50 protein-coding genes and 1 tRNA gene (2 of these 51 running past the window's edge) are annotated in these 56106 nt (G+C 71.9%); 14 read left to right on the forward strand and 37 right to left on the reverse strand.

What is annotated here, in order from left to right:
- Positions 1-1093, reverse strand: partial view of a mycothione reductase gene (locus PLJ28_RS03810; RefSeq protein ID WP_183526627.1) — the 5' portion only. Its footprint begins 329 nt before the window's first position; 1093 of the gene's 1422 nt are visible here — the first part of the coding sequence; it begins with the start codon at positions 1091-1093; its stop codon lies off the left edge, out of view.
- A 36-nt stretch (positions 1094-1129) separates the two neighbouring features.
- Complete coding sequence (locus PLJ28_RS03815; protein ID WP_183528412.1) at positions 1130-4576, reverse strand: pyruvate carboxylase; 3447 nt, start codon at positions 4574-4576, stop codon at positions 1130-1132.
- Positions 4577-4813: 237 nt separating this feature from the next.
- Between PLJ28_RS03815 and PLJ28_RS03820 the strand changes: the two genes are divergently transcribed.
- Complete coding sequence (locus tag PLJ28_RS03820; protein ID WP_298044321.1) at positions 4814-5671, forward strand: ParA family protein; 858 nt, start codon at positions 4814-4816, stop codon at positions 5669-5671.
- 105 nt (positions 5672-5776) lie between these two features.
- Here the strand turns inward: PLJ28_RS03820 and PLJ28_RS03825 are convergent, their stop codons facing one another.
- The 6 genes from PLJ28_RS03825 to PLJ28_RS03850 form a co-directional block, all read right to left on the reverse strand.
- Entirely contained in the window at positions 5777-6376 is a 600-nt protein-coding gene (locus PLJ28_RS03825; protein WP_183526631.1) for a MerR family transcriptional regulator, read from the reverse strand.
- Between the two features lie 252 nt (positions 6377-6628).
- Entirely contained in the window at positions 6629-7186 is a 558-nt protein-coding gene (locus tag PLJ28_RS03830) for a bifunctional nuclease family protein (protein ID WP_183526633.1), read from the reverse strand.
- 7 nt (positions 7187-7193) lie between these two features.
- Positions 7194-7880, reverse strand: coding sequence for a transcriptional regulator FtsR (ftsR, locus tag PLJ28_RS03835; protein WP_298044359.1), 687 nt, complete (start codon positions 7878-7880; stop codon positions 7194-7196).
- 118 nt (positions 7881-7998) lie between these two features.
- Entirely contained in the window at positions 7999-8454 is a 456-nt protein-coding gene (locus tag PLJ28_RS03840; protein WP_010143415.1) for an FHA domain-containing protein, read from the reverse strand.
- Between the two features lie 65 nt (positions 8455-8519).
- Positions 8520-8906, reverse strand: coding sequence for a glycine cleavage system protein GcvH (gene gcvH / locus PLJ28_RS03845; protein ID WP_010143416.1), 387 nt, complete (start codon positions 8904-8906; stop codon positions 8520-8522).
- Positions 8907-8971: 65 nt separating this feature from the next.
- Positions 8972-9871 carry a MarR family winged helix-turn-helix transcriptional regulator gene (locus PLJ28_RS03850; protein ID WP_324589890.1) on the reverse strand — a complete coding sequence of 300 codons (900 nt, stop codon included), beginning with the start codon at positions 9869-9871 and terminating at the stop codon, positions 8972-8974.
- A 225-nt stretch (positions 9872-10096) separates the two neighbouring features.
- Here PLJ28_RS03850 and PLJ28_RS03855 point away from each other — a divergent pair, with 225 nt between their 5' ends.
- Positions 10097-12064 (forward strand): FAD-dependent monooxygenase, encoded by a 1968-nt coding sequence (locus PLJ28_RS03855; RefSeq protein ID WP_298044329.1) that lies wholly within the window; start codon positions 10097-10099, stop codon positions 12062-12064.
- Between the two features lie 102 nt (positions 12065-12166).
- On the opposite strand, the gene PLJ28_RS03860 is transcribed toward PLJ28_RS03855, so the two are convergent.
- Together PLJ28_RS03860 and PLJ28_RS03865 are read right to left on the reverse strand one after the other, a co-directional pair.
- A complete protein-coding gene (locus PLJ28_RS03860) occupies positions 12167-12694 on the reverse strand; it encodes a mycothiol transferase (protein WP_255459445.1) in 528 nt (175 codons plus the stop codon).
- A gap of 14 nt (positions 12695-12708) precedes the next feature.
- Positions 12709-14052, reverse strand: coding sequence for an MFS transporter (locus tag PLJ28_RS03865; protein WP_183526638.1), 1344 nt, complete (start codon positions 14050-14052; stop codon positions 12709-12711).
- 128 nt (positions 14053-14180) lie between these two features.
- On the opposite strand from PLJ28_RS03865, the gene PLJ28_RS03870 reads away from it, so the two are divergent.
- Positions 14181-15314, forward strand: a complete 1134-nt coding sequence (locus PLJ28_RS03870; protein WP_255459446.1) for a baeRF11 domain-containing protein — start codon at positions 14181-14183, stop codon at positions 15312-15314.
- A gap of 65 nt (positions 15315-15379) precedes the next feature.
- Here PLJ28_RS03870 and PLJ28_RS03875 read toward each other — a convergent pair whose 3' ends face one another.
- The gene (locus tag PLJ28_RS03875; RefSeq protein WP_183526640.1) at positions 15380-16855 is read right to left on the reverse strand and encodes a peptide MFS transporter; all 1476 of its coding nucleotides are present in this window, start codon (positions 16853-16855) and stop codon (positions 15380-15382) included.
- A gap of 88 nt (positions 16856-16943) precedes the next feature.
- Between PLJ28_RS03875 and PLJ28_RS03880 the strand changes: the two genes are divergently transcribed.
- Entirely contained in the window at positions 16944-17480 is a 537-nt protein-coding gene (locus tag PLJ28_RS03880) for a DUF488 domain-containing protein (protein ID WP_183526642.1), read from the forward strand.
- On the opposite strand, the gene PLJ28_RS03885 is transcribed toward PLJ28_RS03880, so the two are convergent.
- The 8 genes from PLJ28_RS03885 to arsB form a co-directional block, all read right to left on the reverse strand.
- On the reverse strand, positions 17465-18256 hold the full coding sequence (locus PLJ28_RS03885) for an enoyl-CoA hydratase/isomerase family protein (RefSeq protein ID WP_183526644.1): 792 nt from the start codon (positions 18254-18256) through the stop codon (positions 17465-17467). The genes PLJ28_RS03880 and PLJ28_RS03885 overlap by 16 nt on opposite strands.
- Entirely contained in the window at positions 18253-19893 is a 1641-nt protein-coding gene (locus PLJ28_RS03890) for a fatty acyl-CoA synthetase (protein ID WP_324589891.1), read from the reverse strand. The genes PLJ28_RS03885 and PLJ28_RS03890 overlap by 4 nt, the downstream gene beginning before the upstream one ends.
- A 2-nt stretch (positions 19894-19895) precedes the next feature.
- A complete protein-coding gene (locus PLJ28_RS03895) occupies positions 19896-21053 on the reverse strand; it encodes an acetyl-CoA C-acetyltransferase (RefSeq protein ID WP_183526650.1) in 1158 nt (385 codons plus the stop codon).
- A 208-nt stretch (positions 21054-21261) separates the two neighbouring features.
- Positions 21262-22731 carry an FAD-dependent oxidoreductase gene (locus PLJ28_RS03900; protein WP_298044337.1) on the reverse strand — a complete coding sequence of 490 codons (1470 nt, stop codon included), beginning with the start codon at positions 22729-22731 and terminating at the stop codon, positions 21262-21264.
- The gene (gene trxB / locus PLJ28_RS03905; protein WP_183526652.1) at positions 22724-23737 is read right to left on the reverse strand and encodes a thioredoxin-disulfide reductase; all 1014 of its coding nucleotides are present in this window, start codon (positions 23735-23737) and stop codon (positions 22724-22726) included. Before trxB ends, PLJ28_RS03900 begins: the two co-directional genes overlap by 8 nt.
- 14 nt (positions 23738-23751) lie before the next feature.
- Positions 23752-24192, reverse strand: a complete 441-nt coding sequence (locus PLJ28_RS03910) for an arsenate reductase ArsC (protein ID WP_183526655.1) — start codon at positions 24190-24192, stop codon at positions 23752-23754.
- A 52-nt stretch (positions 24193-24244) separates the two neighbouring features.
- Positions 24245-24688: an arsenate-mycothiol transferase ArsC gene (locus tag PLJ28_RS03915; RefSeq protein WP_183526657.1), complete on the reverse strand. Its 444-nt coding sequence runs from the start codon at positions 24686-24688 to the stop codon at positions 24245-24247.
- A gap of 28 nt (positions 24689-24716) precedes the next feature.
- On the reverse strand, positions 24717-25841 hold the full coding sequence (arsB, locus tag PLJ28_RS03920) for an ACR3 family arsenite efflux transporter (protein ID WP_298044340.1): 1125 nt from the start codon (positions 25839-25841) through the stop codon (positions 24717-24719).
- Between the two features lie 81 nt (positions 25842-25922).
- Here arsB and PLJ28_RS03925 point away from each other — a divergent pair, with 81 nt between their 5' ends.
- Genes PLJ28_RS03925 through PLJ28_RS03935 form a run of 3 tightly spaced genes read left to right on the forward strand, consistent with a single transcriptional unit; the run spans position 25923 to position 27948 of the window.
- Positions 25923-26309 carry an ArsR/SmtB family transcription factor gene (locus PLJ28_RS03925; protein ID WP_298044341.1) on the forward strand — a complete coding sequence of 129 codons (387 nt, stop codon included), beginning with the start codon at positions 25923-25925 and terminating at the stop codon, positions 26307-26309.
- 28 nt (positions 26310-26337) lie between these two features.
- Positions 26338-27471, forward strand: coding sequence for an ArsO family NAD(P)H-dependent flavin-containing monooxygenase (locus PLJ28_RS03930; RefSeq protein ID WP_183526661.1), 1134 nt, complete (start codon positions 26338-26340; stop codon positions 27469-27471).
- 48 nt (positions 27472-27519) lie between these two features.
- Positions 27520-27948, forward strand: a complete 429-nt coding sequence (locus tag PLJ28_RS03935) for a heavy metal-responsive transcriptional regulator (protein ID WP_255459448.1) — start codon at positions 27520-27522, stop codon at positions 27946-27948.
- 149 nt (positions 27949-28097) lie between these two features.
- Here the strand turns inward: PLJ28_RS03935 and PLJ28_RS03940 are convergent.
- The 3 genes from PLJ28_RS03940 to PLJ28_RS03950 all read right to left on the reverse strand — a co-directional run bounded on the left by PLJ28_RS03940 (position 28098) and on the right by PLJ28_RS03950 (position 29924).
- Positions 28098-28174, reverse strand: a tRNA-Pro gene (locus PLJ28_RS03940).
- Positions 28175-28294: 120 nt separating this feature from the next.
- A complete protein-coding gene (locus PLJ28_RS03945; RefSeq protein WP_183526663.1) occupies positions 28295-29323 on the reverse strand; it encodes an NADP-dependent oxidoreductase in 1029 nt (342 codons plus the stop codon).
- Positions 29324-29465: 142 nt separating this feature from the next.
- On the reverse strand, positions 29466-29924 hold the full coding sequence (locus PLJ28_RS03950; protein ID WP_183526666.1) for a DUF4825 domain-containing protein: 459 nt from the start codon (positions 29922-29924) through the stop codon (positions 29466-29468).
- A gap of 30 nt (positions 29925-29954) precedes the next feature.
- Between PLJ28_RS03950 and PLJ28_RS03955 the strand changes: the two genes are divergently transcribed.
- A complete protein-coding gene (locus PLJ28_RS03955; protein ID WP_221243364.1) occupies positions 29955-31211 on the forward strand; it encodes an FAD-dependent oxidoreductase in 1257 nt (418 codons plus the stop codon).
- Here the strand turns inward: PLJ28_RS03955 and der are convergent.
- The 8 genes from der to PLJ28_RS03995 all read right to left on the reverse strand — a co-directional run bounded on the left by der (position 31208) and on the right by PLJ28_RS03995 (position 40203).
- The gene (gene der / locus PLJ28_RS03960; protein ID WP_183526672.1) at positions 31208-32755 is read right to left on the reverse strand and encodes a ribosome biogenesis GTPase Der; all 1548 of its coding nucleotides are present in this window, start codon (positions 32753-32755) and stop codon (positions 31208-31210) included. The two genes, PLJ28_RS03955 and der, sit on opposite strands and share 4 nt — an antisense overlap.
- Positions 32752-33552 carry a (d)CMP kinase gene (gene cmk, locus PLJ28_RS03965; protein WP_183526675.1) on the reverse strand — a complete coding sequence of 267 codons (801 nt, stop codon included), beginning with the start codon at positions 33550-33552 and terminating at the stop codon, positions 32752-32754. The genes der and cmk overlap by 4 nt, the downstream gene beginning before the upstream one ends.
- The gene (locus tag PLJ28_RS03970) at positions 33553-34701 is read right to left on the reverse strand and encodes a prephenate dehydrogenase (protein WP_183526677.1); all 1149 of its coding nucleotides are present in this window, start codon (positions 34699-34701) and stop codon (positions 33553-33555) included. It lies immediately after the preceding gene.
- Positions 34701-35762, reverse strand: coding sequence for a pseudouridine synthase (locus PLJ28_RS03975; protein WP_183526679.1), 1062 nt, complete (start codon positions 35760-35762; stop codon positions 34701-34703). The genes PLJ28_RS03970 and PLJ28_RS03975 overlap by 1 nt, the downstream gene beginning before the upstream one ends.
- A 197-nt stretch (positions 35763-35959) precedes the next feature.
- The gene (gene scpB, locus PLJ28_RS03980) at positions 35960-36625 is read right to left on the reverse strand and encodes an SMC-Scp complex subunit ScpB (protein WP_183526681.1); all 666 of its coding nucleotides are present in this window, start codon (positions 36623-36625) and stop codon (positions 35960-35962) included.
- Entirely contained in the window at positions 36618-37568 is a 951-nt protein-coding gene (locus PLJ28_RS03985; protein ID WP_221243634.1) for a segregation and condensation protein A, read from the reverse strand. The genes scpB and PLJ28_RS03985 overlap by 8 nt, the downstream gene beginning before the upstream one ends.
- A 29-nt stretch (positions 37569-37597) precedes the next feature.
- A complete protein-coding gene (locus PLJ28_RS03990) occupies positions 37598-38455 on the reverse strand; it encodes a ParA family protein (protein ID WP_183528430.1) in 858 nt (285 codons plus the stop codon).
- A gap of 293 nt (positions 38456-38748) precedes the next feature.
- The gene (locus PLJ28_RS03995; protein WP_298044343.1) at positions 38749-40203 is read right to left on the reverse strand and encodes a cation:dicarboxylate symporter family transporter; all 1455 of its coding nucleotides are present in this window, start codon (positions 40201-40203) and stop codon (positions 38749-38751) included.
- 176 nt (positions 40204-40379) lie between these two features.
- Between PLJ28_RS03995 and PLJ28_RS04000 the strand changes: the two genes are divergently transcribed.
- Together PLJ28_RS04000 and PLJ28_RS04005 are read left to right on the forward strand one after the other, a co-directional pair.
- The gene (locus tag PLJ28_RS04000) at positions 40380-42101 is read left to right on the forward strand and encodes a sensor histidine kinase (RefSeq protein ID WP_298044344.1); all 1722 of its coding nucleotides are present in this window, start codon (positions 40380-40382) and stop codon (positions 42099-42101) included.
- Positions 42094-42807: a response regulator gene (locus tag PLJ28_RS04005; RefSeq protein WP_183526687.1), complete on the forward strand. Its 714-nt coding sequence runs from the start codon at positions 42094-42096 to the stop codon at positions 42805-42807. The genes PLJ28_RS04000 and PLJ28_RS04005 overlap by 8 nt, the downstream gene beginning before the upstream one ends.
- 16 nt (positions 42808-42823) lie before the next feature.
- On the opposite strand, the gene PLJ28_RS04010 is transcribed toward PLJ28_RS04005, so the two are convergent.
- Both PLJ28_RS04010 and PLJ28_RS04015 read right to left on the reverse strand, forming a co-directional pair.
- Positions 42824-43516, reverse strand: a complete 693-nt coding sequence (locus tag PLJ28_RS04010) for an alpha/beta fold hydrolase (protein WP_221243365.1) — start codon at positions 43514-43516, stop codon at positions 42824-42826.
- A gap of 71 nt (positions 43517-43587) precedes the next feature.
- On the reverse strand, positions 43588-45525 hold the full coding sequence (locus PLJ28_RS04015; protein WP_183526689.1) for an AMP-binding protein: 1938 nt from the start codon (positions 45523-45525) through the stop codon (positions 43588-43590).
- Positions 45526-45645: 120 nt separating this feature from the next.
- Between PLJ28_RS04015 and PLJ28_RS04020 the strand changes: the two genes are divergently transcribed.
- The 4 genes from PLJ28_RS04020 to PLJ28_RS04035 are packed head-to-tail and all read left to right on the forward strand — an operon-like array spanning position 45646 to position 50026.
- Complete coding sequence (locus PLJ28_RS04020) at positions 45646-46362, forward strand: GntR family transcriptional regulator (protein WP_183526691.1); 717 nt, start codon at positions 45646-45648, stop codon at positions 46360-46362.
- 12 nt (positions 46363-46374) lie between these two features.
- Positions 46375-47892 (forward strand): MmgE/PrpD family protein, encoded by a 1518-nt coding sequence (locus PLJ28_RS04025; protein ID WP_298044347.1) that lies wholly within the window; start codon positions 46375-46377, stop codon positions 47890-47892.
- Positions 47892-48839: a methylisocitrate lyase gene (prpB, locus tag PLJ28_RS04030; protein WP_183526697.1), complete on the forward strand. Its 948-nt coding sequence runs from the start codon at positions 47892-47894 to the stop codon at positions 48837-48839. Before PLJ28_RS04025 ends, prpB begins: the two co-directional genes overlap by 1 nt.
- A gap of 26 nt (positions 48840-48865) precedes the next feature.
- Entirely contained in the window at positions 48866-50026 is a 1161-nt protein-coding gene (locus PLJ28_RS04035) for a bifunctional 2-methylcitrate synthase/citrate synthase (protein WP_183528434.1), read from the forward strand.
- A 123-nt stretch (positions 50027-50149) separates the two neighbouring features.
- Here the strand turns inward: PLJ28_RS04035 and PLJ28_RS04040 are convergent, their stop codons facing one another.
- The 5 genes from PLJ28_RS04040 to recN all read right to left on the reverse strand — a co-directional run.
- Positions 50150-51097 (reverse strand): hypothetical protein, encoded by a 948-nt coding sequence (locus tag PLJ28_RS04040; RefSeq protein ID WP_298044349.1) that lies wholly within the window; start codon positions 51095-51097, stop codon positions 50150-50152.
- A gap of 158 nt (positions 51098-51255) precedes the next feature.
- Positions 51256-52278, reverse strand: a complete 1023-nt coding sequence (gene xerD / locus PLJ28_RS04045; protein ID WP_183526703.1) for a site-specific tyrosine recombinase XerD — start codon at positions 52276-52278, stop codon at positions 51256-51258.
- The gene (locus tag PLJ28_RS04050) at positions 52275-52943 is read right to left on the reverse strand and encodes an NUDIX domain-containing protein (RefSeq protein WP_183526705.1); all 669 of its coding nucleotides are present in this window, start codon (positions 52941-52943) and stop codon (positions 52275-52277) included. The genes xerD and PLJ28_RS04050 overlap by 4 nt, the downstream gene beginning before the upstream one ends.
- Positions 52944-52948: 5 nt before the next feature.
- Positions 52949-54685: a CTP synthase gene (gene pyrG, locus PLJ28_RS04055; RefSeq protein WP_183526708.1), complete on the reverse strand. Its 1737-nt coding sequence runs from the start codon at positions 54683-54685 to the stop codon at positions 52949-52951.
- Between the two features lie 58 nt (positions 54686-54743).
- Positions 54744-56106, reverse strand: the 3' portion of a protein-coding gene (recN, locus tag PLJ28_RS04060) for a DNA repair protein RecN (RefSeq protein ID WP_298044356.1). It continues 401 nt past the right edge of the window; 1363 of the gene's 1764 nt are visible here — the last part of the coding sequence; its start codon lies beyond the right edge, outside the window; it ends in the stop codon at positions 54744-54746.

Here is a 56106-nt window from a genome sequence, read left to right on the forward strand (position 1 = left end):
GACCGACCGCGGCGACCTGAGGCCGGGAGAAGACCGCCGAGGGCACCGGACCCAGCGTGTTCGGCCGCAGGTCATCCGGGTGCTCCAGGTTGTGGCTGACCACGCGCTGGTCGTGGTTCGCCACGTGCTTGAGCTGGTGGGGACTGGAGACGTCACCCAGGGCCCACAGCCCGGGCACCGGCTCACCGCCGGAGAGCAGCCGCTGGTACTCGTCGACGGCGAGCCGCCCGTCGGGATGCAGGTCCAGCCCGGCGGCGGCCGGGTCGAGCCGGTCGCTGTTGGGGACCCGGCCATAGGCGATGAGCACGGCGTCGGCGTCCACCTCCCAGGTGGTGTTGGTGGGCCCGTCGAGATGCACGGTCACCCACCCGTCCAGCCCCTCCTCGATCCGGGACAGGGTCCAGCCGGTCTCGACCCGCCACTGGGTCGAGGCCATCTCGGTGAACCGCTCGGAGATGGTCGCATCGTGATGGCGCAGCAGTCGCGGTGAGCGGTTCACCTGGACCACGGAGGACCCCAGGCCGGAGAAGATCGAGGCGAACTCGGCGGCGATGTACCCCCCGCCCAGCACCACGATCCGCTGGGGCAGCCGGGGCAGGCGCATCACGGTGTCCGAGGTGTGGACCTGGGGCAGGTCGCTGCCGGGGACGGAGGGGACGACCGCCCTCGAGCCCGCGGCGACCACGATGTCCTGGGCCTCCAGGACCCGCCCGCTGGCCGTGGTCAGCTGGCGGGTCCCGGTGAACCGCGTCTCCTCCGGGATGACCGTGGTGTTCTGCAACTCGACGTCCCGGTAGTGCAGGCCCCCGGCGGAGATGGCGTCGATGCGCGAGAAGATCCGGTCCCGGATCCCGGGCCAGTCGGTCCCGCCGATCCCCAGGTCCACGCCGAGCCGGCTGGCCTCCTCCGGCACCACGGCCAGCGACGCCGGGTAGGCGAACATCTTGGTGGGGATGCAGCCGACGTTGAGGCAGGTGCCCCCGAACGTGCCGGAGTCGATGATGGCCACGCGCTTGTCGTCCCAGTACGGGGTGACCAGCGAGTTGCCGGAGCCGGAGCCGATGATGGCGAGGTCGTAGGTTTCGGTGCCCATGGCTCTCAGCCTAAGGCTCCGCGGGCACCGCCCCGGTCACTCGCCCAGTGTCAGCAGCAGGTCACCACCCTCGACCGCCGTGGTGCCGCCCAGCACCACGCGGGTCACGGTGCCGGAGGCATGGGCCGTGATGGCGGCCTCCATCTTCATGGCCTCGATGGTGGCCACCGTGTCCCCGGCCTCCACGGTGTCACCCTCGGCCACGGTCACGGAGACGACCCCGGCGAAGGGCGCGGCCACGTGCCCCTTGTTGGCGGGGTCGGCCTTCTCGGCCGCCCGGGCGGTCGACTCGACGGAGCGGTCGCGCACGGTGATCTGCCGCGCCTGGCCGTTGAGGGTCACCATCACGGGCCGCATGCCCTTGGCATCGGGCTCGCCGATCGCCTGCAGCGTGGTCAGCAGGCGCACGCCCTTGCCCAGGGAGATGACGTGCTCACGGCCCCGCACCAGCCCGTACAGCCAGTCCCGGGTGTGCAGGACGGAGGTGTCCCCGTAGGTCGCGCAGTTGGCCTCGTACTCCTGCGTCGGCCCCGGGAACAGGAGCCGGTTCAACGTCGCCTGGCGGGTGGCACCGGGTTGCTCCAACGCCGCGCGGTCCTCCGCGGAGAGCTCGGTCTCCGCGCGGCGACGGCCTCGGTTCTGCAGGGCCCGGGTCCGGAACGGCTCGGGCCAGCCTCCGGGCGGGTCCCCCAGCTCTCCGGAGAGGAAGCCGATCACGGAGTCCGGCAGGTCGAAGTCCTGGGGACTCTCCGCGAACTGGGCCGGGTCCACGTCCATGCCGACCAGCTGCAGGGCCAGGTCCCCGACCACCTTGGAGCTCGGGGTGACCTTGACGATGTTGCCGAGCATGTCGTTGGCGGCCTCGTACATCCGCTCGATCTGCTCGAAGCGGTCGCCCAGGCCCAGGGCGATGGCCTGCTGGCGGAGGTTGGACAGCTGGCCGCCCGGGATCTCGTGCCGGTAGACGCGTCCCGTCGGTGCCGACAGCCCGGACTCGAAGGGGCGGTAGACCTCACGGATGGTCTCCCAGTACGGTTCCAGCGCGGCGGCCTGGTCCAGCCCGAGACCGGTGTCCCGCTCGGTGTGCTCCAGGGCCGCCACCAGGGCGGACATCGGCACCTGACTGGTGGTCCCGGCCATGGACGCGACGGCCGTGTCCACCGCGTCCACCCCCGCCTCGGCGGCGGCGAGCAGGGTGCCCAGCTGACCACCGGCGGTGTCGTGGGTGTGCAGGTGGACGGGCAGGTCGAACTCGGCGCGCAGGGCACCGACCAGCTCCCGGGCAGCCTGCGGCCGCAACAGTCCGGCCATGTCCTTGATGGCCAGGACGTGGGCCCCGGCGTCGACCATCTGCCGGGCCAGGCCCAGGTAGTAGTCCAGCGTGTAGAGCTCCTCCGCGGGATCCAGCAGGTTGCCGGTGTAGCACAGGGCCGCCTCGGCCACCGCCGTCCCGGTGGCCCGGACCGCGTCGATGGCGGGGGCGATCTGCCGGACGTCGTTCAGCGCATCGAAGATCCGGAAGATGTCCACACCGGTCTGGGCGGCCTCGGCCACGAAGGCATTGGTCACCTCCACGGGGTAGGGCGTGTAGCCGACCGTGTTGCGCCCGCGCAGCAGCATCTGCAGCGGGATGTTCGGCAGTTCCTGGCGCAACCGGGCGAGCCGGTCCCAGGGGTCCTCACCGAGGAAGCGCAGGGCGACGTCGTAGGTGGCCCCACCCCAGGCCTCCACCGAGAACAGCCCGGGCAGGGTGTGCGCGACGGCCGGAGCGGCCGCCAGCAGATCACGTGTGCGCACCCGGGTGGCCAGCAGGGACTGGTGGGCATCACGGAAGGTCGTGTCCGTGACGGCCAGTTCCGTCCGGCCGCGCAATTCGGCCGCGAACCCCTCAGGGCCCTTCTCCAGCAGCACCTGGCGCCAGCCGGCGGGCGGCTGGTGCGGCGAGGGGCCGTCGAACGGGCTGCGATCCGGCTCCTGGGACTTGTCGCCCGGGAAGGCCGGCAGCTTGTCCCTGGGGTCGATCCCGTCCACCCGGGGCCCGTGGGGCTGGTTCACCGTGACGTCGGCGAGGTACTGCAGGGCCTTCGAACCACGGTCCTGGCTGCGGTTGACCTGGGCCAGCTCGGGGTGGGCGTCGATGAAGTCCGTGGCGACGTCGCCCGCCACGAACGTGGGGTCGTCCAGCACGTTCATCAGGAACGGGATGTTGGTGGCCACCCCGCGGACGCGGAACTCGGCCAGGGCGCGCCGTGCGCGCCGCACCGCCGTCGGGTAGTCCCGTCCACGGCAGGTCAGCTTCACCAGCATGGAGTCGAAGTGCGGACTGATCTCGGCACCGGTGTAGATGGTGCCACCGTCCAGGCGCACGCCGGAGCCGCCGGCGGACCGGTAGGCGGTGATGGCGCCGGTGTCCGGCCGGAAGCCGTTGGCAGGGTCCTCCGTGGTGATCCGGCACTGCAGGGCGGCGCCACGGATCCGCAGCTCGTCCTGGCGGATCCCGAGCTGCTCGAGCGTCTGGCCGGCGGCGATGCGCAGCTGGGAGGCGACCAGGTCGACGTCGGTGATCTCCTCGGTGACGGTGTGCTCGACCTGGATCCGGGGGTTCATCTCGATGAACACGTGCTGACCGGTACGGTCCCCCGCGGTGTCGACGAGGAACTCGACGGTGCCGGCGTTGACGTACCCCATGGCCTTGGCGAACTTGACGGCATCGGCGTAGAGCGCCTGGCGGATGGACTCGTCCAGCTGCGGGGCCGGGGCGATCTCGATGACCTTCTGGTGGCGGCGCTGCATGGAGCAGTCGCGCTCGAACAGGTGCACGGTCTCCCCCGTGCCGTCCGCCAGGACCTGGACCTCAATGTGCCGGGGCCGCAGCACGGCCTGCTCCAGGAACACCGTGGCGTCGCCGAAGGCGGTCTCGGCCTCGCGCATGGCCGCGTTCAGTGCGTCCGGCAGCTGGGCGGCGGTCTCGACCCGGCGCATGCCGCGGCCGCCGCCGCCGGCCACGGCCTTGACGAAGATGGGGAAGCCGATGTCCTCGGCCTGTGCGACGAGCCACTCGGCGTCGGAGCTGGGCTCGGAGGACTTCAGGGTGGGGATGCCCGCCGCCTTGGCGGCCCGCAGGGCCTCCACCTTGTTACCGGTCAGCTCCAACACGTCCGCGGGAGGACCGACGAACGCGATCCCGGCCTCCGCCGCGGCCCGGGCCAGCCCGGCGTTCTCCGACAGGAAGCCGTACCCCGGGTAGATGGCGTCACATCCTGACTCCTTGGCCACCCGGATGATCTCGTCCACGTCCAGGTAGGCGCGGATCGGGTGCCCCTCCTCCCCGATCCGGTAGGCCTCGTCCGCCTTCTGCCGGTGGATGGAGTTGCGGTCCTCATACGGGAAGACCGCCACGGTCCGGGCACCCAGCTCGTAGCAGGCACGGAAGGCGCGGACCGCGATCTCCCCTCGGTTGGCGACCAGCACCTTGGAGAACATTCCGTCGGTGGCGTTGGATGACATGGAGCCTCCTGGGCTGCCCGGCGGGTCTGCCGGGACACGATCAGGCGCGGTCAGCGCACGGTGGAGCCACTTCCTTGTGGCTTGCATCACCCGTCAGTGTCGCATACGACCCCGGCACCCACTACGTGAGACCCGTCACAGTGTCGTCAGCACTAGGATGGACCACGGTCCCGGGCCACCCACCCTCTGGTCGACAGTCAGGATTCCACCGCCGTGCAGATCATCTCCATCTCCAGCCTCAAGGGCGGGGTCGGCAAGACCTCGGTCACCCTCGGACTGGCCTCGGCGGCGCAGGCGCAGGGCATCCCCACCCTCGTGGTGGACATGGACCCCCATGCCGATGCCACGACCGGACTCGGGGTCCGGCAGGACGCCGGCACCGAGGACGTGGGCACCCTGCTCTCCCACCCCCGGCGGGTGTCCCTGACCGATCACGTGGTCGCCTCGGGCTGGACCGGGTCCACCGCGGCCCCGGCGGCCGACGGCGACGGCGCGGGCGGTCCCGACGGCGGCGCGCCCCGGATCCTCGACGTCGCGCGCGGCTCCTCGCGGACCTCGCTGTACGAGCGCCCGACGACCCGTCAGCGCGAGCTGCGCCGGCTCACCCAGCTGGTCGAGCCCGTGACGCGCTACGCACTGGTCCTCATCGACTGCCCCCCGGCCCTCAACGGCGTCACGCGGATGGCCTGGGCCGCCTCGACGGACGTGCTGCTGGTGGCCGAGCCGAGCCTGTTCTCCGTGGCCGGCACCGAACGCACCCTGCGGGCCCTGGACCTGTTCCGCAAGGAGTACGCCCAGGGCGTGACCTCCACCGGAGTGGTGGCCAACCGCGTCCGGCCGGCCAGCGTGGAGCACCAGTTCCGCCTGGGCGAGATGGAGCGGATGTACGGCGACCGGTTGCTGCCCGTGGCCATCCCGGAACAGGGTAACTGGCAGCAGATCCAGGGCGCAGCCTGGCCCGTCCACGCCTGGCCCGGCGAGATGGCCGCCCAGTCCGCGGCACTGTTCGATGAGCTGCTCTACGCCGTGCAGCGTCCATTGAAGGACCGCCGCAGCCAGCGCCGGCACTGAGGCGCGCCCCCCTGCCGGAGCACGATCGCCGTCAGACCGCGACGACCCCGTGCCTGCCGGCGGCAGGGACGGGGCCGTCGTCGGGAAGAGGCGGTGGGACGCCCCTCAGGAGGCGGACTTGCGCTGGGCGCGACGCTGGGAGAGTTCGTCCCCGGGGAAGTCGCCGGGGGTGTCATGCAGGCGCTCGGAGGGCAGCTGGGCGAGGGAGCCCTCGACCTCACGCCAGACCCGGCCGACGGCGATGCCGAAGACACCCTGCCCGCCCTGCACCAGGTCGATGACCTCGTCGGCCGACATGCACTCGTAGACCGAGGCACCGTCGCTCATCAGCGTGATCTGTGCCAGGTCGTCCACGCCGCGCTCGCGCAGGTGTTCCACGGCCGAACGGATCTGCTGCAGCGAGACCCCGGTGTCCAGCAGCCGCTTGACCACCTTGAGCACGAGGATGTCCCGGAAGGAGTACAACCGCTGTGTCCCCGAGCCGCTGGCTCCCCGGACGGTGGGCACCACGAGGCCCGTCCGGGCCCAGTAGTCCAACTGGCGGTAGGTGATCCCGGCCGCCTTGCACGCGGTGGGGCCGCGGTATCCGACGCCCTCGTCGAGCACCGGCAGGTCTTCGGTGAACAGCATGCCCTGCGCCGGGGTGCGCGCAGCGGCGGGATGCGTCACGTCCGGGGACTGCCCGGCCTCGCCCTTGGGACTCACTGGAACCCTCCTGGTCTCAGGTCCACACTGGGGAAGGAAGGAGCCGCCGGTCCGGACCAGCGGAGCGCGACGGGCATCGACCCGGCCCGGCACCGCTGACCGATGCGAATGGACCGGCAGGCAATGTGGAACCTCTGCTGACGACGGTAGGCCCGTGGAGGGCCACGGTCAAAGACCCAGTCGCTTTCGCCGCGAACGTGTCGTCTCCCGCGGAGGGCCGGGGCAGCCGGCCCGGTGACGTCCGGGGCGCTGTCAGGACTGTCCCGGACCGCCGTCGGCGAAGTCCTCGGGGTCCACGGAGTCGAGGAACTCGCGGAACTTACTCAGCTCGGCATCGCGGTCCGCGGACCGGGACACACCGGTGGCGGACTCGTCCGTTGTCTCCTCGTCCTCGTCCTCCAGCGCCTGCTCGGGGTCCACCCCGGCATCCTGGAGGACCTCCGCCGCGCACAGCACGGGCACCCCGGCACGCAGGGCGCAGGCGATGGCATCGGAGGCCCTGGCATCCACCCGGGCGCCGTTGTCCAGCACGAGCTCGGCGTGGAAGACGGCGTCCCGCACCGAGCTGATCCGGACGGACTCCAGGGCGGTGCCCGCCGCGGCGATGACGTCGACGAGCAGGTCGTGGGTCATGGGGCGCGGCGGGGTGATCCCCTGTTGCCACAGGGCGATGGCGCTGGCCTCCGGAGCCCCCACCCAGATCGGCACCAGGGTCCCGGTGCCGGGGTCCTGGAGGAGCACGAGCGGCTGGTTGCCGGGCAGCTCCACCCGGACTCCCAGCACCGTCATCTCCACGTCGGGCAGGGCCATGTCCGCCTCACGAATCCAGTTCGGCGACCGCGGCGCCCACCAGGGCGCTGTGCAGTCCCAGGCAGGCCTCGCTGATCTCCCGGGCGGTCTCGGCCACCCGGGCCCCGGCCGCGGAGTCGCGGCGGCTGGCCAGGGGGGCCGTCACCCGTTCGATGAGACCGAGCTCTCGGTCCGCTGCCGCCCGGAACGGACGCAGGTGCCGGGGCTCCAGTCCGTGGGCGGCCAGCACGACGGCGGACCGGGTGGCCTTGAGGCAGTGCTCGCTGTACCGCCCGTCCTCGTCGGCGGCGATCATGCCGTACTGCTCGAGCGAGTCCAGCAGGTCGGCGCTGGCACCGGAGATCCCCTGCAGTTCGGCCCGGGTCAGCGGCCGGGTGTGCCCCGCCAGTTCCTGGGCGAGCTGGTCCGAGACCGAGCGCGGGGTCAGCGTGAGGCCGCCCGGCAGCGACTCCGGATGGTCACCGCGGTCCACCGCGTCGAGGTAGTCCTTGATGACCTTCAGCGGCAGGTACTGGTCGCGCTGGAGTGCCAGGATGAAGCGCAGGCGGTCGACGTCCGCGTCCGTGTACTTCCGGTAGCCCGCGGCGGTCCGCCGGGGGGTGATCAGGCCCTTCTCCTCCAGGAAGCGGATCTTGGAGGCGCTGGCCTGGGGGAAGTCCTCCTTGAGCTCGCCGAGGACCTCACCGATGTTCATCACGGCGCGGCTCGCACCGGTCCTGGCGGTCGAGACGGTGCGGCGGGAGGCTGCTGCGGTCACGGAGGGTTCCTCGGGTCTTCTTTCGGTGGCGTTCGTCGGTCTGATCCGGCCCGGGTCAGGCGCTGAGCCGCTGGGTGCCGGCGTAGAACGTCAGCCTGAACTTGCCGATCTGCACTTCCATCCCCGAGCGCAGGGCCACCGAGTCCACCCGGTCGTGGTTGACGTAGGTGCCGTTGAGCGAACCGGAGTCGACGACGACGAAGCCCTCTCCCTGACGGCGGAACTCGGCGTGCTTGCGGGAGACGGTGACGTCATCGAGGAAGATGTCCGCGTTCGGGTGACGTCCCGTGGTGGTCACGTCCTGGTCCAGCAGGAACCGTGCCCCCTGGTTCGGGCCGGCGTGGGCCACCAGCAGGGCCGATCCGATGGGCAGGGCGTTGATCGCAGCGCGGTCCTCCGCGTCGAGCGCGCGATCGACCGGACCGCCGAGGTCAGGCAGTCCGATGCTGGTGGTCTGCGCCTCTGGCTCGGTACCCGGTTCCCTGCCGCCCGGGTGCTGGGTGCCTGACATTGCTCCTCCGAGGTGGTGTCCGACCCGCTCTGCGGCGGGCCGGACGTAGTGCTTCCGTGACCTGACTAGCCTACCTGCTGACGGTAGCCCTCTGCATCGAGCAGGGCCTCGACCTGCGCCGGGTCCTTCACCGAGACCTCCATGAGCCAGCCCTCGCCGTAGGGGTCGGCGTTGAGCTTGGCGGGATCGGCGTCGAGCTCCTCATTACGGGCCGTGACGGTCCCCGTGACGGGCGCGAACAGGTCGCTGACGGACTTGGTGGACTCCACCTCGCCCACGGTCGACTCCGCCTCGATCTCCGTGCCGACCTCCGGCAGGTCCACGTAGACCACGTCGCCGAGGGCGTCCTGGGCGAAGTCGGTGATGCCGATGCGGACCACGCCGTCCGCGTCGGGACCGGAGACCCACTCGTGCTCGGCACTGTAACGAAGCCCGTCGGGGATGTTGCTCATGATTCCTCCAGGTGATCGGGGACGCTGGACCGTCCTGAGCGGGTCCACGCGGTACAGCACTGAGACTACTGGGGTCCCGTGCCGGGCGCCAATGGCGTCCGGCCACCCTCGGCGACGCGCCCCAACAGGGTCACCAGGCGCTCCCGCTCCCCTTCCGGCACCGGCGCCAGGATGCGCTCCTGGACGCGCAGGACCAAGGGGTCGACTCCCTCCAGGAGTGCTCGGCCGGCCGGGGTCAGCGCCACCTGGCGGGTCCGCCGGTCGAACGGATCGGCCGTCCGCTCCGTCCAGCCTCGCGCCTCCAGCCGGCCCAGCACGTCCGAGGCGCTGGAACGGTCGACCGCCGAGGCCTCGGCCAGCGCGCCCTGCCCCATCCCCCCGGCCCGCCGGAGCTCGTCCAGCACCGCGAACTGGGGACCGGTGAGCTGCCCGCCCACCTCCTCGGACCACAGCACCGAGTGCCGCTGCTGGGCCAGCCGGATCAGGTGACCGGGCCGGCGGTCCCGGCCCGACGGACCGACGTCGGCCACCAGCGCCAGTCGTGCCGTGAACCAGTCCCGGGCCCCGGACGGCAGGGGCTCCAGGAAGCGCGACTGGACACGTGCCACGGGCGCGGCGAGTCCCGCCAGCGCCGCGCCGGAGGGCGCGGTCAGCGTGATGACCTGCCGGCGGCCGTCGCGGGGGTCCCGGGACTGCCGGATCCACCCCTGGTCCCGGAGCCGTCGCACGATCCCCGCCGTGGTGGACCGGTCAAGCCCGGCCCGGAGGCCGATCGTGTTCTGGTCCAGGCCGTCGTCGGCTGCCGTGAGGGTGGCCAGGAGGGAGTACTGGGAGGGGGTGAGCGTCGAGCCGACCTCCTCGGACCACAGGACGTTGTGCACCTGCTGGCACCGGCGCAACAGGTGTCCGACGAGCGCCCCCCTCCCTGGGCCCCGGTCCCGCCCGTCCCCTTCCGTCGCCACCATGCACTGCCTTTCCGAGTAGGTTCCATCTGCCGCGTCCATGCGTAGGCGGACGATGCACCGCCGGGCGCCCGGACCTCGCCGGACGACGGGTGCGGATGCGACCGCCCCAGCATACTGTGGCTCCAGTCACGCGACTGCGTTATGATCGCCACGGAATCATTCAGCACACGGACGATTGGTGGGCACCCCGCCACGCACCTGTCCCCTCCGGCGAGAAGGAGCCTCATGCAATATCACCTGAACGGCTACCGCTACGGCGATCCCACCATCCAGCCCGCGGCCACCGGTCGTGAGGGAGGACAGGGCCCCCTGCCCGAGGAGGTGGACGTCCTCGTCGTGGGAACCGGGCCCGCCGGCACCGTCCTGGCCGCCCAGCTGGCCGAGTTCCCCGAGATCACCACGCGCGTGGTGGAACGCCGTCAGGGCCCGCTGCCGGTGGGCCAGGCCGACGGCGTGTCCTGCCGGACCGTCGAGATGTTCGACGCCTTCGGGCTCGCATCCACGCTGGTGAACGAGGCCTACTGGGTCAACGAGACCACCTTCTGGTCCCCCGACTCCGCGGACCGCACGGGCATCGCCCGCACCGGCCGGGTCCAGGACGTCGCCGACGGGCTGAGCGAGTACCCCCACGTCATCGTCAACCAGGCCCGGATGCAGGAGATGCTGCTGGAGAAGGCCGCCAAGTCCCCCTCCCGGCTCGAGGTCGACTACGGCTACAAGGCCCTGGGCGTCGAGGTCCCCGAGGACCCGGAGGCACTCGTCACCGTGACCCTCGAGGAGACGGACGAGCACGGCAAGGGCACCGGCGTGACCCGCACGGTCAGGGCGCGCTACGTGGTGGGCTGCGACGGCGCCCGCTCGGCGATCCGCACCTCGATCGGCCGCGCCCTGCACGGGGACGCCCAGAACCACGCCTGGGGCGTCATGGACATCCTGCCCGTGACCGACTTCCCGGACGTGCGCAAGAAGGCGGTCATGCAGTCCTCGAGCGGCGCGCTCCTCCAGATCCCCCGCGAGGGTGGGCACCTGGTGCGCTACTACGTGGACCTCGGCGACATCCCCGAGGGTGACCGCAGCATCCGGGACCGCACCACCTACGAGGACATCCTCTCGGCGGCGCAGAAGGCCATCCGTCCGTACACCCTGGACGCCCGCGACGTGGCGTGGTGGAGCGTCTACGAGGTGGGCCAGCGCGTCACGGACGGCTTCGACGACGTCACCGAGCCCGGCAGCCGCGACCCCCGCGTGTTCATCGCCGGCGACGCCTGCCACACCCACTCGGCCAAGGCCGGCCAGGGCATGAACGTCTCCATGCAGGACACCTACAACCTGGGCTGGAAGCTCGCCGCGGTCCTGCAGGGCCGGTCCCCGAGGTCGCTGCTCACCACCTACTCCGAGGAGCGCCAGACGATCGCCCAGGACCTCATCGACTTCGACAAGCGCTGGTCGAGGATGATGGGCTCCAAGGTCGCGGACCCCGACCACCCCGAGGCCGGCGGGGTGGCCGCCACGGACGTCGAGGCCCACTTCGTGGCCGGAGGCGTGTTCACCGCCGGCCTGTCCACCGTGTACCGCCAGTCCCTGCTGACCGGCGGGACGGCACACCAGGACCTCGCCACCGGGTTCGAGGTCGGGACCCGCTTCCACTCGGCCCCGGTCATCCGGGTAGCCGATGCCAAGCCCGAACAGCTGGGCCACGTGCACGAGGCCGACGGCCGGTGGCGCCTGTACGCCTTCGCCGACGCCGCCGACGCCGCGGACGCCGGGTCCGAGGGCTCGGCGCTGCGCGGGCTCATCACCTTCCTGGACGAGTCGGCCTCCTCCCCCGTCCGCCGCTTCACCCCGGCCGGCTGGGCCGACGACGCCGTGTTCGACGTCCGCGCGATCCTGCAGCAGGAGCACCTGGACGTCGACCTGAACGCCCTCCCGCAGTTCCTGCTCCCCGCGAAGGGGAGGTTCGGCCTGCGCGACTACGAGAAGGTGTTCTCGGCGGAGCGGACCAACGGCCGCCTGCTCGGTGACGTGCCCGGGCTGACGGCCACGCAGGACATCTACGACCTGCGCGGCATCGACCGCGAGCGCGGTGCCCTCGTGGTCGTCCGACCGGACCAGTACATCGCGCAGGTGATGCCGCTGGAGGCCCACGAGGAACTCGCCGGGTTCTTCGCGGCCTTCATGGTCGAGCAGTCCTGACCCCTTTCCGGCGTCACCCGTGAGGGCCGGCCCGCCCCGTGGCGGGCCGGCCCTCGGCGCACCCGCCCGGTGTCCACCGGCACGGGAGACGGCGCCGCGGGCTCAGTCGCCGTCCGGCATTCCCGCCACGTAGGCTGCCTGGCCCACGTGTTGGAGCGCATCGGCGAAGATGCTGACCAGGCGCGCCCCCCGCGTGACCGGCGGGTGCCAGCCCTCGTCGACGACCACGCCGAGGTCGTCGGACCGCAGCCGGCCCAGGTAACCCGTCGCGGCCCCCGTGACCGCGGCGAGGTAGTCCCGGAGCAGGCCCTTGTCCGTCACGACGACGGCGCGGGCCTCGGCCGACGAGTGACCGAAGCCGTGGCCCTCGGCCGGCACCGTCGGCCCGAAGCGGCCGGGCCAGTCCCCTGCGGTCCACGTCTCCTCGACGCCGGCGAGCGCGGCGACCTGGGCGTCGGTCTCGCGGCCGGCATGCCAGACGAGCCAGGCGATCGAGTTCGGGTGCCCACCGGGATGCGCATTGAGCCGGGTGGGGTGCACCTCACCCCAGAACAGGTCGAGCTGGTCGAGGGGCCTGCGGGCCAGGTCGGTGAGGATGTCGGTGGCGTCCATGGCGCCAGTCTGGTCCATGGGCGGGCTCCCCGTCAGGACCGGGCCGGCACGGGTCCGGCGTAGGCGGCCGAGATCCGGTGATAGGCCGGCGACCGCCACGCCACCACCGCCGCGAGGACCATGACCAGTCCCGCGACGAGGAAGACGAGCGCGATCCCCCGGGCCGTCCCCGTGCCCAGCAGTGGTTCCAGGGCCGCGCCGCCCTCGGCACCCCGGGCGAAGGGGATGATCCAGACCTCCGCGATCGGGGCCACCACGAAGGCCGTCACGGGTGCCGCCGCCGACTCGACGGCCGCGGCGAACCCGAAGACCCGTCCCTGGCGGTGCAGCGGCACGACCTTCTGGATGACGGTCTGCTCCGCGGCCTCCACGGCCGGGATGCCGAGCATGTACAGCCAGATGCCCAGGACGTACAGCCACCCCCACTCCCGGATGGTGAACAGCGAACCGATCACCCCCATGATCGCGACGATGCCCAACAGGGTGCGGATGGGGTTGGGCCCCAGCCCGAGGCGTCCGACGAGGACCCCGCCGAGGATGAAGCCCGTGGCTCCGAGGGCGAACCAGGCGCCCCAGAGCTCGACCGTGAACAGTTCCAGGCCGTAGGGGTCCATCAGGGCCAGGTACACGCCGCCGATGAAGTTGTTGAACGTCGTGAACAGGATCAGCGCGACCATGCCCGGAATGTCCCGGATCGCGGACCAGGCGCCCGCGAGGTCGAACCCCCCGTGGGCGTCGGAGGGAGCCGGTGCGGCCTCCTCGGGCAGGCGCAGGATCGCCAGGTGGGCCAGGGCCAGGGCCGAGAGGACGACGGCGACCAGCACGGTCGGGCCCATCCCCAGCAACCCGATCGAGAGCCCGGACAGGACGGAGGTGGCGATGAAGGCCAGCCCCTGCACCATGCCCACGTAGCCGTTGGCGTTGGCCCGCCGGTCCTGGTCGATGAGCAGGGTGACGGTGGTCGACAGCGCGATGTTCCGCAGGTTCTCGACGACGGCCCCCGCCAGGACGGACAGGGCGAACGCCCAGAACCACGGGCGGTCCAGGGCGCTGCGCTCCTCGGCCGGTGCCACCAGGAACAACAGTCCGGCCACGGCGAACATCGCCAGCGTGACGGCTCCCGCGAACCGCATCACCGGAAGCTTGCGGAACCGGTCCACGTAGGTGCCGAAGCTGATCCCGGTGGCGGCCAGCAGCAGCATGTAGGCGCCGCCGATCACCCCCGTGGCGATCACGTTCCGCGTCTCGAGGTAGATCCAGAAGGTGATGGCGAACCACAGGTAGCTGGTGGTGAGGTTGGCCAGGGCAGTGTTGGCCAGGATGCCGGCGAAGGTGCGGTTGCGCTCCCCCGCCGTACGCACCGGGCGCGTCTGCATGCGCACAGCGTACGCCCACCGGTGGGCCGGGGGCGACGGGCCGACGTCGTGGTGCCGAGTCGGCAGAACCGGGCACGGAATCTCCGGAATCAGGTGTGCTTTCGGTCACACGTGGGTACCGTGTCCCCATGAGCATCGACATTCCCTCAGCAGAAGACTTCGCCGAGCTCACGCAGCACCGGCACGCCGCGAGCGTGTCGTTGTATGTTGCGTCGTCCGGGGCCGACGACGCCCGGGCGCCGATCGGCCGGAACCCCGAGGCGGCCCAGGTGGCCCTGCGCACGATGGCCACGGAGGCTCTGGCCACGCTGCCCGGGTCCGTGCCCGCCGAGGACCGGGAGCGCGTCAGCGCCGAGGTGGCCGCACTGGAGGAGGACCGGGACTTCTGGTCCACCCAGGCGCGCTCCATCGCGGTGTTCGTCTCGCCGTCGGGGTTGCGCGCCTTCCGGCTCATGAACAACCTGAACAGTCACTGCAGCGTCGGCGACCGGTTCGACGTCGGCCCCCTCATCCGGGCCACGACCTTCGCCCACAGCGGGTACGTGCTGGCACTGACGAAGGGATCGGTGCGGCTGCTGGCCCTGGAGGCCGACGCCTCCTGCCATGAGGTGCCGCTGACCGGGCTGCCCGACGACCTCGGCCTCGAACTGCAGACCGCCGACAACGAGGGCCGCATGGACCGCCAGCGCGCGGACGGGAACCAGCGGCCCAAGGTCCAGCGCCGTGACTACTGCTCGACCGTCCAGGAGGCGGTCCTGCGCCAGATCAACGGGTCCGCCCACCCGCTGGTGCTGGCGGCCAGCCCCGACCTGGAACCGGCCTACCGGGAGGTCAACACCTACCAGCGGCTCGTGGAGGAGGGCATCGGCGTCAACCCGGCCTCGCTGTCCCTGGAGGACCTGGGGAAGCGCGGCCGTGAGGTGCTGGACCGCAACTACGCCACCCAGCTGGCCGCCTGGCGCGAGCGCTTCGGCACGCAGCGCGCCCATGGCCGGGCCAGTGCCAAGCTGCGGGAGATCGCCAGGGCGGCGACCGCGGGCCGGGTGGACGTGCTGCTGTTCGATCTCGCGGCCGAACGCGAGGGCACCATCGACGAGTACGGCGAGGTGACTGTCGCGGAGGAGCCCAGCGCCCACACCTACGGCCTGGCGGACGAGGTCGCGGCCCGGGTACTGCGTACCGGCGGAACCGTCAAGGCCGTCCGCTCGGCAGACCTTCCCGACGGCGCCCTGATCGCGGCGACGTTCCGTTCACCGGCCTGAGCCGCGCCGAGGGCGGGTGCTGACCGGATCGTCCCGGTCGGCACCCGCCCTCCCCGCTCGGCAGGTCAGTGGACTCCGCGCATGGCCCGGTGCACCGGGCGGGAGATGACCAGCATGACCACGCCGATCGCGATGGTCACGGCACCGAGGATCCCGAAGTAGGTGCCCTCCGTCTCAGCGGTGTAGTAGCCGGCGAGCGCGCCGGACAGCGCGGTGCCCAGGGCCACCGAGAGGTTGTACAGGGCCACCATCATCACCGGGAACGCCGCGGGCGCGAGCTTGGTGGACAGGGACAGCCCCACCGGGGAGACCATGAGCTCACCCATGGTGGCCACCAGCATGATGAACCCGATCCACAGCACCGGTACCGCTCCCGTGCCGACCATCGGCAGGAACAGCAGGAAGGCGGCGCCCATCAGGGCGATGCCCACCCCGAACTTGACCGGGGTGTTGGGCTGGCGGCGGCCCAGCTTCGTCCACAGTGCGGCGAAGACGGGGGCCAGCAGGATGATGAAGAACGGGTTGAAGGACTGCACCCACGGGATCGGCATCTCCCAGTCGCCCAGCATGCGGTCGAGCCGCGTGTCCGAGTAGAGGGTGATGACGGTGAACTGCTGCTGGAACAGGGCGAAGAAGGCGGCCGAGCCGATGAACAGCGGAATGAAGGCCAGCACGCGACTGCGCTCCTCGCCGGTGGTCTTGGCCGACGTGAGGATGACCGCGAAGATCGCGATCGCGGCCACCACGGAGAGGACGACGACGACGTCGGCCAGGTTCGCGGCGTTGACGAGCCCGGTGGCCACGGCCACCGCGATCACCGCCAGGGCCACGACGGTGATGCCGATCCACCGGCCGTACTGGCTGCGCGGCAGCGGGCTGGGCACGTGGTGGACGTGCTCCGGCAGGCTCTTGCGGGTCAGCGCGTACTGGGTCAGGCCGATGGCCATGCCCACGGCCGCCAGTCCGAAGCCGACGTGGAAACCCCAGGTCTGGGCGGTCCAGCCGGTCAGCAGGGGCCCGACCAGGCCACCGATGTTGATGCCCATGTAGAAGATGGAGAACCCTGCGTCGCGCCGCGGATCGGCCCGCGTGTAGAGGTTGCCGACCAGGTTGGCGACGTTCGCCTTCAGCCCGCCCGAACCGAGCCCCACCAGGACCAGGCCCAGCGCGAGCCCGGGGACGCCCGGGACCAGGGCCAGCGCGATGTGCCCGCACATGATGAGCACCCCGCTGATGAACATCGTCCGTTCCGAGCCCAGCAGCCGGTCGGCCACCCAGCCGCCGATGATGCAGAACACGTAGACCATGCCGCCGTAGGCACCGACGATGCCGGTGGCCACCGCCTCGTCGATCCCCAGGCCGCCCTCGGCGACCGTGAAGTACATGTAGATGAGCAGGATGCCCTGCATCCCGTAGAACGAGAAGCGCTCCCACAACTCGACGCTGAACAGGTTGGCGAGCGGGCCCGGCTGGCCGAAGAACGTCCTGCCCGAGGGGTTCCGCTCAGCGGCGGTGGGTTCGATGGTTTCTGGAGAATGCACCCATACACTTTCCTCCTCTCCTCTGGCAAGTGCAAGTTCACCTGATGGACCCGCTGGACCTGACGGCCGGGGACGTTAGATTCGGGGCATGGACTTTCCGTTCTACACCGTCGGTCACTCGACCCGGACGCTGGAGGAGTTCCTGGACCTGCTGCGCTCGGTGGACGTCCGGTTGCTCGTGGACGTGCGGCGACTGCCCGGTTCGCGCCGCTACCCGCACTTCGACCAGGAGGTCCTCGCGGCATCCCTGTCCGGGACGGGCATCGAGTACCGGCGCCTGGCCTCCCTCGGCGGCCGGCGGTCACGCGACCGGTCCGTCCCGGAGGAGGTCAACGGCTTCTGGGAGAACCGCAGCTTCCACAACTATGCGGACCACGCCCTGTCGGAGGAGTTCAGGACGGGACTGGCCGAGCTGCGGGCGTGGGGTGCCGAGCGGACGGCGGCGGTGATGTGCTCGGAGGCGGTGTGGTGGCGGTGTCATCGCCGGATCATCGCCGACCACCTGCTCGCGGCGGGCGAGGCCGTGCACCACCTCATGGAACCGGGCAAGGCTCCCCCGGCCCAGCTCACCGCCGGTGCCGTGGTGGATCCCGACGGCGGCCGGGTCACCTACCCCGCGCGGTGAGCCGCCGGCGCCGGCGCGGCGAACCGGTCCACGAGGCGGACGCTCTCCGGGTGCGTGCTCGACCGCGCCACGCTCCGCGCCTCCGCGCGCAGGTGCTCCTCCCAGTCCGCCCCGTAGCGACCGGCGCGGAGCAGTGCCTTGGTGGGGCCGACCACGTGGTCCGCGTTGGCCGCGAACGCGTCCTCGGCCTCCGTCAGCCGGCGGGCGAAGCCGGCGGCCGGGACGGACTGGCTGGCCAGCCCCCACTCCACGGCCTCCGCCCCGCCCAGCCGGCGTCCACCCAGGGTCAGCTCAACCGCCCGGTGATATCCGACGGTACGCGGCAGCAGGTAGGACACCCCGGTGTCCGGGGTGAGCCCGACGCCGGCGAAGGCCCCGACGATCTTCGCCTCGTCGCTGGTCAGTACCCAGTCCGCGGCGAGCAGCAGGCCCAGGCCGGCCCCGGCCGTGGCGCCGTTGACCCCGGCGACCACCAGCAACCGCGTGCGGGACAGGGCGGTCATCAGGGTGCTCGTCGCCGTCGCCAGGGACAGCAGGAGCTCGTGCCGCTCCCCGGCCGGCACCGAGGCCATGGATCGGACGTCACCGCCAGCGCAGAAGAAGCGGTCGCGGCCCGTCACGGTCAGCACCTGGACCCGGGGATCTGCCTCGGCGCGTTCGAGTTCCGTGACCAGGGCCTCCGCGAGGGGCTCGTCGAGGGCGTTGCCGGCGGCGACGCGGTCCAGGACGAGCCGGACCACCCCCGAGCGGCGTTCGACCCGCAGCGGCGACGTCACGACTGCACCCTCGGCACCGGGGTCTCGGTGCGCTCGGCACGCAGTTCGCGCTTGAGGAGCTTGCCGGACTGGTTGCGGGGCAGTTCGGCGACGAAGTCCACGCGCTTGGGCACCTTGTAGTCGGCGATCCGGTCCCTGACGTGCGCTCGCACGGCCTCGGCGGTCAGGGCGGCACCGTCCTTGAGGACCACGACCGCGGTGATGGCCTCGATCCAGCGCTCGTCGGGCAGGCCGATGACGGCCACCTCGGCCACCTCGTCGAGCTCGTAGATGCAGTCCTCGACCTCCCGTGGAGCCACCATGACCCCGCCGGTGTTGATCACGTCCTTGATGCGGTCCACCACCTGGATGTACCCCTGGGCGTCCCGGGTGACCTGGTCCCCGGAGCGGAACCAGCCCTCGGAGAAGGCCTCGGCGGTGGCCTCGGGCTTGTTCCAGTACCCGTCCATCAGCTGGGGGGAGCGGTACTGGATCTCCCCGGGCTCGCCGGGTTCGGCCACGCGCCCCTCGGCGGTGACCACCCGGGCCTCGACGAGGTAGACCGGCCGCCCGCAGGAGGCCGGTCGGGCGTGGTGCTCCTCCGGGCGCAGCACGGTGCACAACGGGCCCAGCTCGGACTGGCCGAAACAGTTGTAGAACCCCAGTCCCGGGAACCGGGACCGCAGCCGGCCCAGCACGGTCACGGGCATGATCGAGGCCCCGTACTGGGCCTTCGTCAGGGAGGACAGGTCACGGGTGTCCAGCTCGGGATGGTTGGACAGCGGTACCCACACCGTGGGGGCCAGGAACAGGGAGCCGATGTGCTCCTCCTCCACGTAGCGCAGGATCTCCGGCACGTCCGGCTTGGCCAGCAGGCGCACCGTGGCCCCCAGGGAGAGATACGGCAACAGGAACACGTGCATGGCCGCCGAGTGGTACAACGGCATCGCCACCAGCGGCCGGTCCTCGGCCGTGAAGTCCAGGGCGATGACCGAGGAGACGTACTCGGCCATCAGCGCCCGGTGGGTCATCATCGCCCCCTTCGGGGCCGACGTCGTCCCCGAGGTGTACAGCAGCTGGAGCAGGTCCGTCTCGACCGGGCCCGTGCCGGGCTCCGCCCCCGCACCCGGGCCGGAGCCGGGTCCCTCGCCCTCAGCGGTCTCCAGGAGGGACTGCTGCCCCGTGCCGGAACCGGGGAACATCGGCAGGACGGTCTCGACGCCGGCCGCACGGCCCCCGTCCAGGACCTCGCGGACCAGCGGGGCCAGGGCGTTGTCCGCCACGATCAACCGCGCCCCGGAGTCCTCCAGGATGTAGGCGAGCTCACCGCCCTTGAGGGCGAAGTTCACCGGGACGTGGACCACGCCCGCCTGGGCGCAGGCCAGGAACAGCACGAGGTACGCGTCCGAGTTCACCCCGTAGGCCGCCACCCGGTCCCCCGGTGCGAGCCCGAGGTCCCTCAACCGGTGGCCCACGCGGTCCACGGCCGCCCCCAGGTCGCGGTAGCTCCAGTGACGGTCCTGGAACCGCAGCGCGACGGTGTCGCCGAAGGTGGACACGGCGCGGCGCACCAGGGCACCCACCGTGTTCTGCTGGGCCTGCTGGACGGCCGCCCCCACGCCCCTGCCGGTCTCGGTGTCGGTGTCGGTCGATGTCATGGTCAGAGCCTCTCGATGATGGTGACGTTGGCCTGGCCGCCGCCCTCGCACATGGTCTGCAGCCCGTAGCGGCCGCCGGTGCGTTCTAGTTCGTGCAGCATCGAGGTCATCAGCCGGGCCCCGGTGGCCCCGATCGGGTGGCCCAGGGCCATCGCCCCGCCGTTGACGTTCACCCGGGTCATGTCGGCCCCCGTCTCGTGGGCCCATGCCAGCACCACGGCGGCGAACGCCTCGTTGATCTCGATCACGTCCAGGTCATCGAGGCTCATCCCGGTCCGTTCCAGGGCGTGCCGGGTGGCACGGATCGGGGCCGAGAGCATCATCACCGGGTCATCGCCCCGGGCCGAGACGTGGTGGATCCTGGCCCGCGGGCTCAGACCGTACCGCTCCACGGCGGCCTCGGAGGCGATGAGCAGGGCCGCGGCCCCGTCGGACATCTGCGAGGCGGACGCGGCGGTGTGCAGCCCGCCGGGCACGATCGGCTCCAGCGAGGCCATCTTCGCCACGTCCGGGACCCGGGGACCCTCGTCCGCGGTGACCCCCGGCGCCTGGGGCACCGGGATGATCTCCCGCTCGAAGCGCCCCGCCGCCTGGGCGGCCAGGGCCCGCTCGTGCGAACTCACCGCCAGCCCCTCCAGCGCCTCACGGCTGAACCCCCACTGGGCGGCCATCATCTCCGCGCCCCGGAACTGGGAGATCTCCTGGCCCCCGTACCGGTCCGCCCAGCCCACGGACCCGGTGAACGGGTCCGGGAACCCCAACTCCGCGGCCGCCTGGTTGGCGTGGGACAGCGGGATCGTAGACATCGACTGCACCCCGCCGGCCACCACCAGGTCACTGGTGCCGGACATCACCGCCTGGGCGGCATAGTGCACCGCCTGCTGGCCGGAACCGCACTGGCGCTCCACCGTGGTCCCGGGCACCGCTTCGGAGCCCCCGGCCGCCAGCCAGGCGTTGCGGGCGATGTCCATCGCCTGCGGACCCAGCTGGTCGATACACCCCAGGATCACCTCGTCATACTCGGCCGAGTCGATCCCGGCCCGTCGGACGATCTCCGCGATCGGCGCGGCGGCCAGGTCCAGGGGGTGGACTTGCGCCAGGCCCTTCCCGCGCCGGCCCACCGGGGTCCGCACGGCATCGATGATGTAGGCCTCGGCCACGATTGCTCCTCCAGGTCAGGATGGTCGGCACGCAGTGGCGACGGGACTCACGACGTGTGATCCGACCCACGTGTATGAGGATGTCCAACCACTGGAGATCTGTCCAGAGCGAGGGAAGGAAAAGTTACCGGCCGGTTCGTGGGTGCGTCCCCGTCCGGTCGGCGGTGGCCCCCGACGTGGAGTTCGGGACGCTGAGGGTGAGCGCGGGTCAGCAGCAGGCGCTGGCCCGGACGGGCAGCAGCACCGGGACGGTCGCGGGTGTGGGCGGGATGTCGATGGATGCGGTCGTGGGGGCCGGAGTGCAACAGCCCTGATCGGCAGTGCCGGCGACGGGGGTCGGGACGTCACAGGACCCGCCCAGGTCGGTGGAGCACACCCCGGTCTCGGGCAGCTCCAGCTCCACGTGGTTGGCGGCGGCCTGGTCCCCGGCCAGGGAGGCGGCGATGGAGCGGACCTGTTCGTAGCCGGTGGCCATCAGGAAGGTCGGCGCCCGCCCATAGCTCTTCATGCCCACGATGTAGAACCCCGGCTCGGGATGGGCGAGCATCTTCTCCCCATGCGGCGCGACCGAACCGCAGGAGTGGAACTCCGGATCGATCAGCGGGCCCAGTCGCCTCGGGGCCTCCACGGCCGGGTCCAGGTCCAGGCGCAGCTCGGAGAGCATGCCCAGTGCGGGACGGAATCCGGTGGCCGGCACCACCACGTCCACCACCAGCCGTTCGTCTCCGGCCGGGGTGGAGGCCTGCACCATCATCCCCAGGCCGGTGGTGGTGAAGGCGGTGATGGTGAAGGACGGGTGCACCCGGATGGTCCCGGTCTCCACCAGGTGGCGCAGCCGGGTGCCCAGGGCCCCGCGGGCCGCCAGTTCGTCGCGGTCCTCGCCGCCATAGACCCGGGTGACGTCGGCCGAGCGGACCGCCCAGGAGATCCGGGTGCCCGGGGCGTCCTGGGCCAGGGCGCCGAGCTCGAGCAGGGTGTTGGCCGCCGAGTGCCCGGCCCCGACCACCAGCACGTGCTGACCGGCGAACCGGGCCCGGTCCCGGCCGGTGACGTCCGGCAGCGCGGTGGTGATCCGCCCTGCCGCGCGGGCAGCGGTCTCCCCGGGTGCCTCCAGTCCGGCCTGGCCCAAGGGGTTGGGCTGGCCCCAGGTGCCGGTGGCGTCGATCACCGCGGACGCGAACACGTCTTCCACGGTGCCGTCCGCGTGCTGGATGCGGACCAGGAAGGGTGTGTCCAGGCGGCCGGCGGTGCGGGTCTTGTCCATCCCGGCCCGGGACACCGCGATCACGCGGGCACCGGTGCGGATCCGGGGTGCCAGGGCCTCGGTGGCGGCCAACGGCTGAAGGTACTGCTCGACCAGTTCGGTCCCGGTGGGCAGGGCCTCCGGGTCCGGGGTGACCCATCCGGTGGGCTCGAGCAGGCGGGCCGCGGCGGCGTCGACGTTGTACCGCCACGGGGAGAACAGTCGGGTGTGGCCCCAGGCCCGGATGGCCGCCCCGACGTCTGGGCCAGCTTCCAGGACCAGTGGGTCCAGGCCGCGCTCGACCAGGTGGGCGGCGGCGGCCAGGCCCACCGGTCCGGCGCCGATGACCACGACCGGAAGCCCGGTGGGGTCCGCGCTGATGTCGGTCGTGCTGGAGCTGCTGGCTGTGGTGGTGGGGATGGTGGTGTCAGCCATGAGTGGGCTCCTCGACGAGTGCGGTGGCGATGGACTCGGCATCATTCAGGGCGGCCAGGTAGCGCTCGGCGTCCAGGGCCGCGGCGCAGCCGGTGCCGGCCGCGGTGATGGCCTGGCGGTAGCGGTGGTCCACCGCGTCCCCGCAGGCGAAGACCCCGGTCAGGTTGGTGTGGGTGGTGCGGGCGTCCACGACGATGTACCCCTCGGCGTCCAGCTCCAGCTGGTCGGCGACCAGTTCGGTGCGGGGCAGGTGGCCGATGGCCACGAACACCCCGGTCGCGGCGAGATCGCGGGTGTCCCCGGTGATGGTGTCGGTCAGGGTGACCCCGGTGACCTTGTCGGCGCCGTGGATCGCGGCGACACGGCTATTCCAGGCGAAGTGGATCTTGGGATTGTCCTTGGCGCGGGCGGCCATGATCTTCGAGGCCCGCAGGGCGTCCCGGCGGACCACGACGGTGACGGAGCGGGCGAAGCGGGTGAGGAACAGGGCCTCCTCCATGGCCGAGTCCCCGCCGCCGACGACGACGATGTCCTGGTCGCGGAAGAAGAACCCGTCACAGGTGGCGCACCAGGACACCCCGTGCCCGCTGAGGCTCTTCTCCTCGGGCAGGCCGAGCTCCTTGTAGGCCGAACCGGTGGCCACGATCACCGCCGGGGCCCGGTAGGTCATCCCGGTCAGGGTGGTGACCTCCTTCAGGTGCCGGGACAGGGACACGGACGCGGCGTCGTCGTACTCGATGATGGCCCCGAACCGGATGGCCTGCTCCGCCAGTCCGGCCATCAGCTCCGGGCCCTGGATCCCGCCGGGGAACCCGGGGAAATTCTCCACCTCGGTGGTGTTCATCAGCGCCCCGCCGTGGGTGACGGATCCGGCGATCACCCGCGGGGCCAACCCGGCCCTCGCGGCGTAGATCGCGGCGGTGTACCCGGCCGGACCCGAGCCGATGATGATCAGCTGGTCCGTGGCCTGCTCAGTGCTCGTGGTGTCCGTGGTCGTGGTGCTCATGGGATGGTTCGCCTTCAGTTCGCGGTGGACTCGGCCGGGAGCAACTCGGCGATGAGCTGCTCGATGCGGGTCTTGATCTCGTCGCGGATGGGGCGCACGCCCTCGACGCCCCGACCGGCCGGGTCGTCCAGCTTCCAGTCCTCATAGCGCTTGCCCGGGTAGAACGGGCAGGCGTCGCCGCAGCCCATGGTGATCACCACGTCGGAGTCCTGCACCGCCTCATAGGTGAGGACCTTGGGCTGGTTCGCGCTGATGTCGATGCCCTCCTCGGCCATGGCCTCCACGGCGGCCGGGTTGACCGACTCGGCGGGCGCGGAGCCGGCGGAGCGGACCTCGATCCGGCCCTCGGCCAGATGCTGCAGGTAGGCGGCGGCCATCTGGGACCGCCCGGCGTTGTGCACGCACACGAACAGCACCGACGGCTTCTGGGCGGTCGGGGTGGTCTCTGCAGTCATCGGGTCATCTCTTCTCGGTCGGTGGGTCACGGAGCAGTCGGTCATGAGGAGGTCAGGGGCCGGGGGTACCGGTGAGGTCGGTGAGCAGGGTGCGCACGCGGGCGTCGATATCGTCGCGGACCAGGCGCATCCGCTCGGCCCCTTCGATGCCGCGGGTGGAGGGCTCGTCGGTATGCCAGGTCTCGATGGTCCCTGCCATACCCTCCACCGGGTCGACCTTCGCCTCGTCCCCCAGGACGATGACCCGGTCCACGCGGGCCAGCAGGTCTACGTCGATGGGCTTGGGCTGGCCGCCGGACATGTCCGCCCCGACCTCGGCGACGACCTCGGCCGAGAGGACGTTGATCGCCTCGCCCGGTTTAGTTCCGGCGGAGTGGACTTCCACGCTGCCGGCGGCGTGGTGGTCCATCAGGGCCGCGGCCATCTGGGACTTGCCACCGTTCTTGGCACACACGAACAACACGGCCGGCCGGGACGCGGACTCTGAGGTGGTCATCTCTGGCTCTCCTGTCGGGGATGAGGGTTCAGGCGCGGGTCGCGGCGACGGTCTCGGCGCGGACCGGGACGGTGGGGTCCCCGGGGAACAGCCTGCGCCCGGCCCACAGGGACACGTAGACCAGCCCCACCAGCACGGGAACCTCGATCAGCGGGCCGACGACACCGGCCAGGGCCTGGCCGGAGGTCACCCCGAAGGTGCCGATGGCCACGGCGATGGCCAGCTCGAAGTTGTTGCCCGCGGCGGTGAAGGCCACCGTGGTGGACTTCGCGTAATTCAGCCCCACCGCCTTGGAGGCGATCAGGGCGATGCCGAACATCAGCACGAAATAGGCCAGCAGCGGCAGCGCGATCCGGGCCACGTCCCAGGGGTTGGAAGTGATCGCCTCGCCCTGCAGGGCGAACAGCAGCACGATGGTGAACAGCAGCCCGTACAGCGCCCAGGGCCCGATCTTGGGCAGGAACTCCTCCTCGTACCAGGTGCGCCCCTTGGCCCGCTCCCCCAGCACCCGGGTGAGGAAACCGGCCAGTAGCGGGATGCCCAGGAAGACCAGGACGCTGAGCACGATCGCCCAGACGGAGAAGTCGGCAGACGTGGTGGGCAGGCCCAGCCAGGAGGGCAGCACCTGGAGGTAGAACCACCCCAGAGCACCGAAGGCGATGACCTGGAAGACGGAATTGATGGCCACCAGCACGGCTGCGGCCTCCCGGTCCCCGCAGGCCAGGTCGTTCCAGATGAACACCATCGCGATGCACCGGGCCAGCCCGACGATGATCAGTCCGGTGCGGTACTCGGGCAGGTCCGGCAGCAGCAGCCAGGCCAGGGTGAACATCAGCGCCGGGCCCACGAGCCAGTTCAGCACCAGGGAGGTGACCATCAGCCGCTTGTCCCCGGCCACGCGGTGGGTCTCGTCGTAGCGGACCTTGGCCAGCACCGGGTACATCATCACCAGCAGCCCGATCGCGATCGGCAGGGAGACCTCCCCGATCTTCACCGCCTCCAGGGCGGTGTTGAGCCTGGGCACGAAGCGGCCCAGGGCCAGGCCGACGACCATGGCCAGCCCGATCCAGGCCGGCAGCCAGCGGTCCAGGAAGGACATCTCCTTCATCACGCCGTGCTGGGCGGCCGGCGGTGCGGTGGTGGGGACGCTCATGAAAGCCCATCTCTCGTATCGACCAATATCGATGCGAACCCTACCGGGACATATTGGCGTTCGTCAATGTAAGATGGGGTGATGGTCGCGACCACTACTCTTCCCGCCCTAGAGACCACCGGCCGCCGCGCCGAGGCCGCCGGCACGCCGGGGTCGGTGGCGTGTTGTTCCCTGTCCGATGGGCCGATCAGCGCCGAGCAGGCCCAGCGGGCCGCCGGGATGCTCAAGGCCCTGGCCGACCCGATGCGGTTGCGCCTGCTCTCCCACGTCGCCGCCCAGGGCTGCGAGGCCGTGTGCTCCTGCGACCTCACCGAGGAACTCGGCATCAGCCAGCCCACCGTGAGTCACCACATGAAGAAGCTCGTCGACGCGGGACTCCTCATCCGGGAACAGCGCGGGCGGTGGGCGCACTACACCGTGGTCCCAGCCGCCTTCGCCGAGCTGCGTCGGATGCTGGAGATGGGCTGACCCGCCCGCCCCGCCAGCCATGGGAACCATGAAGTCCGGCGAGGTCGACGTCCTGGTGGTCGGCGGGGGTCAGGCCGGACTGGCCGCCGGGTTCTACCTGCACCGTCTGGCCCGCGACGCCGCCCGGGGACGCGTCGGCCCCGCTCCCAGCTTCGCGATCCTGGATGCCAACGACCGCCCCGGTGGGGCATGGCAGTACTACTGGGACTCCCTGGAGCTGTTCTCCCCGGCTGCCTATAGCTCGCTGCCCGGTTACCAGATGCCACCCTGGGCCGGGGTGGGCAACCCCTCGGCCGCCCACGTGGTGTCCTACCTGCGCGCCTACGAGCAACGGTACGAGCTGCCGGTGCACCGGCCCGTCACCGTCCAGGCCGTCGAAGACGGCCCCGACGGGAATTACCTCACCCGCACCGACCGGGGCACCTGGACCAGCCGGGTGGTCATCAATGCCACGGGCTCCTGGCGCCGGCCCTTCATCCCCCGCGTCCCCGGGGCAGAGCAGTTCACCGGGAGCCAGTTGCACACCACCGGTTATCGCGGGCGGGAGCCCTTCGCCGGTCAGCGGGTGATGGTGGTCGGCGGGGGCAACTCCGGGGCGCAGATCGCCACCGACCTGCTGGACGCCGCCCAATCGGTGACCTGGGCGACCCGCCGGCCACCCCGGTACCTGCCCGACGACGTCGACGGCCGGGCCCTGTTCGCCGTGGCCACCGCCCACGTCCAGGCCGCCCGCCGGGGTGAACCCAGCCCCGGCGGGGTCGGATCCCTCGGAGACATCGTCGCCGTGCCCCCCGTCCGGGCAGCCCGGGACGCAGGGCGGCTGGAGGCCGCCTCGATGTTCTCGGCCTTCACCCCCACCGGCATACGGTGGGACAACGGCCGCCGGGCAGAGGTCGACGCGGTCATCTGGTGCACCGGCTTCCGCCCTGACCTGGGCCACCTGCGCCCTTTGGGCCTGAGCACGGAGTGCACCGTCCCGGCCACCACGGGCACCCCGCCCACGCGCTCCCGCGATCGGCCCGGGCTGTTCTTCCTCGGCTCCGGGGACTGGTGCGGCCCGGCCTCGGCCACCCTGATCGGTGTGGGAGCCCCCGCCCGTGCCACCGTCACTGTCGCGACCGACCACCTCACCGGCCCCCTGGAAGACAACCGGAAAGATTAGTCCCACGGTCTTGACCTTGGAGTGGACTCCAAGGTTTATCGTTGTCGCATGACGACCCAGACAGTGGTTCAACGCGGCATGCGGATCGGTGAACTCGCCGCAGCGACCAGCCTGAGCCCGGACACGATCCGGTACTACGAGAAGGCCGGCCTGCTACCCGACCCGGCCCGTACCCCGGCCGGGTACCGCGCCTACGGCCCCGAGGCCGTCGATCGGCTGCACTTCATCCAGGGCGCCCAGCGGCTCGGCCTGCGGCTCGAGGACATCCGCAACCTCCTGGCCATCCGGGACACCGGGAGCTGTCCGTGCGAACCGGCCGGCGACCTGCTGACCCGACGCCTGGCCGAACTGGACGAGAAGATCAGGCACCTCGAGGCCCTGCGCACCGAGATGGCCGCCATGCTCGATGCCCTGCCCACCGAGGACTGTCCCCAGCCCACCCCCGGCACGTGGCTGACACCGGAGAGGAGGTGCTGAGAGATGAACGACTGCTGTGACGACCCGACCTGCCCGCCAGAGTCCTGCGGCTGCGGCTGCTAGGCCACCGGCCCGGACCATCCCGGGAACGCCGACAGCCCGGACCCAATATTGGGTCCGGGCTGTCGGCGATCTCTTGAGAGATCACATGGTCGGGCTAGCGGGATTCGAACCCACGACCTCCTGACCCCCAGTCAGGCGCGCTACCAAGCTGCGCCATAGCCCGTGAGGAGAACGCCCACGGCGTTTTCCACCGGACCCACTCTACCCCATCGCGAGCGGTGCCGTGGACACGCCACGATTGCGTGAGCCGCGGCCGTGGGACCGGCCTCCGTCCGCCCCCGGATCAGGTGAGCCGGACGATCATCTTGCCCCGGTTCTCACCGCGCATCATGGCCAGGAACGCCTCGACGGTGCGGTCGAGACCGTCCATCACCGTCTCCTCGAAGACGACCTCCCCGGAGGACAACCACCCGGTCATCCGCTCCCGGAACTCCTCCACCGCCCCGGGGTGGGCGGCGGCCACCTCCGTGACGATGAAGCCCTGCATGCGCAGCCGACGGGTGAGGACGTGGCCGAGGTTGTCCGGCCCGGCCGGGCGCTGCGTGGCGTTGTACCCGGAGATCTGCCCGCACAGGGCGATCCTGCCGAAGTCGGCCATGACGTCCAGGGCCGCCTCGAGGTGGTCCCCGCCCACGTTGTCGAAGAACACGTCCACCCGGTCCTGGCCGACGGCCCCCGCCAGCTGCTCCCGGATCGGTGCGTCCTTGTAGTTGAGCGCCACGTCATAGCCGTACTGCTGGGTGAGGGCGGTCGTCTTCTCCGTCGTGCCGGCCGAGCCGACCACCCTGGCCGCCCCGAGCAACCGGGCGATCTGCCCCACGGCGGTGCCCACGGCACCGGCGGCGCCCGAGACCAGGACGGTGTCCCCTTCCCGAAGCCCGGCGATCCTGGTCAGGCCCAGGTACGCGGTCATGCCCGGCATGCCGAGGATGCCCAGATGGGCCGAGTGCGGCAGGCCCTCGAGCTCGGGGACGGGCCGGAAGTCCTCCGCCCCGGCCTGGACCCGGTCCGTCCAGCCGTGCTGGTGCAGCACCAGGGTGCCCGGGGGCAGGTGATCGGCCGCCGACTCCACCACGCGGCCCACCGCGCCCCCGGTGATGGTCTCCCCCACCTGGTACGGCGTGACATAGCTGCGTGCCGCGCTCATCCGGCCGCGCATGTACGGGTCCACGGAGAGGAACTCGTTGACCACGCGCACCTGCCCGGGCCGCAGGTCTGCGTACTCCACCGACTCCGTGGCGAAGTCCTCGGGCGTGGGCCATCCCTGCGGGCGGGCGGCCAGGCGGATCTGGGTACTGGTGAACGTGCTCATGGACTCACTCCTGGTGGCGTGTCGGTCGCTTCCGGCACCGACCCTACGCCCGGACCGGCACGCACCCCCGACGTGTCCGCGGCGCGCGGACACCTCGGTTCCCGCGGACGCCGAACAGGGTCCCCGAGGCGGGGCCCCGCGGTCAGAACGTGTACGTGCGCTCGCCCACCCGGAACTCGACGGTGTCCAGGTTCTGCACGCGTTCCTTGGCCTCGGCCGCGACCTGCTCCATGGTCTCCTGCAGCACGGCGGGATCGACCTCCGCGACCTGCTCCCCGTAGTGGACGACCAGCGTGCCCTCGTCCCCCTTGATCTCGAAGGACTCCATGTCCGGACCGGAGGGCATGGACCGGAAGAACTCGGTCACCCTGGAGTTGTCCCCCAGGAGGATGCCGTCGAACCCGGACAGGGAGGACCAGTCGAAGTCCCGGACCTGCTCCACCGTGAGGTCGCCCATCTGCCGCGCCTCGGTCCACAGCCGCTCGGCCTGGGCGGTGACCTCGCCGGCCTGGTTCGTGATCTCCTCGACCTGGGCACAGCCGGCCAGTGACATCATCAGCAGGACAGCCGCACCGGCGGCCCGACGTCTCGAGGTCTTCATCCCGGTATCTTCTCACGGCAGGATGTGACCATGAGCGGCACCTGTGTGGTCGTGGGCGGCGGGCCCGCGGGAATGGTCCTGGGCCTCCTGCTGGCCCGGGCCGGCATCGGGGTGACCGTGCTGGAGAAGCACGGCGACTTCCTCCGGGACTTCCGCGGCGACACCGTGCATCCCAGCACCCTGACCCTGCTCGAGGACCTGGGGCTGTTCGAGGCGTTCGACGCCCTGCCGCAGACCCGGCTGGATGGCGTCGGCTTCCCGGCCCCCGACGGCGGCTCGGTACGTCTGGTGACCCTCGGACGATTGCGGGTGCCCCATCCCTACATCGCGATGGTCCCGCAGTGGGACCTGCTGGACCTGTTGGCCCGGGCGGCCGGCGAGGAACCCACCTTCGCCCTGCGGATGAACACCGAGGCCGTGGACGTGCTGCGCGAGGGCGGTCGCGTCACCGGGGTCCGGTACCGGTCCTCGCAGGGGGCCGGGGAGCTGCGCGCCGACCTCGTCGTCGCCTGCGACGGCCGGGGGTCGGTCCTGCGGCGTGCGGCCGGGCTCCCCGTGCGGGAGTACCCGGTTCCCTTCGACGTGTGGTGGTTCCGGCTGCCCGCCCTCGGGGACCCGAGGACCTCCCTGCTCCCCCGGTTCCGCGCCGGCGCCGCCGTCGTCGCCATCCCGAGGCGGGGGTACTTCCAGGTCGCGTACCTGGGCCGGAAGGGCGGCGACGCCGGGCTGCGCCGCCGGGGCGTCGAGGCACTCCGCCGGGAACTGCACGGCCTGTTGCCCCCGGAGGCCGATGTCCGCGCCCTGACCTCGATGGACCAGGTCAAGCACCTGGACGTGCGGGTGGACCGGCTCCGGCGGTGGCACACCGCCGGCCTGCTGTGCATCGGGGACGCGGCGCACGCGATGTCCCCCGTCGGCGGGGTCGGGATCAACCTGGCCGTGCAGGACGCCGTCGCGACCGCCCGTCTGCTGGCCCCCGCGATCCGGACGGGCCGCGTGGGCCCCCGCGTGCTCGCCCGGGTGCGGCGTCGTCGACTGATGCCGACCGCCCTCATCCAGGCGGTGCAGCGGGTCGCGCACGCCCGGTTCGTCGAACCCGTCCTGGACGGCACGTGGACCGCTCCGTCACCACGGTTCGTCTCCCTGGTCCGCCGGTTCCCCGCGCTGACACTCCTGCCGGCCTACCTGATCGGCGTCGGCCCGTTGCCGGAGCGGGCCCCGGACTGGGCCCGCCGCCCGTCGCGGCCGCGGCCGGTGTCCCCGGCCCGCCGGGTGGCCGCGGACTAGTGCTTGCGGCCGCGCTTCTCGCGGACCCGCATCCCGAGTTCGATCGGGGTCCCCTCGAAGCCGAAGGTCTCCCGCAGCCGGCGGATGATGAACCGCCGGTAGCCCGGGTCCAGGAACCCGGTCGTGAACAGCACGATGCGCGGGGGCCGGGTGGAGGGCTGCGTGGCGAACAGGATCCGGGGCTGCTTGCCGCCGCGCACCGGGTGCGGGTGGGCTGCCACGAGCTCGCCCAGGAAGGCGTTCAGCTTGCCGGTGGGGATGCGCCGGTCCCAGGACTCCAGCGCGGTGTCCAGGGCGGGCACCAACCGGTCCTTGTGCCACCCGGTCTTGGCCGAGAGGTTCACTCGAGGGGCCCAGGCCACGTGGGCCAGGTCCTGCTCGATCTCCCGGTCCAGGTAGAAGCGGCGGTCCTCGTCCATGAGGTCCCACTTGTTGAAGGCCAGCACCAGTGCCCGGCCGGAGTCCACGACGGTCTGCAGGATGCGCACGTCCTGCTCGGACAGCACCTCGGAGGCCTCCAGCAGGACCACGGCCACCTCGGCCTTGTCCAGGGCGGACTGGGTCCGCAGGGAGGCGTAGTAGTCCGCACCGTGGGCCATGTGCTGGCGGCGGCGGATGCCGGCGGTGTCCACGAACCGCCAGAGCCGGCCACCGAGCTCGATCAGCTCGTCCACGGGATCACGGGTGGTGCCGGCGGTGTCGTCCACCACCACGCGGTCGGATCCGGCCAGCTTGTTCAGCAGCGAGGACTTGCCCACGTTGGGCCGTCCCAGCAGGGCCACGCGGCGCGGGCCACCGCGCGGGACGAGCCCGCCGTGGGCGGACTCCTCCGGCAGGACCGCCAGGGCCGCATCCAGCAGGTCACCGGTCCCCCGGCCGTGCACCGCGGAGACGGGGTGGGGCTCGCCGAGGCCGAGGCCCCACAGGGTGGCGGCGTCCGCCTCCTGGGTGATGTCGTCGACCTTGTTGGCCACGAGGATCACCGGCTTCTTCTTGCGCCGCAGCAGCCGGACGACGGCCTCGTCGGTCGAGGTCGCGCCGACGGTCGCGTCCACGACGAACAGCACGGCGTCGGCCACGTCCACGGCCAGCTCGGCCTGCTCGGCCACGCGCTGGTGGATGCCCTTGGCATCGTGCTCCCACCCGCCGGTGTCCACCACGGTGAACACCCGCCCGTTCCACTCGGCCTCGTAGCTGACGCGGTCCCGGGTCACCCCGGGCACGTCCTCCACCACTGCCTCGCGGCGGCCGATGATCCGGTTGACCAGGGTCGACTTGCCCACGTTGGGCCGGCCGACGATGGCCAGCACCGGGGGCACGGGCTCGTCCTCGGGTTCGGCGTCGCCCTCCTCCCAGCCCTGGAGCAGGGCGGCGTCCTCGTCGTCGAGCTCGTAGTCCTGCAGGCCGGCGCGCAGGGCCTCGGCCCGCTGGCGCGCGTCCTCGTCCGAGAGGGCGGCCAGCCGCTCGGCGACGTTGTCCTCGCCGGCGGGCACGTACTCGGCCCCGTCCTGCGGCCCGGTGCCGGTGGTGTTCTCGGTGCTCATGCGCGGTTCCCCTTCGGGGTCGTCGGTGCTGCGGTGTCTGGTGTGGTCACCGGTGCGGCGGTTCCGGCCGCCTCGGTGCCGGGGGCGTGGTGGGCGTCGCCGAAGACGCCCTGGCCGGACTGGCCGGCGATCTCGGCCAGGACGGCCTGCACGGTGGACTCGAGGTCGAGCTCGGAGGAGTCGACGAGACCCACCCCCGCGGCGGGGGTCATGAAGTCCACCACGGTGGAGTCCTTCGCGTCCCGGTCCACCACCTGGGCGGTCAGGTCCTGCCGGCCGACGGTGCCGCCGAGCTGCTCGCCGCGCCGGGCGAGACGGACCTCCGCGGAGGCGGTCAGCAGGATGCGGGCATCGGCGTCCGGGGCCACCACGGTGGTGATGTCCCGTCCCTCGGCCACGATCCGGCGGTGGGAGTCGATCAGCTCGCGCTGACGGGCCACGAGCAGCTCGCGGACGGCCCGGTTGGTGGCCACCACCGAGACGACGGCGGAGATGCCCGGTGCGCGGATGGCCTCGGTGATGTCATGGGTGCCCACCACCACGCGGTCGACGTCAGGGTCCACGGACAGCCCCAGGTCGATGTCCTGGACGGCACTGACGACGGCGTCGTCGTCCTCGAGCACCCCGGCCTCCCGGCAGTGCCAGGCCACGGCGCGGTACATCGCCCCGGTGTCGAGGTAGGCCGCGCCCAGCCGACGTGCGACCTCGCGGGACACGGAGGACTTCCCCGACCCCGAGGGACCGTCCACGGCCACCACGAGGCGACGCGATGCCGCCCCCGTCGTCTCGTCCACCATTCAGACCACCTTCCATCCCCGCGCGGTCAGCGCGTCCGTCAGTTCCTGCCGGCGTCCGGGCAGTACGGAGATCTCCAGCATGCCCACCTGGTACCCGGCCGAGTGGTCCATGCGCAGGTCCTCCACGTTGACGCCGGCGGCGCCGACGTCCTGCAGGACCGCCGAGATCTGGCCCGGGGTGTCGTCCACGATCACGGTGACCACGGCGAAGGCCTGCGGCGGACCGCCGTGCTTGCCCGGGATCCGGGCGTGCCCGGCGTTGCCCTCGGCGATCAGCTGCGCGATGTCCAGTCGTGCACCGGGCGCCGACGGGTCCTCCATCGTGCCGATCAGCCGGTCCAGGTCCTCGCGCACCCCGTAGAGGATCCGCAGGATCTCCGGCGCGTTCGCGGCGAGGATCTGCACCCACAGCTGGGGGTCGGAGGCGGCGATGCGCGTGGTGTCCCGCAGTCCGTTGCCGGCCAGGGCGAGCGAGGCCGCCGGGGTCTCCTGGAGCCGGGAGGACACCAGGGAGGCGGCGATCTGCGGCAGGTGCGAGATCAGCGCCACCGAGGCGTCGTGGTCCTCGGCGCTCATCCGGTGCACGGTGGCGCCCAGGCTGCGGGCGATCTCCTCGGCCGCCGCGACGGCGGACGGGTCGGTCGCCTCGGTCGCGCAGACCACCCAGGGGGCCGCGGTGAACAGCTGGCCGCGGGCCGCCACCGGGCCGGAACGCTCGGAACCGGCCATTGGGTGGGTGCCCACGTAGCGGGCCGCCTGGGCGGGGGCCAGGGTCCCGTCGGCGACGGCGGCCTGCACCTCCGCGGCGATCGCCCCCTTGACCGAGGCGATGTCCAGCACGACGGCCTCCGGGAACCGGCGCAGCGAATCGATCACGACCTGCCCGGTCACGTCCGGGGGCGAGGCCACCACGACGGTGCCCGGCTGCCGGACGTCCGGCGCGTCCGTGGCGCCGTCGGGCCCGGCCGGGAAGGGGTCGCCGGCGCCGATGTCCACGGCCACGGCCTGCGCGGAGGGCGACGGGTCGGCGAGCCAGACCTCGGCGCCCGCGGCACGCAGGCCCAGACCGATCGAGGCGCCCAGCAGTCCGGTGCCCCTGATGAGGACCGGTTCCGTCAGGACCCGGGATGTCAGCAGGGCCCGGGCCATCACAGTCCGACCGAGGCCATCAGGTGGCCCATCTCCTGCCGGCCCATCTGCCGGACCGTGCCCTGTTTCTGGTCGCCGAGGGCGATCGGCCCGAACTTCACGCGCACGAGCCGTTCGACCGGGTAGCCGACCTCCTTGAACATCCGGCGCACGATCCGGTTCTTCCCGGAGTGCAGCACGACCTCCACGAGCACGTGCCCCGGGGTGGAGTCCACCAGCTTGAAGGAGTCCACCTGCGCGAAGCCGTCCTCGAGGTGGATGCCCTCCTTGAGCTGGGCCCCGACGCCCTTGGCCATCGGCCCGGGCACCTGGACGAGATAGGTCTTCGGGACCTCGTAGCGGGGGTGGGTCAGCCGGTTGGCCAGCTCGCCGTCATTGGTCAGCAGCAGCAGCCCCTCGGTCTCGGTGTCGAGCCGGCCGACGTGGAACAGGCGCTCCTGGCCCTTCTTGAGGTAGTCGGAGATGCACGGGCGCCCCTCGGGGTCGTCCATGGTGGAGACCACGCCGCGGGGCTTGTTGAAGGCGAAGTAGCGCAGGGTGGTGTCCAGCTGCAGGCGGATGCCGTCCACGTGGATGACCGAGGTCTCGGGATCCACGCGGACACCGGTCTCGGTCACGACCTTGCCGTCCACCTCGACCCGTCCCTCGGCGATCAGGTCCTCGCAGACGCGCCGGGAGGCCACGCCGGCGGAGGCCATCAGCTTCTGGAGGCGCACCCCGGACGGGTCGTGGACCTCGGAGAAATTCTGCTCGCGCCGAGCGCGGTTCGGACGCTGCGGCTTGCGCGCGGCGCCCAGGTTGCGGTCGTATCCATCCCGCGAGTCGTCGCGGAACGGCCCGCCCTTCTGGCCCGGTTGCGGGGTGCGGCCACCGCCGCCGGCAGGGCCGCCGCGGGCAGCCCCCTTGCCGGAGTGCCCCTTGCCGGCCGATGCGCCGTAGCCTTTGCCGGGCTTACCGGTCTTGCCGGGCCTTCCGGGACGCGATGCGCCCTGGCCGCGGCGGCCGCCGGAGCCCTGGGGTCCGCCGGAGGAGTTCTGGTGTCCGGGGGTACGTGGAGTCATGATGTCCTTTCAGTGCCTCACGGCATGTGCAGGGGTCGGAGTGGGTGGGGATCACGGGACCTCGGGTCACCGGTCACGGCACCACGACCGTGCCCCACCGAACACTCCATCATAGTCCAGCCCTTCCCGCGCAAGGTCACGCGGGCGCGGTGATCTTGCGCACTGCCGAGGGCCCACCGGGTGGACGCGGCCGTGCTTCAGCCGCGGAAGCCCTCGTCCTGCTCGGCGAGGGCCGCGAGGTCGTCCAGGCCGGGCAGGTGCTCGGAGAGCCTGGGCAGCTCGTCGAGGCTTCCCACCCCGAGGGTCTCCAGCAGGTATCCGGTGGTCCGGTACAGCACCGCTCCGGTGTGGGGATCCGTTCCCGCCTCGGCCACCAGTCCCCGGCTGACCAGGGTGCGCATCACGGAGTCCGAGTTCACGCCGCGGATGCCGGCCACGCGGGACCGCGTCACCGGCTGGAGGTAGGCCACCACGGCCAGGGTCTCCAGGGCCGCCTGCGTGAGCCGGGCGGTCTGGCCCTCGACGACGAACCGCTCGACGACGTCGGCGAGGGCGGGCCGGGAGTAGATGCGCCAACCGCCGGCCAGCTCGCGCAATTCGAAACCGCGCCGGGGCCCGCCGGAGCGTCCGTCGTAGTCGTCCGCCAGGGCCGACAGGGTCGCGGCGACCCTCGCGGGCTCCGCGTCGGTCGCCTGGACCAGCTGTGCCACGGTCACCGGCTCGTCCACCACCATCAGCACGGCCTCGAGCTGCTCGCGCAGGTCCGCCGGGTCGTCACCGGCCGGGTGGGTGGGCAGGTGCGGCCCGGGCCCCTCCCGCTCGGCCGGGGGCGCCGGCGCGGGCCGTGGTCCCGGTTCACTCATGCGTCGTCTCCTCGTCCAGGTTCTCGTCGTGCTCCTCGTCCCACCCGGCGCCGGGATCCGCCAGCACGTCCGGGGCATCCGGGTCCCACACCACCACCAGCTCCCCCAGCGGCGTGTCCTGGTGGAACGTCACGGCCCGGTCCCGGTACATCTCCAACAGGGCCAGGAAGCGGGCCACCACCACCAGGGTGGTGCCGGCGTCGTGGACGATTTCACGGAAGGTGAGCCGGCCGGACGCCCGCAACCGGGCCGCCAGGATGCCGCTCTGCTCGCGCACCGAGACGGGCGGGGCGTGCAGGTGGCCGAGCCCGACGGCGTCGGGTTCGGCCGGGGTGCGGGAGAGGACCTGCTCTGCCAGCGCACCGAACTGCTCCGGGCTCACCGTCCACACCAGCGGGGGCAGGACGGAGGCGAACCGCGGGTCCAGCGTCGTCTGGCGTGGGAAGCGCCGGGACTCGGACTCCATGCGGCTGCGCATCAGGGCGGAGACGTCCCGGAACGCCTTGTACTGCAGTAGCCGGGCGAACAGCAGGTCGCGCGCCTCCAGCAGGGCCACGTCCTCCTCGGCGTCCGTGGTGCCGGCCGGCAGCAACCGGGCCGTCTTCAGGTCCAGCAACGTGGACGCCACCACGAGGAAGGCGCTGGACTCGTCCAGCGCCGCCAGGTCCGGGCGGCCGCGCTCGTCCTCGTCCCGTCCCCCGGGCTGCTGCCGCAGGGTGCCGATGTAGGCGATGAACTCGTCCGTGACCTCAGCCAGGGCGACCTCGGTGATGTCCATCCGGCGCCGGGCGATCAGGGAGAGCAGGAGGTCGAACGGGCCGGAGAAGTTCCGCAGGGTGACCGAGAAGCCGGACGGCGTCCCGTCCAGGCCGGCCTCGTCCAGGGCCGCCCGGGACGGGTCGGCCACGCCGGGGCCACCGTCGTCCGCGGCGAGACCGGCCATTCCGCCGGTCACCGCCGCGGACACTGGGCTCACGGCGCTCCGCCGCGCCAGATCAGCTCGCGGGCCAGTGTGCGGTAGGCCTTGGCACCCTCGTGCTTCTGGGCGAAGGCGGTGATCGGCTCGGCGGCGACGGTGGCGTCGGCGAACTTGATGGAGCGCTTGATCACGGTCTCGAAGACCCGGTCCCCGAAGGCCTCGACCAACCGGCCCACGACCTCCTTGGAGTGCAGGGTACGGGCGTCGAACATCGTGGCCAGCACGCCGTCGACCTGCAGGTCCGGGTTGATCCGGTCCTGGATCTTCTCGATGGTCTCCACCAGCAGGGCCACCGCGCGCAGGGCGAAGAACTCGGCCGTCAGCGGGATGATCACCCCGTGCGAGGCGGTCAGCGCGTTCACGGTGAGCAGCCCCAGGGACGGCTGGCAGTCGATGAGGATGACGTCGTAGTCGTCACGGACCTGGCGCAGGGACCGCTCGAGCACCTGCTCGCGGGCCACCTCGTTGACGAGCTGGACCTCCGCGGCGGAGAGGTCGATGTTGGCGGGCAAGAGGTCGATGTTCTCGAACTCGGTCTCCACGAGCGCGTCCCGCGCGGTGACGCTGCGCTCCATCATGACGTTGTAGATGGTCGTGTCCAGCTCGTGCGGGCTGACCCCGAGACCGGCGGACAGGGCGCCCTGGGGATCGAAGTCGACCATGAGGACCTTGCGGCCGTACCCGGCGAGCGCGGCGCCGAGGTTGATGGTGGAGGTGGTCTTGCCCACCCCGCCCTTCTGGTTGACCATCGAGATGATCCGGGCGGGGCCGTGCGAGGTCAGGGGGGCGGGCTCCGGGAACTCGTGCTTGGGCCGTCCCGTGGGCCCGATCACCGGATCCCCGGTGACCATGAGCACTGGCGTGGGCTCTTGCTGGTTCACGATGCTGCCGACTCCTGCCATCTGTCCGTCTGTCCGCCGTTCTGTGAGGTGCCTTCGCTGGATAACGCCGGCTGCTGCGGCATGGGTACACCCTAGTCCGGATCTCGGCCGGCCCGGAGAATTCACGCGGACCCGCGGCGAGCCTTGACGTTCAACCGCAGGGTGAAGGTGTATACGCCGGTCGGTTCCCGCCCACGTCGGCGGCCGGGCCCCGTGCAGGGGCCCGGCCGCGGTCGTGGGGTCCGTGGGACCCGGTCGGCGGACTACCGGCGGCTGCCGGCGGTGTCCAGGTCGCGGGTGACGTTCAGGCTGGACTCCGGGTGCCCCTCCACCGCCTGCTCGGCGATGGTCGGCGACTCGTACGGGTCGAAGCCGCGCCCCCGGGACTCCGCGTCGGCCTCCGTGGCCGGTGCGGCCTCGGCCGCGCCGTGTCCGGCCACCAGGGCCTCGTCGAACGCCAGCCGGCCGGAGAGCACCTGCCGTGCGCGGTCGGCGTCGAACTCACCGACCCACTTGCCGATCAGCATCGTCGCCACGGCGTTGCCGGTGAAGTTGGTCAGGGCCCGGGCCTCGGACATGAACTTGTCGATGCCCACGATCACGCCCATCCCGCCCAGCAGCGCCGGGCTGTGGGACTGCAGGCCGGCGGCCAGGGTGGCCAGGCCGGCGCCGGTCACGCCGGCGGCACCCTTGGAGGCGATGATCATGAAGACCAGCAGGCCGATCTGCTCGCCCAGGTTCATCTCCAGGCCCATGGCGTTGGAGACGAACAGGGCGGCCATGGTCAGGTAGATGGCGGTGCCGTCGAGGTTGAACGAGTACCCGGTCGGGACGGTCACCCCGACCACGGGCTTGGACACCCCGGCGTACTCCATCTTGGCGATCAGCCGCGGCAGGGCCGACTCGGAGGAGGAGGTGGCGAAGATCAGCAGGTACTCCCGTCCCAGGTACTTCATCAGGGAGAAGATGCTCATCCCGGTGACGATCTTCAGCAGGGTGCCGAGCACCAGGACGATGAACAGGATGCAGGTGGCGTAGAACGCACCCATCAGAAGCGCCATGGCCCCGATGGCGGACCAGCCGGTGGAGCCGACGACGGCGGCGATGGCACCGAAGGCGCCGATGGGGGCGACCCACATGATCATCATCAGGATCCGGAACACCACGCCCTGGACGAGGGAGAGGATGTTCAGCAGCGGCTTGCCTGCCTCGCCCATCTTCTGCAGGGCGAACCCGACGAGCAGGGCCACGAACAGGACCGGCAGCACCGGGACGGAGTCCGGGATGATCTCCAGCACGAACGCGACGGTCGGGTCGAGTTCGGCCTTGGCGGCCGGGTCGTAGGGGGTCAGCGCGAGACCCTCACCCGGGTGGATGAGGTTGCCCACGACCAGGCCGAGGCCCAGGGCGAAGGTGGACATGATGACGAAGTACAGCAGGGCCATGCCACCGACCTTGCCGACGGTGGCGGCCTTGGCGATGGAGCCGATGCCCAGCACGATGGTGCAGAAGATGACCGGGCCGATCATCATCTTGATCAGGGAGACGAAGCCGTCGCCGAGGGGCTTGAGGGACTTGCCGAACTCCGGGAACAGCAGGCCCACGGCGGCTCCCAGGACCACCGAGGCGATCACGGAGATGTAGAGCCAGTGGGTCCGGTCCTTGGTCTTCTTCGCCACGGAGCGCTCTGCGCGCGGGGCGGTGGTGGTCTCTGCCATGGTGGTCCTTGCTGCGATGGTGGATCGGGGTGTGATGATGGGGGCGGACGCCGGCGATGCCGGGGTGTGGCGCCACCGGGACTGCGGTCAGTGATGATCCTCGCCCCGTACTGTGGGGATCGTCACGGTTGCGGTCATAAAGTTCATGACGCCGCTCACAGATCCGGGAGGTGATCATGCGCCGGTGGAGCATCGCCCGGCGGCTCGCCGTGGCCCAGCTGGCGGGGCTGGTCGTCATCGCGGTCCTCGCGATCGGTGTGAGCTACCTGCAGACCCGGCAGACCTTCTACGCCCTGGAGCGTGAGCACGTGGTGGCCACCGCACAGCTGATCGCGGACGAGGGCACGGTCCGTGAGGGCTTCGCCGCGGCGGACCCCTCGGCGGCCCTGCAGCCCCTGACCCTGGAGCTGCCCGGCCCGGCCGACGTGGACTGGGTGACGTTCTTCGGCACGGACGCCACGCGCGTGGCCCACCGGAATCCGGCTCTGCAGGGCACGCACTTCCCCGGGGACCTCTCGCAGGTCCGGGCTGGAAGGGTCAGCGTGGACACCGTCGCGACGGGCCCGGCCGGCCTGTCGTTGCGTGCCCTGGCCCCGGTCCTGTCCGCGGACGACGAGACGGTCATCGGGGTCGTCGGCGTCGGCCAGCGTGTTCCGGAGCTGGACATCGCCGTGTCCGCCCAGATTCCCCGGATCCTGGTGATCACCGGGGTGCTGGCCGCGCTGGCGCTGTCCGGATCGGCGATCCTGGGCCGCTACATCTCCCGGACCACCCACGGGCTGGGTCCCGAGGAGCTGGCCGCACGCTTCGCGGTGCTGGACACGGCACTGCACAACGTCTCGGAGGGCATGGTCCTGATCTCGCCGACGAGGCACCTGACGCTGTACAACGACCGCGCCGCCGAGCTGCTGGACCTGCCCCCGTCCCGGGAGGCCGGGGTGATCGGCGATCGACCGCTGCACGTGAGGGAGCTCGGCCTGCCTGCGCCGCTCGCCGACCTGCTGGGCGCGGGACGGCAGGCCCGGGACGAGCTCTATGCGGTGGGCGAGCGGATCCTCGTGGTGAACCAGCGGCCCGCCCGCCCGGGGACCACGCCGACGGCACGGCCCTGGACCCGGTCGCGGCGGCGGTCGTCCGAGATCCCGGCGCCGGGCCCGGGAACGGTGGTCACGCTGTACGACCGCACCGAGGTCCAGGAGATGAACCGGGAGCTGGAGACCACCCGGTCCCTCACCGACGCCCTGCGCTCGCAGACCCACGAGCACGCCAACCGGCTGCACACCCTCTACTCCCTGCTCGAGCTGGGCCGCCCCGAGCAGGCCCGCGAGCTGATCGAGCAGTCCCTGGACGCCCGGGGCACCGGCGCGGACCTCGCCACGACCGCGGAGGCCGAGCCCGCGCTGGACGCGCTGTTGATCGCCAAGGCCTCCCAGGCCCGCGAGCGCGGGGTCACGATGGACCACCGCAACGAGGTCGACTCCCCCACCGGCGTCCCGGCCCAGGACCTGGTCACCCTCATGGGCAACCTGCTGGACAACGCGATCGACGCGGCCGCCGACCCGGCCCGGGACCCGGAGGATCGCTGGGTGGACGCCGAGGCGCGCCTCGAGGGGCGCTGGCTGGTCCTCCAGGTGGCCGACGGTGGGCCGGGACCCTCTGCGGAGGACCGTGAGCGGATCTTCGAGCTGGGCTGGTCCACGAAACCGGCCGGGCCCGCCGGCCGTGGGGTGGGACTGGCCCTGGTCCGCCAGACGGCCCGACGGCTGGGCGGGACCGTGGACCTGGCCCAGGACTCCGGGACCGTGTTCACCGTCGAGCTGCCCCTGGGTGCCGCGGACCGGGGCCTGCCGGACCCGGTGGACGCAGGGCACCCGGAGAGGATCGACGGGCATGCGTGACTACCGGGTGCTGATCCTCGAGGACGAGCAGGTCACGGCCGAGACCTACGTGGAGTACCTGGCCCGCACCGGCGGCTTCGAGGTGGTCCATGTCTCGCCCACCGCCCGGGACGCGCTGGGCTTCCTGGCCGAGCAGATGCGCCGGGGCGGTTCCTTCGGCGTCGACGTGGTCCTGCTGGACATGAACCTGCCGGACGGCCACGGGCTCGACGTGCTGCGGCAGATGCGCTCGGCCGGCTTCACCGGCGGGGTGCTGGCGCTGACCGCCTCGACGGAACTGCACACCATCCGCCGGGCGGTGGCCCTGGGCGTGGTGCAGTACCTGGTCAAGCCGTTCGGCTACCAGCAGTTCGCGGAGCGGATGCGCGCGTTCCGCGAGCTGGCGGCCGAGTTCGCCGGCACCGGCACCGCACCGGGCCAGGACGCGGTGGACCGGGCCTTCCCGCGCTCCCGGCCCGCCGGTCCCCCGGAACTGCCCAAGGGGCTGACGGAGCGGACCCTGGACACCGTCGTCGCGCTGCTGCGGGGCGCCGCCGCGGACGCGCTGAGCGCGGGCGAGGTGGGCCACGCCGTCGGGACGTCCCGGGTCACCGCGCGACGGTACCTGGAGCACCTCTACCGGGTGGGCATGGTGGAGCGGTCCCCGCGATACGGCACGCCGGGCCGGCCGGAGAACGAGTACCGCTGGACGGGGCCGGCGGGCTGAGCCTGCCCCGGTCCGCTCACCCGGCGGCGTCCGCGATCAGACCGGCCAGTTCCCGGGGTCGGGACCACATCGGCCAGTGCCCGGTCGGCAGGTCCACGTAGCGCAGGTTGCGGTAGTACGGCAGGGCGGCCAGGAAGGGGACGCCCTGTCCGGCGTAGGAGCGGTACTCCTCGCCGCTGTACTCCGTGCAGACCACGGTGGAGGCCACGTCGTGGCGCCGGTCGTCCGAGAGCCGGACGGCAGTGGTCAGCACGGTCGCCGCCTCCGGGACGGCGCGCTCGCGGAAGGTCTGCAGTTGCCGGTCCGTCAGGTCGCGCAGCGCGCCACCCTCCAGTTCCCTCGCCCACGCGTCCTCCAACCGGTACCACTCGGCCGTGAGACCGGGGTCCATGGCGTACCCGTCGGGCACCGGGGCGGTGTCGACCCACACGGCGTGGTCCACCAGTCCGGGGTGCTGGTCGATCACCAGGGTCCCGGCGATGGCCGCCCCGCTGTGCACCACGAGCACGCGGCGTCCGGTCGTGCGGTCCAGGGCCGCCAGGATCGCGTCGGCCTGGTCCTGCGGCCCGTCGGCCCTGGTCCCGCGCCCGGGCAGGGTCGGGGTCGCCACCGCGAGGCCCCGTCCGTCCAGGTCCGCCCGGACCTCGTCCCACGCCCAGCCGCCCAGCCAGAACCCCGGCACCAGCACGATCTGCGGCGGACTCGTCATGGGCGCAGTCTGGCACGGCCCCGGCCCCGGCGCCACGGTGGGGGCACGCGCGCGGACTCCGGACGTCCCGGTCAGGCGCGCAGCTGGTCCGCGATCCGGTCCAGCACGGAACGGTCCTCGATCGTGGAGGGCACCACGTAGTCCTCCCCGTCCGCGATCTGGCGCATCGTCTTGCGCAGGATCTTGCCGGAACGGGTCTTCGGCAGGGCCTCCACGACGGTGACCTGGCGGAAGTCGGCGACCGCGCCGATGGTCCCCCGCACCGTGGACCGCAGCTCCGCCAGCAATTCCTCGGGGTCCTCGGGCACCTCGACCCCGGACTTCAGCACCACGTATCCCGCGGCCCGCTGGCCCTTGAGCGGGTCGGCCAGGCCGATCACCGCGCATTCGGCCACCGCCGGATGGGCGGCGAGCGCCTGCTCCAGCGCCCCCGTGGACAACCGGTGACCGGCCACGTTGATGACGTCGTCGGTGCGGCCCATCACGAACAGGTAGCCGTCCTCGTCGATGAGGCCGGAGTCCCCCGTCGCGTAGTACCCGGGGAAGGCGCTGAGATAGGAGTCTATGAAGCGCTGGTCGTTGCCCCACAGGGTGGCCAGCGTGCCCGGGGGCAGCGGCAGGCGCAGGCAGATGTTGCCCTCGGTCCCGGCCGGCACCGGTTCGCCCGCACCGTCCAGGACCTCCACGGCGTATCCCGGCGAGGGCCGGGTGCAGGAACCGATCTTCACGGGCAGTTCCTGCAGTCCGACCGGGTTCGCCCCGATCGGCCACCCGGTCTCGGTCTGCCACCAGTTGTCGATGACGGGGACCCCCAGCAGGTCCCCGATCCAGCGCTGGGTCTCCGGGTCCAGCCGCTCCCCGGCGGCGAACAGGACCTTCAGCCCGGACAGGTCGTGGTCGGCGGCCAGGGCTCCCTCCGGGTCCACCTTGCGGATGGCGCGCAGCGCGGTGGGGGCGGTGAACAGCGAGCGCACGCCGTGCTGCGCGGCCACCCGCCAGAAGGCACCCGCGTCCGGGGTGCCCACCGGCTTGCCCTCGTAGAGCACCGAGGTGGCCCCCACGAGCAGGGGGGCGTAGACGATGTAGGAGTGCCCGACGACCCAGCCGACGTCGGAGGCGGTGAACATCACCTGGCCGGGGCCGACGTCGTAGATGTTGGCCATGGTCCAGGCCAGGGCGACCGCGTGCCCGCCGTGGTCCCGCACCACGCCCTTCGGCGAACCGGTGGTGCCCGAGGTGTACAGGACGTACAGCGGATCCGTGGCGGCGACCTCCACCGGCCCGGCGGGCAGCGCGGTGGACACCGCCTCGTCCCAGTCCACCCAGCGGGTGCCCGCGGTCCCGGACGCGACGTCGGCCGGGTCCGTGGCGAATCCGTCCCGGCGCCGCGCGACGACGGCGTCCACCCGGTGGCCGGCCAGGGACAGGGCCTCGGCGACGGCCGGCAGGTACTCGACCCTGCGGCTGGGCTCGATGCCGCCGGAGGAGGTGACGATGACCTTTGGCCGGGCGTCGTCGATGCGGGTGGCCAGTTCCTTGGGCGCGAAGCCGCCGAACACCACGGAGTGCACCGCTCCGAGCCGGGCACACGCCAGCATGGCGACCGGGGCCTCGGGCGTCATCGGCAGGTAGATCACCACCCGGTCCCCCCGGCCGACGCCCAGCTGCCGCAGCACGCCGGCGAAGGTGGCCACCCGGTCGGTGAGCTCGGCGTAGCTGATGTGCTCCACGGTGCCGAGCACCGCGGAATCGTAGATGATGGCGGTCCGGTCCCCGTGGCCGGCGGCCACGTGCCGGTCCAGGCAGTTCGCCGCGGTGTTGAGGGTGCCGTCCGGGAACCATCGGTACATCGGGGCCGCGGCGCCGTCCAGCGCCCGGGTGGGGGGACGGGTCCAGTCGATGGCGCGGGCGGCCTCGAGCCAGAAGCCCTCGGGATCGTCGATGGATCGTCGGTAGACCTCGGCGTAGTCGTGGTCCGGCCCGGTGGTGGCGTGCGCTGCTGGGGTCATGGGCACAAGATATGGCCCGGGTCACGCCCCCGTCTAGGGTCTGTATACGCAAAATTCCGGATACGGGGAATTTCCGGGCGAAGATGCCCTGGATGGACTTCTTGTGTATACACTGACCCTGTGCGAGCCAGTGAACGTGCGTACCAGGCCTTGCGGCAGGACATCATCGATGGACACCTGCCGCCCGGGGCCGTGCTCGGCGAGGTCGAGCAGTCCGAACGCCTCGGGCTCTCCCGCACGCCCCTGCGCGAGGCCATCGGACGGCTGGTGGCCGAGGGACTGGCAGAGCCCTCCACCGGCCGCGGTGTCGTCGTCACGAAGGTCTCGCTCGCGGAGGCCGGCCTGCTCTTCGACCTCAGGACCGCCCTCGAGGGCCTGGCCGCCCGCCGCGCGGCGGAGCATGCCGACGCCGCGCTCTTCGTGGACCTGGCCGATCGCTTCGAGGCGGCGACGGAACCGTTGCGCGGCGGGGCCGACCCCACGGAGTACTACGCCCTCACCGAGGAACTCGACGCCGCCGTCGACGACGCCTGCGCCAACCCCTACCTGGCGCAGCACCTGCGCGGCCTGCGGGTGCACCTGACGCGCCTGCGCCGGTTCTCCCGCAAGGACCCCGCGCGGCTGGCCGCCTCCGCCACGGAGCACGCCGCGATCGCCCACGCCCTGGCCGCACGCAACCCGGAACTGGCCGCGGCCACCACCACCATGCACCTGCAGCACGCACTGGCCCACCTGCAGTCACACCAGGAGGGCGCCGGACCGGCGCGCTCGGACCCCCGGCCCGGCACCCCGCCGGGACACGAGACCCAGCACGACCATGACACCGTCACGACCTGAGGAGAGAACCCCATGATCAACCACGACGTCCGCGTCTACCGTTCCGAGGAGAACCTGGACCGCAAGGACCAGCTGGCCTGGAAGATGGCCGAGGTCGCCACCGACCCGGTCGGCATCGACCCCGAGGTCGAGGAGATGGTCATCAACCGGATCATCGACAACGCCTCCGTGGCGATCGCCTCGCTGAACCGCGGTCCGATCGTCGCGGCCCGGGCCCAGGCCCTGACCCACGCACCGTCCACCGGGGGCACCGGTGCCTCCGTCTTCGGCATCACCGAGAAGGTCTCGCCCGAGTGGGCGGCCTGGGCGAACGGCGTGGCCGTGCGCGAACTGGACTACCACGACACCTTCCTGGCCGCCGAGTACTCCCACCCCGGTGACAACATCCCCGCCATCCTCGCCGTGGCCCAGCACCGCGGGTCCACCGGCGCGGACCTGATCCGGGGCATCGCAACCGGGTACGAACTGCAGGTGGACCTCGTCAAGGCGATCTGCCTGCACAAGCACAAGATCGACCACGTCGCCCACCTCGGTCCCTCCGCCGCCGCCGGCATCGGCACCCTGCTCGGCCTCGACACGGAGACGATCTTCCAGGCCATCGGCCAGGGCCTGCACACCACCACCGCCACCCGGCAGTCCCGCAAGGGCGAGATCTCCACCTGGAAGGCCCACGCCCCGGCCTTCGCCGCCAAGATGGCCGTGGAGGCGGCCGACCGCGCCATGCGCGGCCAGACCTCCCCCGTTCCGATCTACGAGGGCGAGGACGGCGTCATCGCCTGGCTGCTGGACGGCCCGGACGCCCGGTACTCGGTGCCCCTGCCGGCCCCGGGAGAGGCCAAGCGCGCCATCCTGGACACCTACACCAAGGAGCACTCCGCCGAGTACCAGGCCCAGGCCTGGATCGACCTGGCCCGCAAGCTGCACGGTGAGCACCCGGAGGCCACCGACCCGGAGAACGTGGAGTCGGTGCTGATCAGGACCTCCCACCACACCCACTACGTCATCGGCTCCGGGGCCAACGACCCCCAGAAGTACGATCCGCAGGCCTCGCGGGAGACCCTGGACCATTCCATCCCCTACATCTTCACCGTGGCCCTGCAGGACGGCTCCTGGCACCACGTGGACTCCTACGCCCCCGAGCGGGCCGCGCGCCCGGACACCGTCCAGCTGTGGCACAAGGTCACCACCGAGGAGGACCCGGAGTGGACGCGCCGCTACCACTCCCTGGACCTCAACGAGAAGGCCTTCGGCGGCGCGGTGGAGATCACCCTGACCGACGGCACCGTCATCCGCGACGAGATCGCCGTGGCCGACGCCCACCCGCTGGGTGCCCGCCCGTTCGGCCGCGAACAGTACATCGCCAAGTTCCGCACCCTGGCCGAGGGACTGGTGGCCCCCGAGGAGATCGAGCGCTTCCTTGAGGCCGCCCAGCGCACCGCCTCACTGGGCGCCGGGGACCTGGACCAGCTCAACATCACCGCCGCCGAGGGCGTCATCGACCTGGCCGCCGCACCGGAGGGACTGTTCTGATGCTGTACTCGACACTCACCGCCGAGCAGAAGCGGGTCCGGCTCTCGGAACTGCTGCAGCCCGGAGCGGCCGTGCAGTTCCCGGGCGCCTACACCCCGATCTCGGCGAGGCTGGTCGAGGAACAGGGCTTCTCCGGGCTCTACATCTCCGGCGCCGTCCTGGCGAACGAGCTCGCGCTGCCGGACATCGGGCTGACCACCCTGACCGAGGTGGCCCAGCGCGCCGGGCAGATCGCCCGGATCACGGACCTGCCGGCGATCGTGGACGCGGACACCGGGTTCGGCGAACCGATGAACGTGGCCCGGACCATCCAGGAACTCGAGAACGCCGGACTGGCCGGCTGCCACCTCGAGGACCAGGTCAACCCGAAGCGCTGCGGCCACCTGGACAACAAGGCCGTCGTGGACCTGGCCACCGCCACCCAGCGGGTGGCCGCGGCCGCGAGCGCCCGCCGCGACCCGAACTTCCTCATCATGGCCCGCACGGACGTCCGCGGGGTCGAGGGGGCCGGCGGCCTGCGCGCGGCCGTGGACCGGGCCAAGGCCCTGGTGGACGCCGGGGCGGACGCCATCTTCCCGGAGGCCATGAAGGACCTGTCCGAGTTCGAGGCCGTCTGCTCCGCCGTGGACGTGCCCGTACTGGCCAACATGACCGAGTTCGGCAAGTCCGAGCTGTTCACCCGTGAGCAGCTCGCCGGCGTGGGCGTGGCCCTGGTGATCTACCCGGTCACCCTCCTGCGCACCGCACTGGGTGCCATGGAACGGGTCCTGTCCACCATCCGCACGGAGGGTACCCAGCAGGGCGGGGTCGGTGAGATGCTGACCAGGGCGCGGCTGTACGAGCTCGTGGACTACGAGGGCTACAACGGCTTCGACTCGGGTGTGTTCAACTTCCAGGTGCCCGGGCTGGACACCGCCTCCTCCCCCGGCCGCACCGACGCCGGCTGACCCGTCACGCGAAAGGACTCGAGATGATGACTGAGACCGAGATCGAGATCAAGAAGGGCCTGGCCGGGGTGGTGGCCGACTACACCGCCATCTCCAAGGTCAACCCGGACACCAACTCCCTGCTCTACCGGGGTTACCCGGTCCAGGAGCTCGCCGCCGCCCTGCCGTTCGAGGCCGTGGCCTACCTGCTGTGGAACGGGGAGCTGCCCACCGACCGGCAGCTGGCCGACTTCACCGCCCACGAGCGGGCCCACCGCGCCCTGGACGAGCACGTCAAGGCGGCCCTGGACGCCCTGCCGGTCGACTGCCACCCGATGGACTCCGTGCGTACCGCGGTCTCCATCCTGGGCGCCCAGCACCCGAAGGCGGAGGACTCCTCCCCGGAGGCCGAGCTGGAGAAGGCGACGACCCTGTTCGCCCAGCTGCCCGCCGTCGTCGCCTACGAGCAGCGCCGGCGCCACGCCGGCGGGCCGGCAGAGCCGGTGCCCGCGCGCGAGGACCTGGACTACTCGCAGAACTTCCTGTGGATGACCTTCGGCGAGGAGGCGGCCCCGGAGGTCGTCGACGCGTTCCGGATCTCCATGGTGCTGTACGCCGAGCACTCCTTCAACGCCTCGACGTTCACCGCGCGGGTCATCACCTCCACCCTGTCCGACCTGCACTCCGCGGTCACCGGCGCGATCGGCGCCCTCAAGGGCCCGCTGCACGGCGGTGCCAATGAGGCCGTGATGCACACCTTCGACGAGATCGGGATCCGTCCCGAGGAGTCCCAGGAGGAGGCCAAGGCCCGGGCCAAGGCCTGGATGGAGGATGCCCTGGCGAGCAAGAAGAAGGTCATGGGCTTCGGGCACCGCGTGTACAAGCACGGCGACTCCCGCGTGCCGACCATGAAGAAGGCCCTCGACGCGATGATCGAGCACTTCGGCCGGCACGAGATCCTCGGCCTGTACAACGGCCTGGAGCAGGCCATGGACGAGGCCAAGGCCATCAAGCCCAACCTCGACTACCCGGCCGGGCCCACCTACCACCTGATGGGCTTCGACACCGAGCTGTTCACCCCGCTGTTCATCGCCGCGCGCGTCACCGGCTGGACCGCGCACATCATGGAACAGCGTGCCTCCAACTCGCTGATCCGCCCGCTGTCCGCCTACAACGGACCCGACGAGCGGCACCTGCCCGGCGCCTGAACCGCAGCGGCGTATCGTCCGGGGCTCCCGGACACGACGACGGCCGGTCGCCTTCCCGCGGGGAGGCGACCGGCCGTCTCCGGCTCGCGTCCAGGACCCCGGACGGACGAGGACGCGTCCGTGTCAGGGGGCGGTGACCTGCAGGGACGTTGCCACGTCGCGCAGCTCGGAGTACTCCTCGGTCTCCAGCACCGCGCGCAGGGCGTCCTTGCCCTCCCGGCCGGTGATCGCCTCGGCATCCGACTGCGCGATGCGGCCCTGCAGGAAGCTGGCCGTCCCCTGCCCCGTGCCCGGGGCCGCGGGCAGCACGAAGGTCCAGCCGCTCCAGTAGTCATCGCCCGGCGCCTCCGGGTCCACGTCCTGGGGCACGCCCACCACCTGGACCGCCAGCCGGTACTCCTCCCCGTCGAAGAACCCCTCGTCGCCCCGCAGCCCGTTGTCCCTCAGGATGGCCGCGCGGTACCAGGTGTCCTCCTCCCCGTACTCCGGGTCCGCCGGGAGGCCCCGCAGCCGCTCGGCGTCCACGACCTCGACGACGTCGGGCTTGGCGCCGTCACCGTCCGTGGGCCCCACGCCGGTGTTCGCGGAGAAGACGGCCGTCCCCTCCGGGTTCTGGAAGACCCACCGCTCGTTCTTCACGCCGTACGCCTCGGTGGTGTCCGGGCCGGCCAGCTCCTCACTGATGGTCCAGTCGGCCGGCAGCGTCCACCGGAAGTGACCCCCCTCCGTGCTGTGGGTCTGCGTGGACCCGTCCCCGTCCTCGGCGCCCTCGCCGTCACCGGGCGCCCCGCTGGCCGTCGGGGTGGGACTGGCAGCGACGGACCCCGTGACGTCACCGGACTCCGTGGCTCCTGCGGCCTCGGTGGACTGGACCGCCGCGGACTCCGACGGGCCGGTGGCCTCCGAGGAGTTCCCCCCACCGGGCACGGCGGCACAGGAGGCCAGGGCCAGGACGGCGGCGAGGCCGAGGGCTACGGGCGTCCGGCGCCAGCACCGGGACGCCGCCGACTCACCGGGGACACCCCTGTCGTCGTCCTGGTCGCCGCCCCGCTCCGTGCCGTACCCCATCATGGACTCCCTCCCGCCGGGGCGCCCCGGCGGCGCCGACGACTGTCTCACTGCGGCCGTCGGTCGAGCGGACGGCCTCCGTCCATCTGAGCATCCCCGTGCGGCGCTGTCACGCGGTACTGCCGGGCTGACCGGTGACGTTGCGGGATCGTGATGGAGCCCTAGGCCCGGGCGCGGGGGTGCGCGGCGGCATAGACCTCCCGCAGGGTGTCCGCCGTGACGAGGGTGTAGACCTGCGTCGTGGTCACCGAGGCGTGGCCGAGCAGTTCCTGCACCACGCGGACGTCCGCCCCGCCCTCGAGCAGGTGGGTGGCGAAGGAGTGGCGCAGGGTGTGCGGGGAGACCTCGGTCCCGATGCCCGCGCGCTCGGCCGCCTTCTTCAGGATCGTCCAGGCGGACTGCCGGGACAGCCGGCCGCCCCGCTGGTTCAGGAACAGGGCCGGTCCCCCGGTGCCCGGCTGGGAGGCCAGCGCCGGGCGGCCGCGCACCAGCCAGGCCTCGATCGCCGCGGCGGCGTAGGAGCCCAGCGGCACGATCCGCTCCTTGGAACCCTTGCCGAACAGCCGCACGACGGCGGGTCCGGACTCCTCGTCCCCCTCGCCCCGGTCGCCGGACGGGTCCGCACCGGCGTCCGGACCGGCACCGGTCGGGCCGCGGACCGCGCCGACGACGTCGTCCACGTCCAGCCCGACCGCCTCGGAGATCCGGGCGCCGGTGGCGTAGAGGAACTCGAGCAGCGCGCGGTCCCGCAGTCCTGCGGGCGTGTCCGTGGGCACCGCCTCGAGCAGGGCCGTCACCTGGTCCACGCGGATGGCCTTCGGCAGTTCCCGGGCCGGTCGTGGTGGGGTGACCTCCCGGGCGGGGTCCGTCTCCGTGAGGTGTTCGAGCGTCCAGAATCGGTGCATGCCTCGCACCGCCACGATGGTGCGCGCCGCGGACCGCGGGGCCAGGGGGTGGCCGCCGTCGGCACCGGTGCCCAGGGCCTGGAGGAATCCGGTGACGTGCCGCCGGGTGACGTCCTGAGGCTCCACCACGCCTTCGGCCACGAGCCAGCGCAGGTACCGCGTGACGTCCCGCCGATACGCGCCCAGCGTGTTCGCGGACATCCCCCGCTCCACGGCCAGGTGGTCCAGGTAGGCCTCCGCCGGCCGGACCAGGGACCGCGGGAGCTCCTCGTCGGTCACTGGCCGGGGACGGAGGCTGAGGTCGTGGTGACCTGCCACGGCGCGTCTGCCGGGCGCAGCCCGGAGAACCCCTGCGCGGCGTGCACCCGCAGGGCCAGCAGGCCGATCGCGGTCGAGGGGTTGCGCAGCCGGCCGGAGAGCACGGCCTCCACGGCCTCGTCCACGGGCACCCAGGCCAGCGGCATGCCGGCCTCCTCCCCCGTCCGCTCGTGTCGCTGGTCCTCCGGGACCTCGCTCAGTCCCCGGGCCAGGAACACCCGGATCCCCTCGGAGGAGGACCCCGGCGTGGTGTAGAAGTCCACGAGCACGTCCCAGCGGCCGGCCCGCAGGTCGGCCTCCTCGGCCAGCTCCCGCTGGGCGGCGGCGAGCATCGGCTCGCCGGCCACGTCCAGCAGGCCGGCGGGGACCTCCCAGAGCTCCTGGCCGACGGGATGCCGATACTGCCGGATCATCCGCACCCGGTCCCGGTCGTCGAGGGCGACGATCGCCACCGCGCCCGGGTGGCGGATGAACTCCCGCACCAGAGGTTCCTCGCCCTCATGCATGCGGAACGACTCCCGGGCGACGTCCCAGACCTTGCCCGCGAACGCCCTCTCGGTCTCCTCCGCGGTGCGGGCCGCGGGCAGGTCGGCCAGCGGGCCGCCGTCGTGGGGGATGTACGCCATGCGGATCAGCCCGTCCTCCCGGCCCGCTGGTGCTCCAGGCCCGCGGCCACCAACCCCTGGAACAGCGGGTGCGGGTCCGTGGGGCGGGACTTGAACTCGGGGTGGGCCTGGGTGGACACGTAGAACGGGTGGGCCTGTCGCGGCAGCTCCACGAACTCCACGAGGGTGCCGTCCGGGGAGGTGCCCGAGACGACCAGTCCGGCTTCCTCGAGCTGTTCGCGGTAGGCGTTGTTGACCTCGTAGCGATGGCGGTGCCGCTCGCTCACCTCCGTGGTGCCGTAGGCCGCGGCGACCACCGAGCCCTCTCTCAGGGCCGCAGGGTAGGACCCCAGGCGCATGGTGCCACCGAGGTCCCCGCCGCCGGAGACGATGTGTTCCTGCTCGGCCATGGTGGCGATGACGGGGAACGCGGTGTCCGGCTCGAACTCGGTGGAGGAGGCGCCCTCCATCCCGAGGACGTTGCGGGCGTACTCCATGACCATCGTCTGCAGGCCCAGGCACAGCCCGAGGGCGGGGACGCCCCGTTCGCGGGCGTGGCGCAGGGCACCGATCTTGCCGTCGAGGCCACGCACGCCGAAGCCACCCGGCACGCAGATCGCGTCGACTCCGGCCAGGGCGCGTTCGGCACCGGCCTCGGTGGAGCACTCGTCCGAGGCGACCCAGCGGATCGTGACCCGGGCGTCGTTGCCGAAACCGCCGGCCCGAAGGGCCTCCGTGACGGACAGGTAGGAGTCCGGCAGGTCGATGTACTTGCCCACCAGCGCCACCTCGACCTCGTGGGCCGGGTGGTGGACCACCTCGATGAGCCGGTCCCAGGTGGACCAGTCCACGTCCTTGAACTTCAGGTCCAGCGCCTGGACCACGTATGCGTCCAGCCCCTGGGCGTGGATGATCTTGGGGATGTCGTAGATCGAGGGGGCGTCGGCGCAGTTGATCACGGCGTCGTTGTCCACGTCGCACATCCGGCCGATCTTGTCCCGCACGTCCTGGGGGACCTCACGGTCCGAGCGGATGACGATGGCGTCCGGCTGGATGCCGATGGAGCGCAGGGTGGCCACCGAGTGCTGCGTCGGCTTGGTCTTCAGTTCCTGGGACGGGCCGATGTAGGGCACCAGGGAGACGTGCACGAAGAACACGTTGTCCCGCCCGATGTCCTGGCGGACCTGCCGGGCGGCCTCGAGGAACGGCTGGGACTCGATGTCCCCGACCGTGCCCCCGATCTCCGTGATGATCACGTCCGGTGCGGTCCGGCCGGCGGTGCGGTGGTCCTTGCGGTCCTCACTGCCGCCCCACGTGGCGGGCAGGCGCATGCGGCGCTTGATCTCGTCCGTGATGTGCGGGATGACCTGGACGGTGTCACCGAGGTAGTCGCCGCGGCGCTCCTTCTCGATGACCGTGGAGTACACCTGGCCGGTGGTCACGTTGTTCAGCCCGTCGAGGTCCTCGTCCAGGAACCGCTCGTAGTGGCCGATGTCCAGGTCCGTCTCGGCACCGTCCTCCGTGACGAAGACCTCGCCGTGCTGGAAGGGGTTCATGGTGCCGGGATCCACGTTCAGGTAGGGATCCAGCTTCTGCATGGTCACGGACAGTCCGCGCGCCTTGAGCAGGTGGCCCAGGGAGGACGCCGTCAGTCCCTTCCCGAGCGATGAGGCGACCCCGCCGGTCACGAAGATCTGGCGGGTCGCGTTGGGCGTTTTCAGGAATCGAGAGGTTCTTTGCACCACGGAGTTCGATCGTAGCACCACACCGGTTCCCCGCCGCCGGCCCGGGGCCGGTGCCCTGCGGGACCGCCGCGGGGGCTCAGGCGTGCGAGGCCTCGAGCAGTTCCCGGGCGTGGTCCCGTGCGGACCCGGATCCCGCCCGTCCGGCGAGCATCCGCGCCAGTTCCTCCACCCGGTCCTCGCCCTCCAGGGTCTGGACGTCGGAGGTGGTGAAGCCGGCGTCGCTGTCCGAGTCCTTGGTCACCTTCAGGTGGCGGTCGGCGAAGGCCGCCACCTGGGGCAGGTGGGTGACCACGATGACCTGGACGTGCTGGGCCAGCCGGGCCAGCCGCCGGCCGATCTGCACGGCGGCCTCTCCGCCGACGCCCGCGTCCACCTCGTCGAACACGAACGTGGGCACCGGGTCCGTGGCGGCCAGGACCACCTCCAGCGCCAGCATCACGCGCGAGAGCTCACCGCCGGAGGCGCCCTTGCCCAGGGGACGCGGGGCGGAACCGGCGTGGGGCTGCAGCAGCAGCGCGACGTCGTCGGCACCGTGGGGGCCCGGTTCACCGCCACCGGTGACCGAGGCATGGAACGTGGCGTCCGGCATGGACAGCGCGTGCAGCTCCTCGGTGACCTGTCCGGAGAGGTCCTGCGCTGCCGCGGTGCGCAACCGGGTGAGCTCTGCCGCCCCGGCCAGGACGGCCGCCTCGAGCCGTTCGCACTGCTCGGTGAGCTCCACGATGCGGCCCGAGTCGCCCTGCAGCTCGTCGAGCCGGGCGCGGTGGGACCGCGCCCAGTCGAGCACGTCGGCCAGTTCCGGGCCGTACAGCCGCATCAGCCGGGTCAGTTCCGCCAGCCGGGACTGCGCCGCGTCGAGGTCGGACGCGGCGTCGTCGTCCAGGCGGGCCGCGTACCCGGCCAGGTCGGCCGAGACGTCCGCCAGTACGATGCCCACCTCGGCCAGCCGTGCGGCCAGCCCGGTCAGCTCGGCGTCCTGGCCGGGTGCCTGCAGCAGGGCCTGGCGCGCCGCCTCCACGAGGGCCTCCGCGGCCGGGACGTCCACCGCCTCCGCCACGTCGGCACCGGCCAGGTGGGCGTGGGCGCCCAGGGACGCCGCCCGCAGCTCCTCGACGTTCTCCAGCCGCTGGATCCGGACGCGCACCTCCTCGTCCTCGCCCGGCGTCACGTCGGCCTCGTCGATCTCCTCGAGCGCACGCTGCAGGTTCTCGGCCTCGCGGGCGCGGTCCTGCTCGTGCAGCGTGATCTCGGCCAGCTCGGCGCGGGCGGCACGCCAGGTGTCGAAGTCCCGCCGGTAGGCCGCCAGCGCGGTGGCCAGCTCCTCCCCGGCGAAGGCGTCCAGCGCGTGGCGCTGGGCCGTCGCGGACTTCAGCCGCAACTGGTCCGTCTGTCCGTGCACCGCCACGAGGTGTCCGCCGATCTCCCCGAGGAGCGCCACC

It is taken from the genome of Citricoccus sp. (genome assembly GCF_035445025.1).
In the GTDB taxonomy this organism is placed as follows: domain Bacteria; phylum Actinomycetota; class Actinomycetes; order Actinomycetales; family Micrococcaceae; genus Citricoccus.

Bases quoted from the DNA above. Each gene is read 5' to 3' on its own strand.
- PLJ28_RS03815 (WP_183528412.1), bottom strand. From the start codon at position 4,576: ATGTTCTCCAAGGTGCTGGTCGCCAACCGAGGGGAGATCGCGGTCCGC.
- PLJ28_RS03830 (WP_183526633.1), bottom strand. From the start codon at position 7,186: ATGGCCCTGCCCGACGTGGAGATGACGGTGCTGGGAGTCCGGGTGGAG.
- ftsR (WP_298044359.1), bottom strand. From the start codon at position 7,880: ATGAACATCGGTGAGGTCCTCGGCGAGCTCAAGGAGGACTTCCCCCAG.
- PLJ28_RS03840 (WP_010143415.1), bottom strand. From the start codon at position 8,454: ATGTCAGGCACCCAGCACCCGGGCGGCAGGGAACCGGGTACCGAGCCA.
- gcvH (WP_010143416.1), bottom strand. From the start codon at position 8,906: ATGAGCAACATCCCCGACGGGCTTCGTTACAGTGCCGAGCACGAGTGG.
- PLJ28_RS03850 (WP_324589890.1), bottom strand. From the start codon at position 9,871: ATGGTGGCGACGGAAGGGGACGGGCGGGACCGGGGCCCAGGGAGGGGG.
- PLJ28_RS03855 (WP_298044329.1), top strand. From the start codon at position 10,097: ATGCAATATCACCTGAACGGCTACCGCTACGGCGATCCCACCATCCAG.
- PLJ28_RS03860 (WP_255459445.1), bottom strand. From the start codon at position 12,694: ATGGACCAGACTGGCGCCATGGACGCCACCGACATCCTCACCGACCTG.
- PLJ28_RS03865 (WP_183526638.1), bottom strand. From the start codon at position 14,052: ATGCAGACGCGCCCGGTGCGTACGGCGGGGGAGCGCAACCGCACCTTC.
- PLJ28_RS03870 (WP_255459446.1), top strand. From the start codon at position 14,181: ATGAGCATCGACATTCCCTCAGCAGAAGACTTCGCCGAGCTCACGCAG.
- PLJ28_RS03880 (WP_183526642.1), top strand. From the start codon at position 16,944: ATGGACTTTCCGTTCTACACCGTCGGTCACTCGACCCGGACGCTGGAG.
- PLJ28_RS03890 (WP_324589891.1), bottom strand. From the start codon at position 19,893: ATGACATCGACCGACACCGACACCGAGACCGGCAGGGGCGTGGGGGCG.
- PLJ28_RS03900 (WP_298044337.1), bottom strand. From the start codon at position 22,731: ATGGCTGACACCACCATCCCCACCACCACAGCCAGCAGCTCCAGCACG.
- trxB (WP_183526652.1), bottom strand. From the start codon at position 23,737: ATGAGCACCACGACCACGGACACCACGAGCACTGAGCAGGCCACGGAC.
- PLJ28_RS03910 (WP_183526655.1), bottom strand. From the start codon at position 24,192: ATGACTGCAGAGACCACCCCGACCGCCCAGAAGCCGTCGGTGCTGTTC.
- PLJ28_RS03915 (WP_183526657.1), bottom strand. From the start codon at position 24,688: ATGACCACCTCAGAGTCCGCGTCCCGGCCGGCCGTGTTGTTCGTGTGT.
- arsB (WP_298044340.1), bottom strand. From the start codon at position 25,841: ATGAGCGTCCCCACCACCGCACCGCCGGCCGCCCAGCACGGCGTGATG.
- PLJ28_RS03925 (WP_298044341.1), top strand. From the start codon at position 25,923: ATGGTCGCGACCACTACTCTTCCCGCCCTAGAGACCACCGGCCGCCGC.
- PLJ28_RS03930 (WP_183526661.1), top strand. From the start codon at position 26,338: ATGAAGTCCGGCGAGGTCGACGTCCTGGTGGTCGGCGGGGGTCAGGCC.
- PLJ28_RS03935 (WP_255459448.1), top strand. From the start codon at position 27,520: ATGACGACCCAGACAGTGGTTCAACGCGGCATGCGGATCGGTGAACTC.
- PLJ28_RS03945 (WP_183526663.1), bottom strand. From the start codon at position 29,323: ATGAGCACGTTCACCAGTACCCAGATCCGCCTGGCCGCCCGCCCGCAG.
- PLJ28_RS03950 (WP_183526666.1), bottom strand. From the start codon at position 29,924: ATGAAGACCTCGAGACGTCGGGCCGCCGGTGCGGCTGTCCTGCTGATG.
- PLJ28_RS03955 (WP_221243364.1), top strand. From the start codon at position 29,955: ATGAGCGGCACCTGTGTGGTCGTGGGCGGCGGGCCCGCGGGAATGGTC.
- der (WP_183526672.1), bottom strand. From the start codon at position 32,755: ATGAGCACCGAGAACACCACCGGCACCGGGCCGCAGGACGGGGCCGAG.
- cmk (WP_183526675.1), bottom strand. From the start codon at position 33,552: ATGGTGGACGAGACGACGGGGGCGGCATCGCGTCGCCTCGTGGTGGCC.
- PLJ28_RS03970 (WP_183526677.1), bottom strand. From the start codon at position 34,701: ATGGCCCGGGCCCTGCTGACATCCCGGGTCCTGACGGAACCGGTCCTC.
- PLJ28_RS03975 (WP_183526679.1), bottom strand. From the start codon at position 35,762: ATGACTCCACGTACCCCCGGACACCAGAACTCCTCCGGCGGACCCCAG.
- scpB (WP_183526681.1), bottom strand. From the start codon at position 36,625: ATGAGTGAACCGGGACCACGGCCCGCGCCGGCGCCCCCGGCCGAGCGG.
- PLJ28_RS03985 (WP_221243634.1), bottom strand. From the start codon at position 37,568: ATGGCCGGTCTCGCCGCGGACGACGGTGGCCCCGGCGTGGCCGACCCG.
- PLJ28_RS03990 (WP_183528430.1), bottom strand. From the start codon at position 38,455: ATGGTCACCGGGGATCCGGTGATCGGGCCCACGGGACGGCCCAAGCAC.
- PLJ28_RS03995 (WP_298044343.1), bottom strand. From the start codon at position 40,203: ATGGCAGAGACCACCACCGCCCCGCGCGCAGAGCGCTCCGTGGCGAAG.
- PLJ28_RS04000 (WP_298044344.1), top strand. From the start codon at position 40,380: ATGCGCCGGTGGAGCATCGCCCGGCGGCTCGCCGTGGCCCAGCTGGCG.
- PLJ28_RS04005 (WP_183526687.1), top strand. From the start codon at position 42,094: ATGCGTGACTACCGGGTGCTGATCCTCGAGGACGAGCAGGTCACGGCC.
- PLJ28_RS04010 (WP_221243365.1), bottom strand. From the start codon at position 43,516: ATGACGAGTCCGCCGCAGATCGTGCTGGTGCCGGGGTTCTGGCTGGGC.
- PLJ28_RS04015 (WP_183526689.1), bottom strand. From the start codon at position 45,525: ATGACCCCAGCAGCGCACGCCACCACCGGGCCGGACCACGACTACGCC.
- PLJ28_RS04025 (WP_298044347.1), top strand. From the start codon at position 46,375: ATGATCAACCACGACGTCCGCGTCTACCGTTCCGAGGAGAACCTGGAC.
- prpB (WP_183526697.1), top strand. From the start codon at position 47,892: ATGCTGTACTCGACACTCACCGCCGAGCAGAAGCGGGTCCGGCTCTCG.
- PLJ28_RS04035 (WP_183528434.1), top strand. From the start codon at position 48,866: ATGACTGAGACCGAGATCGAGATCAAGAAGGGCCTGGCCGGGGTGGTG.
- PLJ28_RS04040 (WP_298044349.1), bottom strand. From the start codon at position 51,097: ATGATGGGGTACGGCACGGAGCGGGGCGGCGACCAGGACGACGACAGG.
- PLJ28_RS04050 (WP_183526705.1), bottom strand. From the start codon at position 52,943: ATGGCGTACATCCCCCACGACGGCGGCCCGCTGGCCGACCTGCCCGCG.